Genomic DNA, 41,765 nt, shown 5'->3' on the forward strand with positions numbered 1-41,765 from the left:
TCGGCGGATCGGGTGTCGCTGGTGTCGGTCACGCTTCCCCTCGCAAACCAGGCTGCCGTCTCGCGTACTGTATCCGGTCGCCCTCGGGCCGGCCGGACCGGCGTTCATGGGGGCGACCCCTTGGGGCGAAGGGTTCTCTGCGGGATGGCAAGACTCCGCCGCAGACACCTCCCTTGGCATGAGCCGCGATCAGGGCGCTACTGCCCCGGCTTGGTACTGCCGCCAGTGGAGCGCGCGCCGGCGGGGCGATGGCCTAACAACAGCTAACACAATGAGCCGAGTTGCCGGTGAGTGATGAGGCAGCAGGCGAGTTTGAGGAACGCCTCGTGGATGTCGGCCCGCCGTTCCCAGCGGATCCGCAGGCGTCGGAAGCCGTGCAGCCAAGCAAAGGTCCGCTCGACCACCCACCGGTAAGTTCCCAGCCCAGTCCCGTGCCGGTTCCGCGTCTGGCGATGGCCGGCACAATGCCGCGAGCGCGGACCAGGGCGCGGTAGATGTCGTGGTCGTAGCCTCGGTCGGCGAACAGCGAGTCGGGCTTACGGCGAGGACGGCCGACCCGGCCACGGACCGGCGGGGTCGCCTCGAGCAGTGGCAGGAGCTGGGTGACGTCGTTGCGGTTGCCGCCGGTCAGCAGGACCGCGAGCGGGGTGCCGTGTCCGTCGGTGATCAAGTGGTGTTTTGAGCCTGCCCGACCCCGGTCGACCGGCGAGGGGCCCGTGTGGATTCCCCTTTTAGTGCTCTGACATGGGAGGAGTCGACCACGTACCGGGACCAGTCCAGCCGGGAGGCCGCGTTGAGCTCGGCCAGCAGGACTTCGTGGAGCTGCTGCCACACGCCGGCCTCGTTCCAGTCCCGCAGTCGCCGCCGGCACGTCATGCCCAAGCCGAAACCGAGGCCCTGCGTCAGGTACTCCCACTGGATCCCGGTGTGCAGCACGTACAAGATCCCGCACAGCACTTCCCGGTCCGGCAACGGCTTGCGGCCGGGATACCGGAACCTGCGTTCCTGGACACGGCAACGAGGACCGATCCACCTCATTGTGTTAGCTGTTGTAAGACGCTCTGTCGAACCGCGTTCCAGCCCGCGTTCGACCACTGAAGATAAGCACCCATCTCAGGTTACTGGACTCGTTGGGCTCGCTGAATTCGGTGCAGTATGTCCCATCCCTTCTGGGTGATCCGCCTGTCATCAGCGGGGTTATTGTTGTCGCTCAGAAGGTGGTCGACGTTGAACCGGGTAACGGCCTGGCATGTCAGTGGCCCGTAGTTGTCGCTCTCGGGGACGTCCTCAGCCATGTATCCGGCGGTCTTCAAGAGGCCCTGCAGTACCCGGACGTCGGGATGAATGCGCTGGGGCCCGAGCTTCCGAGGGAAACGTGGGACCATGAACCGGCTACTGCCTGACTGCAAGGGGATGCTGAGACATTGTCCCTGGCTCAGCTCGTAGGGCCACTGAAGGTTGTTTTCTTCGATGATTCCCGCGTCCCGCACGCCGTAGCGTCTGGCGATTGAATGAACGGTCTCATCGGCCGAGCTGACGCGATACGCGGTATGTGTGTACTGCGAGGGCTCGTAGTTACTGCGGTTCGAGGGCCACCAGGGCCACCAGGGCTCCGGCTGGCTCGGCTTGGTGCGCATCGCTCTCAGGGTTTCCGTGAAAACCTTGGAGTGGGTAATTTGTTGCGTCAGATATTCGGCACACCCCACTTGCGAGCGTTCTTCGAGTGCAATTACTAGCTGTGCCTGTTCCTGGTGTCCCCACTTTTCCGCGACGGCCGTGAGGACTCTGTTCGACAGAGTATTGGAGATTCCCTTCTCCAGGCTGTCGATTAGTGCGGCCACGTGGTGGACGGGGCGGTCGGTGACGTCGAGGAGGAGATTTGTCTTGTCCGGCAAGACGCGTTCAAGAGCGATGGCGAGCTTGGCTATGGCGTGGGGGTGCTGGCTGCGGCACAGCGTGTGGATCCCTCTGTCGGTGAGGAACCGCGACTGCTCCTGCACCAGATGCTGCAGCGTCTTGGCTGCGTGGCCCAGGGGTCGTGACAGGCTGAGCCAGAAGATCCGTTCTGCGGCGTTGCTGTTTCCGACCGCATCCAGCCGTGTGAGCAGGTAGGACGCCTCGTCCGGCTGGCAGGTGCGCGCTGCGTGGTCCAGGAGTGCCTTTACTTCCAGATCAGCGTTGAGGCTGGTCAGCTGCTCGGCGATAGCGCCGAAATCTCCGATGCTCCGCATGTGCGCCGTATTCACCGCCGCGGCCAGAGCATGGTGCTGTTGCCCGACCGCGAGCAGGTGAGCGATGAACTGGGAGATGTCCTGCACCAGCCATGTCTGGACGGCTATGACCCGCGCGTCTGCGGCTTCTTGGAAGAGCCGTGCGGACTGCAGAGCGGCGACGAGTTCGGCCATGTACTGCGGACCACGCACCGTCAGCCCGATCTCGACCATCCGCCGGGCGATCTGTGTGTGGCCCGCCTGCCCGAAGGCTGAGATCAGCGCGGCTGTCTCGGCAGCGTTGCGGTGCTCCGCTGCGCTGCGGCAGAGGAGATCCCGCGCTCGTGACAGGTTCTCCGGAGCCAGGTAGGGGAAAAGTTGTGTCACATCGGTGACAGGGCGTCGCGTAGCCACCGAGCGCATGACCGTCTCAAGGGCCCCGCCGGATTCTCTCCGGCAGATCAGGCGGATCAGGGTGACGGTCTCTTCGATCTCCCGCGTGATGGCGAAGCTGCTCAGGATAGCCAGGGCGTGTTCGGGCAGTCCGGCCCGGTCAAGTTCGGAGGCGAAGGCCGTGGCGTCATGGGCCGGATGTAATCGTGCTGACAGTCGCAGCAGGCTGACGACGCACTCATCCGCGGACGCCATGTGCAGCAGGTCGACGAGCTGGGCGCTCTCCTTGACGGGACGGGCCAGCAGCATGGCGGGCAGCGCGCTCTCGGCCGGTGCCTGGAATCCGGCTGCATACAGGGCGCTTAGCAGCGGGGCGAGCTCCGCGATGGCGCGCACCTGCAGGGCGGTGCGGACGAGGTCGGTCGCGGTGGCCGACCGCTGCTCGTGCAGCATGCCCACCGAACTTACCAGTTGGGCCACCGTCGCGGTGCGGGGTGTCGATTCCAGAAGGTGCAGCATGTCGTGACCACCATGGTCGGGCAGCACGGCCGGTACGTAGGCGTTGTTTCGGATGAACGGGGTGGTGCCCAGACCGTTGCGGTCCAGGTCGAGGGGCACGGGTCGCCTCTTGGTCTTCAGCTGTCCCTGCAAGTGCCGGAAGATGACGTTGAGGTCGAGCAGTTCGGCCGCGCCCGGTACCCCGTCGCGGAGGGTCGCGAGGAGTTCGGCGGTGAAGGCGGTGTAGGTCTCGCCGGGCGGTGCGAGGGCGACCGCGGTTTCGCCGGCCGCTGCCATGACGTAGGTTCCGTCGACCTCGGCGACATCCATGAACGACTCGGACTGCGGGCCGAAGGCTCGGGCGCTGTAGCAGCAGTCGAGGATGACAATGCGCCGGCCGGCTCCGGTCGTCCTGACGGCGCGTCTGATCCAGTCGTAGGGCAGCGACGTGTCGTAGACGGATGTGTGGTCGCTGTCGGGGACGGCCAGGTACAGCTCTCCTGTCTCATCGAGGAGACCGTGGCCCGCGTAGTAGATCAGCAGGGTGTCGGTGGCTTCCTTCGCGGCCTGCCGGAAGGCTGCTGACACCTCGCGGGTGGATGCGGGGTCGACGAGGGAGCTGCAATTTCCGGTGAGGAACGGGCCGCTGGGTCCTGTGAGCAACGACCGCAGGGCCGGCACGTTGGCCTGCACCGCGGGCAGGCCCTCCAGCCGCTGGAAGGTGCTGGCGCCGACGAGGACGGCGCGGGAACCCTTGGGGCAGGGAAGTTGGTTCACTTGGGGCTATTCCGGTTCGCGCGTGAGCTCTTCCAGCAGCCGCACGGCTTCGTCCGGGGAGCTGTCGCTGATCGTAATCGTTGTCCCGTCCGGACGTCGCACGGTCAGTACCGGTCGGCGCGGCCGGGTAGCCCGCCAGCTCACGATGGTCCCCGCGAGGGAGGCGGCGCTGAAGGACGAACTGACCACCAGCGACACGATGTCGATCACCTGCCCCTGGGAGCCCGGAACGGGCGCAACGGCAGTTCCCAGTTCGGGTGCCGCGTGCCGGAGTGCCTGCCGGTCTGCCTGCAGCCAGGAGTAGAGGGACCTCAGCTCCAACTCGCCGACCTTACGTGTCACTTCATCAACACCCACATGCACCTGCATGAACACCCTCTCGCGCTGCACACTCTCCACGCTCCACAGACGAATGAGAGCGGCACTCCAGTTCCGGCTTGAGTAAACACGCGTGGGTGAAATTGAGCACCCGTGAGAACTGTGACAAGGGCGGACGCGCCGCCAGTCGCGGAACCGATCGGGGAACGCTGTCCACTGGGCGAGCAGGGGGGAGGCCACATGTACGTCCGCCGCGGGACTACGACGTCGACGGCTGCCTGCGGGCTCAGGGTGATGAAGTACCTCGCTTGTGCCGGGACCACCGGACAGCAACTTGCGTGGTTGAGCCGCCCCGCGGACCACCTCCGCCTGCGCGGGGACCACGGCGCCCTGGTGACCGGCGCATCGATCGGTGACGCAACAGTCGGCGCAGCCACCGCAGCCGGGCCCACCACGACGTTGCCGGGATGCACCTCGGCCAGGACGTCATCACCGCGCTGGAGAAGGCCGCCACAAAGGAGGAGAAGGCCCAGCAAATGAAGGGAGGCTCGGAAGAACAAGACGGGCAGGACGCCGCGAACAGCCCCGAGCGGGAAGAGCGACGACGCATCCGGCGTAGGCGCAATCTGCGATTGAAGGCTGCCCTGCTCGGGACGCGTGCGGGGCGGGCAGACTAGCAAGATCCATCTCGCCGCCGATCGCAAGCGCCGCCCGCCGGCGTTCGTCCTGACCGCGGGGCAGGCCGCGGACAGCCCGCAATCTATCCCCGTGCTCAAGAAAGTACGGGTGCGTTGTGGTGGACGCTGGAGGCGCGCCGCATGCGGGAATACCTGGCCGGTCAGTGCTTCTTCGCTGAGCACCACCGACGCAGGCTCCGTTCCTTCCTGCCGATGCTCGGCGAGCCGGTTCCGGAAAGTCCCGGCCTTCTGGACGCCTGGATCGCCGAGCGCTACCTCACCGTGTTCGAGGAGTCCTGGCGGTGCTGTCCCGATGTCCAGCCCTGCCTGGAGATCCTGAAACGGCTTCCCCGAGGACCGCGTCTGGCCGTTCTCACCAACGGGGACCCCGAGCAGCAGCGCGCCAAGCTCGCCCGTTTCGGCCTCCTGGAACACTTCGAAGCCGTCCTGACCCCGGCCGAGCTCGGTGTGGCCAAGCCCGTCGCCTACGCCACCGCCTGCCGGTGGATGCGGACGGACCCCGCGCAGGCGGTCAACGTGGGCGACATGCTGGAAAGCGATGTGAACGCAGCCGCCTTCGCCGGGCTCACCGGCATCTGGCTGGACCGCGGCATCGACTTCGTCACCGGTGGACCATCGCCGACGGCAGACGAGACGGTGCTCCGTATCGAACGGCTCACCGACCTCCCCGACCACCTGTCACGCACGAACGCCTGACCGGCTCTCACGGCCGTCGTCAGTGGGCGGCCCGGGTCGACGCCTGCCCCGGGGCACGCATCAGCTGGTTCCAAGAATCATGGCCAGGTTCCAACTACCGTGGCTCGGCTCAACGAACCACTCAGCCCGTGGCCCGGGGCGGCCAACGGGGGTGCTCAGTGTGGCCAACCGAGGTTGTGGCCGTGCTTCCGTGAAGGGCCCGCTTGCCCAGGTATAGGCCGACGACGCATTGGTCGTAGTCACATTGGAAGCCTGATCACAACCTCGGGATACGACTCCGAGAGCCCCTCTCGGGGTGGCACTACTCCGTTGGAATCAACGGTGGCTTCCACTCCGACCGTGGTTCATTGACCCAGGCATGCAACCATCACCTACGAGCAGGCTGTCCAGCCTGGTAGCAGTCCCGTCCCTGGCTCCGGTCACCGTCACCGCGCGTGGTGGCGGCCCCACGTACGTCGGCGATAGGCCGGGCGGTGCCAGTGGCGGCGGAGGAGGGGGCGGCGCTCTCGCGAGCTGCACCCTCACCGGACTGAGCACGGGCCAGACGCTCACCATCACCGTGGGGAAAGGCGGCAACCCGGCGGGGACGGAGGAGCCGCAGCCCTGCAGTCCTGCCGCGCGTACACGGTAGGCAGCGGCGGGAACGGCGGCAGCTGGGAAGGCTGGCGCAGCAACACCAGAGACGGGGGCGGCGCAGGGGCCGATGCCCCTCAGGAGACCCCGAGCTGCCCCACCAACTCCGGCAACGGCTGTGTCGCCCTCACCTACAGGTCCTGACGCTGATGTTCCTGGCCCGTGCCGGAGTACTTCCTCTTCGGCGCGGGCCCGGTTGCCTTCGGCTGGCCCGGCTCGAAGCCGGCGCCCGCAGCCTGCGGTCGTCGTCGTGCGTCTGGTCATGCGACGGCCGCCCGACGACACGATGGCGGATCGGCATCGAGCGGGGTCCCAGGCCGCCGCGTACTGATCAAGGCACCGGTCGTCGGCGTACTTGAGAGTGCTCAACCAAGTACAGACAGACGTGCTCAGTTGGAGATCACCGACGACGACGGCATCGAGTACACGTGCGGCGACTGCCGCAACGTCCTGGAGTTCGACAATCTGGCCTCGTCTCCGACACCCGAGAGGGAACCACTGCCTGAGCCACCTGCAGGGAGCAGGCTCCGGCCGATATTCCCGGCAGGGGCCTTCGCCGTGTCCATATAATCCTGCCGCGATGAAGAGACGCGTGCAGTTCACCGAGCAGGTTGCGCGGTTCCGTGACTACATGCCGGCCGCAGATCGGGAAAAGTTCCTGCGTCTCGTCGACAGGATCGCAGCTGAGCCTGAAGGCGCCGACAGTCACCTTGCCTACACGACCGACGCCGTGACGCGCTCGGCCTGGGAAGATCACGTAATGGTCCACTACGTCGTGACGAGCTTCTTCGTGGTCGTCATCGAGACGGACATCTACGACGCGTCGCGCGGCTTCAACGAGGTGTAGGGCCTGTCCGGCGGATCTTGCCGGGCGCGCCCTGGCGTCGGCGAGGAGGCGCGTCCGAGCATGTGGGGATCAGCCCTCATGGACAAAAGGCTGGCGAGCGCCTCAGCGTGGACCTCGAGGCCGAGGGTTCGGCTCTGGGCCCTGCCGGACCGACTCGTCGGGCGACCGTGGCCAACTGCGGTGTCCGCACAGAGGACTTGGTGCTGGACCACCGGGAGGCGTTCGTCGAGAGCCTGGCCGGGATCGCGGCCGGGTGCGCGGTGGGGGAGTCCGCACCCGCCCGTGCTGCGCGGCGCCTTCGAGGCCGTCGTCGCCGGGGCCGATCGCCGGATTCGCGGGCCCGGAGTTCCCCCGGATGATCGACGAGAGCCAGACGTTCTCCGCCTGTCCGCGGGGCCCGCACGAATGGTGCGAAGAGGTCTTCGCGGAGGTGCTCGCCGAAGCGACCGGTGCGGCGGGCGGCGCCACCCCGCGTATGGCGGCGGCGCTCGTCGCGGCCTTTCACCGGGTGCTGTTCCGGCCGATCCAGGACCTCACCCTCGCCGGGCGGGCCAGCCCCGAGACCGCGGAAATCGTGGCAGACGAGGCGAGTCGATGGGTGCCTTCGATGTGCTGGAAACCTGGCCTCGCGGGCCGGGCGGCTGCTCCCGTGGGCGAGCGGAGCGGGATGAGGAGGGCAGGCGATCGGTTGTGGTCCGTCGGGTTACGGGTCTGTCCCAACGGACGGCGGCTGCGAACAGGTGCGTGACGGTGGCGGGAACCGCCGTCCCGGCTGGCCGGCGGCGCGTCCCGGCGCGGTCCGCCCGGTGATGGCGCGCGTTGTGCCTGGCTGTGCGTGTAACAGGGATGTCTTATGAGGTGACTGTATGGAACGGTCCACCGGGCCGGGCCGGTCCTGTTGGTCGGAAACGCTCGCTCGTACCGACCCGTATCGAGCGGCCGACACTGCCAACCGATACTGAGGAAGAAACGATGCGCGTTCACAAGCTCACCTTCGCCGCCCTGGCCGTCGCCGCCGGTCTCTCGCTCACGGCCTGCCAGAACGACGACGCCGGCACGGGACAGAGCCACCCGTCATCCGCGTCCACCGTGTCGTCCGGGGCCACAGCGTCGTCCTCGGGCGGCGGTTCGGACTCGGGCAGTTCGGACCAGGGCGGCGCGAAGGACTCCGCCGGGACGAGCTCCGCAACGAACTCCGGCGCAACGAGCTCCGGCGGGACGGGTACGGCTGCCGGGACCGGCTCCAACGCGAACGCCAAGGTCGGCAAGTGCCGCACCGACGAGTTGGAGATCACGGCGAAGGACAACACCATCGACGGCGACCCCGACGGCACCGTCGTGGTCGAGCTGACGAACCACAGCGGCCGGGACTGCACGATCTCCGGGTACGCGGGCGTCGACCTGAAGACCAGCGCGGGATCGCTGTCCGCGAAGCGCACGGGCCAGCAGGCCGGCTCGGCCATCCTCAAGAACGGGAAGTCGACGGCCTTCCCCGTCAACTACCCGTTCAACAAGTCGGGCGGCTCCGGCGTCCGCGTCACCGGGCTGGTGGTGACCCCGCCGGACGAGACGAAGTCGGTCACCCTCAACTGGCCGGGCGCCGCCACGCTGCCCGTCACGGACGGCTCCGGCTCCCCGGTGAAGGTCGGCCCGGTCGGAAGCGCCGGTCAGGGCGGCTGACCCGCACGCCTGACGACCTCGTGCACGGTTGGCCGCGGCACGTCGAGGTCTGCGGCGCTGACGGTGTTCACGCTTGACGGCCGAGGGAGAAGCAAGACTCCCCGTCCGGCTCCCTCCACCCCGCCGTGTGGGACCTGGTCAAGACCCCCAGCGCGTCACGGGGCCACAGCCGCCCGGGAATGCGGTACCGGTGTACTTCCGTCGGGAGTACACCGCGATGCTGGAGGCGGCCCGGAGCAGTGCCGCCCAGATCATTGCTCGCCTCACTGCCTCTGAACAACTCCAGGCCGGCTTCCGCGCCACCCCGCACGCGCTCAGCGAGGAGGAGCAGGCCACCACCCGGGTGCTGGACGCTATGGACCGCACGGGCCGCGTTCCCCGTGTCGGGGGCCAGCGCAAGCAGGACACGGCTCAGCTGCTCTTCCTCACGCTGGCCGACGTCGCGCCCTTGTTCATGCTGACCCTGACGCTCGGCCAGCTCCGCGCCCCTGAGACGGCCGAGCTGCCCGCCGATCACACCGTCACCCGCGAGGGCGTTGTTGTTGTCCGGCTTGACGAGCACATGAACATGAAGGCGGGCACCGCGCCCGTGCGGTGGGAGACTCGCGGCGAGGGTCACAGCTCTCTGGAGTCAGCCGTCGACTTCTACCTCCTGCTTGCATCGGCTCACCACGCGCAGCCGCTGCTTCTCCGGCACACCGCAGCTGTGGAACTTGTGGACTGGACGCGGCGCCAACCTCAACGGTCACGCCCCGCTCTCCCGCCACGCCGTATCGACGCTGCTGAACACGTGGGCTCACCAGCACCACCTGACCGCCGACGACGGACGCGCCCTCACCGTTCATCTGCGCAGCCTGCGGGCCACCGCCGCCCGGTCCCGCTCCTGAGGAGCGCACCCAGCGGTAAGAGGTCTCCTGCACTGTGGTCAGCATGACGACAGAGATGAGAGCCACTGTTCAGGGCGCTATTCAGCCCTGAACGGTGCATACCAAGACCCAGACCGCCCAGCCTCCGGCGGCACGCGCGGTTCACGAGCATGGTGCGGTTCCGGCGGGCGATGATGCTGCTGGCCTCGGCGGGCGGGAACAGCGTGCCGGTGATCGCGCGGCTCGTGCAGGCGGGCGAGGACACAGTCCGCGACGTGATCCACCGCTTCAACGAGATCGGGCTGGCCTGTCTGGACCCTCTGTGGGCGGGAGGCCGTCCCCGCCTGCTCAGCGATGACGACGAGGACTTCGTCATCCAGACGGCCACCACCCGGCCGGTCAAGCTCGGTCGGCCCTTCACCCGCTGGTCGGTCCGGAAACTCTCCGAGCACCTGCGGCGCAACGTCGCCCGCCCGATACGTATTGGACGCGAGGCCCTGCGCTGCCTGCTGAAGCGTCGCGGCGTGACGTTCCAGCGGACCAAGACGTGGAAGGAGTCCACCGACCCCGACTTCGACGCCAAGCTGGACCGGATCGAGTACGCGCTGACCGAGCGGCCCGAGCGCACCTTCGGCTTCGACGAGTTCGGCCCGCTCGGCATCCGCCCCACCGCCGGCCTGTGCTGGGCGAAGCAGGGCAAGCCCGACCGCTTGCCGGCGGCCTATCACCGCACCCACGGAGTGCGCTACTTCCACGGCTGCTACTCCGTCGGCGACGACACTCTCTGGGGCGTCAACCGGCGCCGCAAAGGCACCGACCACAGCCTCGCCGCACTCAAGAGCATCCGGGCGGCCCGCCCGGACGGCGCACCCATCTACGTCATCCTCGACAACCTCTCCGCCCACAAGGGCAGCAAGATCCGCCGATGGGCGGCCAGGAACAAGGTCGAGCTCTGCTTCACACCGACCAACGCGTCCTGGGCGAACCCGGTCGAGGCGCACTTCGGGCCGCTGCGGCAGTTCACCCTCGCCAACTCGAACCACCCCAACCACACCGTCCAGACCCGCGCGCTGCATCACTACTTGCACTGGCGCAACCAGAACGCACGCCATCCAGGCGTCCTGGCCGCGCAGCGCCGGGAACGCGCCCGTGTCCGCAGCGAGAAAGGCATCCGCTGGGGCGGCCGCCCTCTCAACCCAGCGGTCTGACAGCCCGCCCCGTGATCGTCGGCGGTCCAGCCGAGCGGCCTCACCCCGGGAACGAGTCCCGTCAGGGCGTTTCGGGCTTGCGGGCCAGGAGGCAGGCGTGCGGTCTGTTCACGCGTCCGCCGGGCTCCTGTTCCAGTCTCGTGGTGACGACGAGTCCGGCCTGGTCCAGCAGGTCGACCATGCGGTCCAGGGGCAGGAGGTACGACTCGTAGGACACCGGACGGCCATAGCCGTGGGTCGGCTGCAGCCGCTCATTGCCGACATAGTCTCCCCAGAGCAGGTAGCCGCCGGGCGCGAGCGTGCGGTGGAACTCGGCGAACACATCCGGCAGCCACTGCGGGGGCGTGTGATGGGTGGAGTACCAGGCCAGGATGCCGCCGAGCTCGTCGTCCCTCATTTCCAGCGCGGTCATCGAGCCCTCAGTGAACCGCAGGTTCGGATAGGCGTGCCGGGCCAGCCCGACCATCTTCGGCGACAGATCGACGCCGAAGACGGACACCCCCAGCCCGGCCAGGTGCGCCGTCACCCGTCCGGGGCCGCACCCCAGGTCCGCGACCGGCCCCAGACCGGCCGTCCGCACCAATTCGGCAAACCCCGCCAGCATCGCGCGTGACAGCGGGTCCATCTCGGCTGGAGGCGGGACGCGTTCGACGTAATCGGCGGCGACCGTGTCGTACGACTCGCGGACGGCGGTCAGAAAGGGGGGCTCAGCCATGCGGGCGACCCTAGACCAGGCAACTGACAGACCATGGCACGACCTTCAGCTGACCTGCGCGACATCCACCGCTGCCGACACCCGGCCGTCACACCACGCCGTTGATTGTTTGAGGAACCCAGCACTAGGAATCCCCCTGCTTTAGCCGGGGGAGGCGTCAAGTGGAGCCTGCTGAGCCCCAGCCCCAGCACGTCCGACACGGTTTCGATCCGGTACAAGACCGGGTCCAGCCGCTGGTGGTGCGCCGTCCAGGTGATCGGCCACCGGAATCCGGTGGCGCGGCTGGAGGTCCGCACCGGCGGCGGCTGGCATCAGCTGCCCCGTACCGACTACAACTACTTCCTCTCCGACCGGGGCAGCGGGTGCGGGGGCGCGATCAGGATCACCGACATCTACGGAGAACCGCTGGTGCTCAACGGGATCGCCCTGCGGCCGGACGCCGTGCAGCCGACGCGCGTTCAGTTCGCCCGGCACTGACCCCGCCGATCGAGCGGTCGAGCCCGGCCCCGGGCCGCGCGCCGTGACGCGGCCCAGAACATCCTGTCAGGCGTTCTTGAACTGCGCGGTGACGGCGGCCACGCGCTTGCCCTGGTAGACGGCGGCGGCACGGGCGGTGTCGTCGACGGGGACCGCTCCCTGGCCGTTGACGTGGCTGGTGCCGTAGGGGTTGCCGTCGGCGAACTTCACGGGGTCGGTGTAGCCGGGCGTGACGATGATGCCGCCGAAGTGGTGGACGGAGTTGTACAGGGCCAGCAGCGTGGACTCCTGCCCGCCGTGCGCGGTGGCGGTGGCGGTGAAGCCGCTGTAGATCTTGTCGGCCAGCTTGCCCTGTGCCCACAGGCCGCCGAGGGTGTCGATGAACTGCTTGAGCTGGCTGGCGATGTTGCCGAACCGGGTGGGGGAGCCGAAGATGACGGCGTCCGCCCACTCGATGTCGTCCGGGGTCGCCACGGGGATGTCCTCGGTGGCCGCCATGTGCGCCGCCCAGGCCTCGTTGGTGGCGATGGCCTCCTTGGGGGCCAGTTCGGCGACGCGCAGAAGTCGTACCTCCGCGCCTTCCTTGCGGGCGCCCTCGGCCACCGACTCCGCCAGCTCGTGGACCGTCCCGGTGGAGGAGTAGTAGATCACTGCGATCTTGGGAGACATCAGAAGGTCCTTTTCTTCTTCTGCCGGCACGACGGCGCGAGTCGCCGTGCCGAGGGCCGGGTGCGCGGTCGGATGCGCGGTCGGGTTCGTGGTGGGGCCGGCGGTGGGGTGAGCGGTGGCGGTCAGGGAGAGCCGCAGCCGGCGCGCCGCCATCCCGCGGGCGGCTGTCAGGCCGTGGCGGTGTCGGTCGACGGTCGCCGAGGCCGAGAGCCGCAGCGATCCGTCCCTGACGGTCAGTGAGTCGATCGTCAGCCGGAGGGGAGCCCGGTGCCCACGGACCGTGAGCGACCCCTCCACCGTCCAGACGCCGTCGTCGCCGCGGACTGCTCCGCTCGACTCGAAGCGAATGGCCGGGTGCCGGTCCGCGTCCAGGAACGCGGGCGAGCGCACGTGATCGTCCCGGCGAGCCGCACCGGTGTGGAAACTGCCCGCCGCGACGGCCGCGTGCACGGCCGACTCGGTCACCGGCTCGGCGACGGAGATGCTCGCCGACTCCAGCGTGAAGGTGCCGTTCACCCTGCCGAGGCCGAACAGGTGCCGGGTGGTGAAGGTGATGGACGATCGCGCCGGATCGACCTGATAGGTCCCGGCGGGCGGCAACTGGACGCTCATGCCCTTCTGGCCTCTCACTCGTCGTCGCACACGGCGATCCCCGACAGATTGTTCCTTGCGTAAGCAAGCATCTCTGTGATGGTGATGCTTTGTCAAGCAAGTAAACTGAGGCTCGTAGGGCCGGCGCCCGCAGGCGTGCCATGGACCGACTGGATCCCCCGGCCGCCAGCCCGTTCGCCGTGCGGGCGCAGGCGCAGGTGGTCGCCGGCCGGTCCTGTCGGTGCCGCAGGCTGCGCGGGCACCCGGGATCCGATCACCACTTGAGCTTGCTTGCTTGAGCATGTAAGCTGCACGGATGAATGACGCTGATCCGCTGGCCGCCGAGGAAGAACGATTCTGGCGTGCCCTGATGCGCGTCATCATCGCGCTCCCGCGCTCGCTGGACGACGATCTGCTGCGGGCCACGGGACTGACGCTCACCGAGTACGTCGTCCTCATGAGTCTCTCCGAAGCCGAGAACCAGGAGCTGCGGATGACGGATCTCGCCGCGGCCAGCGCCCTGTCGGCGAGCCGGATCACCCGGATCGTGGACACGCTCCAGGCCCGGGGCCAGGTGACCAAGCGGCGCCACGAAGGCGACGGGCGGGGCAATGTGGCCTCTTTGACCCCGGAGGGGCTGAAGCGTCTTCAGGCCGCTTACCCCGTTCATCTGGCGAGTGCCCGTAAGCGGGTCGTCGACCAGCTCGACGGACGCTCCCTGCCCGCTCTGGTGAGGCAGTTCGAGGCCGTGGTGAAAAAGCTCGATTGAACCAGGCCATGGACGGGCCGTGTCCCGGTCCGGTCGGCCATCGGACCGCGCTCGGCGAAGTGCCACCCGCCGTCCTGCTCGACGAATGCGTCGGGATGACGGATCGCGGCGGTCACCAGCGTCCGCTGCCGTCGAGGCGTGGCTCAGGGACGCGTCCGTGACGCGGGAGGCCCTAGGGCCTGTCGTTTGGGTCCGGCCTGGGCCGCGGGGTCTGGCACGCACATCTGCGGCGTTGTCGTCGGTCGCCATGACTCCGCCATGACTCCCTCCTCCGCCTTGCAGCTGCACGCACCAGACCCCGCTCACCGGCACTGATCAAGCCCGCCGCCTGGAATGACCTGATCCAAATGACCTGATCCAAACGACAGGCCCTGGTCGACGCGGTCGTAACCTGCGCGCCCGCGCGGTGGAGCCGACGCGGACCGCACCGGCCGGGCGGTCCGCGTCGCACTCCCCGGCGCCGGGGTTCCCCACGTCCCGTCAGGCCCGGTATACGCGACGTCCCGTCAGGCCCGGTACACGCGGCGGGCGATATGCTCCGCGATCATGATGGTGGTCGCGTTGGTCACGGTGGACGGGACCTCCGGCATGATGGAGGCGTCCACGACGCGCAGCCGCTCGACCCCCTTGACCGCGCCCGACTCGTCGACCACGGCCCATTCGTCGCCGGGCCCTCCCATGGGCACGGTCGAGGTGGGGTGACCGTAGGTGGAGATCCCGGCCTCGATCGTGTCCAGTAGTTCCTCGTCGCCCCGGACCGCGTCGCCGGGAACGAGTTCGCCGGCCAGCACCCGTGCGAACCGCGGCGTGCTCACGAGGCTGCGCACGAGCTTCACGCCCTCCAGCATGCGGCGGCGGTCCCTGGCAGTCGCGAGGTAGTTGTCGTCGATGACCGGAGCGGCGTAGGGGTCCCGGCCGGCCAGGCGGAGGGAGCCCCGTGACTCCGGCCGGGTGACGGCCGCCGCCAGGAGCACGGCTGCGCCGGTCGGGCTGAAGGAGCCGTCCAGCAGGTGCACGGCCACGATGCCGAGGTCCAGTTCGCCGCCCTGCGCCTCGGTCGAGGCGCACCACAGGCCCGCCGAGAAGGCGTCCGTCATCGTCTGGTGCCCGGGCGCCAGGGCGAACAGCGAGTGGAAGAAGGGATGGTCCTGCAACCGCCGGCCGACCGGCAGGTCGGCGACCACGTCGATGCCCAGTGCCCGCAGGTCCTTCGCCGGGCCGACGCCGGAGCGCAGCAGGATGGCCGGACTGCCGTAGCTGCCGGCGGCGAGTATCACCTCGGCGGCCCGGTACACGGTGCCGGAGGCACTCACCACGCCGCGCGCCGTGCCGTTCTCGATGAGTACGGTGTCGGCGGTGACCTCGCTCAGCACCCGGAGGTTGGGGCGCTGCCGCACCGGTGGCGTCAGATAGGCCAGGGCGGTGTTCTGCCGCACCCCGCCGACGATGTTGACGGGATAGCCGCCGACGCCCTCCTGCTCGGCCCCGTTGAAGTCCTCGACACGCCGGAACCCCCGGTCCGCCGAGCCGTCGACGAACGCCCGCAGAGGCGACGTGAGTTCCTCGTAGGACCACTGGCGGACGGGGAAGGGGCCCAGGCGCCCGTGGTAGGCGTCGTCGCCGGCCGGTGTGTTCTCCATGCGCCGGAACGTGGGGAGGACGTCCTCGAAGGACCAGCCCTTGATGCCGTAACGGTCCGCCCAGGCGGCGAAGTCCGCGGAACGCGCCCGGATGGCCACCCCCGCGTTGACGGCGGAACTGCCCCCCATGGTCCGGCCGCGCGGAGCGGGGATGCCCGGGGCCCGGTCGGTACCCCGCGCGGTGTAGCCCCAGTCGTGGTCCGGATCGGCCAGCAGATGCGGGGTCCGCAGCCCGCGGGGGAACTGCCCCGCGGGGTAGTCCGGGCCTGCCTCGATCAGCAGGACCTCGCGCTGCGGGTCCTCGCTGAGCCGGGCGGCGAGTACGGCGCCCGCGGATCCGCCTCCGACGACGATGACATCAGCGTCCTTGCCCGGCCGGTCGTTGCTGTCACTCACGGACTCTCCTCCGAGGACTTGTCAGGGGATGCTCTTTGAATGCTTCTGAAAGCAAATTGATACTGAGGGGCCGGCTATGTTCCTGCCACGTGCTGCGGTCGGGGATGCGGTACCTCGGAGATGCGGTACCTCAGAAATGTGCTGTCTCGGGAACGACGCGCTCTCCGAGCAGTTGGAGGGCTGCCTGCTGGTCGGCTCCCCGTACCGGGCCGATGACGTGGTCGATGCCGATCCGGTGCAGCCGGCGCAGTTCGGCGAGCAGGCCCGGCACGTGCTCGCCCCGCCGCCCGGGGTCGAGAGGGAGGAGGACCGTCTTCTCGATCGTGTCGTAGTCCCGCCCGGCCTGGTCGCAGTGCCCGCGCAGCACGTCGAGTTTGTGCCGGAGGTCCGGTCCGTGGAAGAGGTTGCAGGCGTTGCCGTACTCCGCGACAAGCCGCAGCGTCTTCCGCTCGCCGGACCCGCCGATCAGGATCGGCGGATGGGGGCGCCGTACCGTGGCGGGGGAGTTGAGGGTGCGCTCGAGCCGGTAGTGGCGGCCGTTGAAGGGCCCTTCGTCGTCGCTCCACATCTGCAGGCAGATCCGCAGCGTCTCCTCGAGACGCTCGAACCGTTCGGCGACGGGCGGGAAGGGCAGACCCAGTCCGCGTGCCTCGGCGACGTTGAACCCCGCGCCGACACCGATACCCAGGGCCGTCCGGCCCTCGGACAGCACGTCGAGCGTGGTGACCATCTTGGCCAGCAGGCCGGGCTCGCGGTAGCCGGCCGAGGTCACCAGGGCGAGAAGCTCCACGCGCTCGGTGCTCGCCGCCAGGTAGCCCAGCGTGGTGTACGCCTCCAGCATTTCCTGTTCGGACGTCCCCACGATCCCGATCTGGAAGAGATGGTCCATGACGGCGATGCGCGTGAACCCGTACTCCTCCGCGGTGCGGGCGAGCCGGCCCACGTGACGTGCGATGCCTGCCGGGCTCTGGGGCTGGGTGAAGTCAGCGATGGCCATGCCGAGGTTCATGCGGGCTCCCGTGTTCCGGACCGACCGACCGAGTATGCCCAGGCAGTCATCTGCTTTGTCAAGCAAGTAAATGCTGATGGGTGTCGCGCATATTGGTGCCGGGAAACCAATTTCCTGGCAAATGTGGTGTTCGTCGCCCAATGGCTCCATCCGTGCACGCTTCTAGCGTCGTCCTCACGGAAGCGGTCCGGTCCGCGGACCGGAAGGAGAGCGGTACACGAGCGCGGCAAAGGAGCGGTGCGTGAACGCGAGGGACGGCACGGCGGCGGGCCCGTCGCGGGCCCCGGGACGGCGCTCGCCCGCGACATGACCGTGGTCGCGCGGAGCGCCGCCCTTCGGCCGGACCGAGGTCCACTGCGGCATCGCCCCCTGGCCGTGGCGGCTGTCGGGCGTGCCGTCACCGAACGGACCGCATTTCGCGACGAGGGCGCCGGTGTCGAGCAGGATCGGATCGGCGCTTGGTTCTGGCGTCCCACGATGCGGGGGAAGGCGCCCGAGCCTTCCCCGAGAAGCGCGCACCCCACGGGCAGGGCCGCTGACCCGGCGCCCGGCTCCAGCACGAAAGTCGGTGGCAACAATGACCGAGCGATCCACCGTCCACAGCGTGACCTACGACCTGCTGCGGACCCTGAAACTCACCACGGTCTTCGGCAATCCCGGTTCGACCGAGCAGACCTTCCTGCAGGATTTCCCCGAGGACTTCACCTACGTCCTGGCGCTGCAGGAGGCGTCCGTCATCGCGATGGCCGACGCCTTCGCCCAGGTCACGCGCCGCCCGGCACTGGTCAACGTGCACTCCTCGGCCGGGGTGGGAAACGCGGTGGGCAACCTGGTGGCGGCCTACCACGGAAACACGCCCCTGATCATCACCTCGGGACAGCAGCACCGTGAACTCGTGATCGGTGAGCCGTATCTCGGCAACCGCGAGGCCACCACGCTGCCGAAGCCGTGGGTGAAATGGTCCTACGAACCGGCCCGCGCCGAAGACGTCCCCGAGGCCTTCATGCGGGCCTACGCGGAAGCGCTGCAGCCGCCGGCGGGACCGGTCTACCTGTCGATTCCCATGGACGACTGGAAGCGGCCGCTGTCCGGATTCACCCGGGTCCGGACCGTCAGCGACCGGGTCGCCCCCGACGCGCGGCGCCTGCGGCTGTTCGCCGACCGCATCTCCGCAAGCCGTCGTCCCGCGCTGGTCTTCGGGCCGGAGGTGGACCGCGCCGGCGGCTGGGACGCGGCCGTGGCCCTGGCGGAGAAGCTGCGCGCTTCCGTCTACGGCGCCCCGCTGCTGGACCGCGCCTCCTTCCCCGAGGACCACTCCCTCTTCCGCGGCCCGCTCGGCATGTCGGTGAAGACCATCAGTGACCGGCTGGCCGGGCACGACCTGGTGGTCGTGATCGGCGCGGAGGCGTTCCGCTACTACCCCTACGTGCCCGGCGACTACCTCCCCGACGGCACCGAGCTCCTGCAGATCACCGGCAATCCGGGGGTTGCCGCGGCGGCACGGGTGGGCGACAGCCTCCTGGGCGATCCCGCGACGGCGATCGAACTGCTCCTGGACATGGTCGCCGAGGGGTCCGCGCGGACCGCCCCGGAGCCGATGGCGCGGCCCCGTGAGCTGCCGCAGACGCCGAACAGTCCGCTCACCCCGCCGGAGGTGTACGCCGCCCTGAGCAGGGTCCGGCCGCCGGACGCGGTCATCGTCAACGAATCGACCTCCACGATGGCGCAGCAGGTCGAGTGGCTTCCGACGGTCAGGACCGGATCGTTCTTCGCCACGGCCAGCGGAGGGATCGGCTGGGGCACCCCGGCCGCGGTGGGCGTCGCGCTGGGCGACCGGGAGCGGGGCGTCGACCGGCCGGTGGTCGGCCTGATCGGTGACGGTTCCTTCCAGTACTCCGTGCAGGCCATCTGGACGGCGGCCCGGCACAACCTCCCGGTCGTGTATGTGGTCATGCGCAACCAGGAGTACTCCATCCTCAAGTCGTTCGCGGTGCTGGAGGAGACGCCGGGCGTTCCGGGACTCGACCTGCCCGGGCTCGACATCGCCTCCGTGGCCCGCGGATTCGGATGCCGTGCGGTCGACGTGGAGACCACGGGGGACCTGGAGCGGGAGTTCAAGGCGGCCCTGACCGCCGGCACCACCACCGTCATCGTGGTGTCCACGCAGCCCCAGAAGGCGATGCTGTAGGCCGTGCGAGCGGCACGGCGGGACAGGAGACAGCGGTCATGGACCTTGGACTGAAGGACCGGGTGTACATCGTCACCGGTGGCACCCGCGGTCTGGGCAGGGCCGCCGCGCGCGAACTGGTGGCGGACGGGGCGAGGGTGGTCGTCAGCGGCCGCAGCGAGGAGTCGGTGACCGCCGCCGAGGCGGAGCTCGGCGGCCGGGGGCAGGCGGTCGGTGTCGTGGCCGACAACGCCGACCCCGCTGCCCCGGACCGGCTCATCGGCGCGGCACGTGATGCCTTTAAGCGGCTGGACGGGGTGCTCATCAGCGTCGGCGGCCCGCCGGCGGGTACGTCGGACACCATCGACGACGACCTGTGGCGCGCCGCCTTCGAGTCGGTCTTCCTCGGTGCGGTGCGGCTGTCCCGCGCCGTCGCGGCGGAGCTGGACGGGGGAGGGGTCATCGGCTTCGTTCTCTCCAGCTCGGTGTACGAGCCGATTCCCGGCCTCGCGCTCTCCAACGCCTTCCGGCCGGGCCTGGCCGGTTACGCGAAGAACCTGGCGAACGAGCTGGGCCCCCGGGGCATCCGCGTCGTCGGCCTGGTGCCCGCCCACATCGAGACCGACCGGGTCCGCGAACTCGACGCGCACACCGGCCACGCCGACGCCGCCCGCGCCCGTGCGACCGCCGGCGTCCCCCTGCGCCGCTACGGAACCCCCGAGGAGTTCGGCCGCAGCGCCGCCTTCCTGCTGTCGCCCGCCGCGTCCTACCTCACGGGCGTGATGCTGTCGGTCGACGGGGGCGTGCGCAGGAGTTTCTAGGGCGTGCCCGGCCGGCCAGGCCGCGGACGCGGGGCCCGGCACGCCCTCCCCCAAGCTCTTCGAGCAGGGGGTGCCCCCAGCGGCGTTGCCGTCGGCGGAACCTAGGGGCGCAGCGCGACGTCGACGGCCATGGTGAGCTTGTCGACGAATGCAGGACGGTCGGCGACGCGGTGCTTCCAGCCCTCGGCGGCGGCGTGCAGGACCTCGGCGATCTGCCGCGGGGTGACGCTTGCGGTGGGCCGGCCGGAGGCGGCGACGGCCTCGGTGAGCGCGTCGAGGAAGGCGCCCCGGTAGTCGTCGTACATGCTCTGCAGCTGTGCTGTGCCGTGCTCCAGCAGGTCGTCGACGCCCTCGTTGATGTGCGTGCCGACGTACCGGCCCAGATTGGCGTCGAGTGCGGCCACCAGACGCGCGTTGAGGTCCGCGCCGGGCGCGGCCAGCGCCGTGCGGACGTCGCCCAGGGCCTCGTCCAGCGCCTGCCGCATGGTCTCGCGGAACAGCTCCTCCTTGCCGGAGAAGAGGAAGTACAGGCCGGGGCGGGAGATGTCCGCCGCCTGAGCCACCGCGTCCATCGACGTCTTGCGATAGCCGAACGTGGCGAAAACGGTCAGTGCCGCCGCGAGCACCTGCTCGCGGCGCTGGATGTCCCCACGGGTCGCTGCCATATGCACACCATACCGACTGAGCATGCTATACATGTTTTGTAGATTCTGTTTAGTAGTGAGTGTGGGTGCAGAGGCCACGCCACGAGAGAGGGCATCATGCGCAAGACCGTTCTGATCACAGGTGCTTCGACAGGCATGGGCGAAGCGGCCACCTTCGAGTACGCCGCGCGCGGCTGGAACGTCGTGGCCACCATGCGCGACACGGCCAAGGCCAACCCGGCCTTCGCCGGCCTCGGCAACGTCCTGGTCACACGCCTCGACGTCACCGACGCCGCCGGCATCGAGCAGGCCGTCAAGGAGACCGTCGACCGCTTCGGCGCCATCGACGCCCTCGTGGGCGCCGCCGGCTACGGGCAGGTCGGCACGGTCGAGGAAGTCAGCCCCGACCAGCTGCGCGACCAGTTCGAAACCAACGTGGTGGGCCTCGTCCAGGTGATCCAGGCCGTACTCCCGCACATGCGGGAACGCGGCCGCGGCCACATCATCAACATCGGCTCCATGGGCGGCCACGTCAGCCTGCCCACGATGGCCGTGTACTGCGCCTCGAAGAGCGCCGTGCAGAACCTGACCGAGGGACTGGCCAAGGAAGTCGGCCCGCTCGGCATCCACGTCACCCTGGTCGAGCCGGCGGGCTACAACACCAGCTTCGGGACCAACGCGAAGCTCCCCGCCACGTCCATCCCCGCCTACGCGCCCTCCTACGCCGCCATGGCCGAATTCGACCAGCAGGCGGTGCGGGGCGACCTCGTCAAGTCCATGGCGGCCGTCGCCGACATCACGGGCATCGACGAGCCCCCGCTGCACCTCGCGGTGGCCACCGCCGGCCTGGAGATGGTGCGCGGCCGCTTCGCCGAGCTGATGGACGAGTACGCCCGCTGGGAGCCGGTCACGGCCGGCACCGACTGACGGCGAGCAGCGGCTCACCGATCGCCCGGGGGCGACAGCCCCGTCGGCCGGCGCGAGGGCGTGTCATGCCGGGGCGCTGCGAAGGAGCGTCAGGCCGAGGTACTGGACGGCCAGCAACGCGACTTCCAGATCGATGCGGCGCTCCTGGACGGGATGGCCCATGATCTCCTCGGCCTTCCGGATGCGGTAGTGCACGGTGTTCTTGTGCAGAATCTGAGCGCCGGCCGTGGCGGTGTAACTGCAGCCGGTGTCCAGGAAGATCTGCACGGTCTCCCGCAGCCGCGCGCAGTTCTCGTCATCGACAGCCAGCGGGCCCAGAACCCCCCACACCCAGGCGCGCATGTCCTCGACATTGGCGCACATCAAGGCGATCGGAGCCACCCGGGAGTACTCGGTGAACCGGGTGCCGGGACTGGCCAGCGTCGCCAGCTCCTGGGTGCGCAGTGCCTGATGGTGCGTGGAGCGGAATCCCCCGATGCCGGGCTCCACGTTCCCCACGCACACATACACCGAGGGATCAGTGCTCTCGATCGCGTCCGACAGCTGCTCCCAGGAGACGTCATGGTGCGAGCCGAACGGCAGCCACGCCCAGGACAGCGCTTCGTCCCGGGGAACGAACAGCGGCCGGGCAGGACACCCGAGCGCTTCGGCGATCACGGTGGTCATCCGGTCGAGTCTGGCCAGCCCCGCACCCGCCTCCGCCAGCGGGGGCAGCCAGGACACCAGCCCGAGATGGTACTGCCGGATGCGGTAACCCAGAGCCGACTCCGCCCAGTCGAGATCGACGTCCTTCCCGGCGAGGATGTCCCGCACGCGCGCGGCACGCACAGCTGTCCGGCTCAGCAGCCAGTGGTCGCGCTCGAGCTGGTAGACATCGATGACATGCTCCGTGACCCGGTCGATGTAGCCGAAGCTCAGGTTCAGCATGCGCCAGTTGGTCGCGGCGGACAGGGACTCGTCGGCGCCCTGACGGTTGAGCTCGTCGAGACACCACTGCAGGAAACGCCAGTGCCCGATCCGGTAGGACCTGATCAGCGCACTGAGGGGTACGTTCCGCTGGGCCAGCCTCCTGGCGTACTCCGAGGCGACCGGGGGCCCCTCGACGTTGTCCAGCGGTATGTCGTTCTCGAAAATGTGCAGCAGTGTGGCGACGTTCTCCGCGACGCTCGCTTCGAGGATCTTGACGACGGTCCCGTCACCTCGGAGCTCCGGGATCTCCGCGAGCAGCTGCTCCCCGATGTCACGGCTGACGTCCGAAAGATGTTCACCCACGCTCTCCGCGACCGCGGACAGCTGCTTTGCGGCCTCGGGATACTCCGCAGCCATGCCCCGATCGTACAAAACGAGATCACCGACTGCTCATCGGCGGACGGCGCACGCGGGACGTGACCGGGGGCCGCGGCGGATCAATGTACGCCGGCCACAACCCCTTCAGCGGGGTCTGTACCGCTGTGACCTGGCCGCCGTCCCGTCTCGGCCGCACGATGAGAAGCACTGGTCCCCGATGGCCGGGGGCAGGTGAGGCGAGGGCGGTGACCCCACGGATGAACCGGGAGCTCGACGGGCGGTTCGGTGACTACCAGAACGAGATCTACATCGACGGGCTCTCTGGCGTGCTGCCCGCCCTGCCGATGGAGTTCCAGGAGCTGGAGGCGCGAGCGCAGGCGGCGCTGTCGCCGTCGCTGCTGTCGTATGTCGCCGGTGGCGCAGGAGACGAGTCCACCCAGCGGGCCAACGTCTCGGCGTTCCTGCGGTGGGGGCTGGTGCCGCGGATGATGGTCGGTGCGGCCCGGCGCGACCTGTCGGTGAACCTGTTCGGGACGAGCCTGCCTTCCCCGCTGTTCATGGCACCCGTCGGGGTGATCGGGCTGTGCGCGCAGGACGGCCGCGGCGACCTGGCCACGGCCCGCGCAGCCGCCCGTACGGGCGTGCCGATGGTGGCCTCCACCCTCAGCGTCGATCCGCTGGAGGAGGTCGCGGCCGAGTTCGGGGAAACCCCGGGATTCTTCTCGCTGTACACCCCCACCGACCGGGAGCTGGCCGAGAGCCTCGTGCGCCGGGCCGAAACCGCGGGCTTCAAGGGCATCGTGGTGACGCTGGACACCTGGATCACGGGATGGCGCCCCCGCGACCTGGCAACCGGCAACTTCCCGCAGCTGCGCGGCCACTGCCTTGCCAACTACACGTCCGACCCGGTCTTCAGGGCCCGGCTGGCCAAAGCCCCCGAGGAGGATGTGCGGGCCGCGGTGCTGGAGTGGGCACGGATCTTCGGCAATCCGCTGACCTGGGACGATCTCGGCTGGCTGCGGTCGATCACCGACCTGCCGCTCGTCCTCAAAGGCATCTGCCACCCCGAAGACGCGCGCCGCGCCAAGGACGGCGGCGTGGACGGGATCTACTGCTCCAACCACGGCGGCCGGCAGGCGAACGGCGGACTGCCCGCCGTGGAGGCGCTGCCGGGAGTGGTCGAGGCGGCGGACGGCCTGCCGGTTCTGTTCGACTCGGGTGTCCGCAGCGGTGCGGACGTGGTCAAGGCGCTGGCGCTGGGGGCCACCGCCGTGGGTGTGGGCCGCCCGTACGCATACGGGCTGGCTCTCGGAGGCACGCAGGGCATTGTCCACGTCCTGCGCTCGCTGCTTGCCGAGGCCGACCTGATGATGGCGGTGGACGGCTACCCGGCTCTCGAGGACCTCCGGGCGGACGGCGCGATACGCCGCCTGTGATGCGCGGCGGCATCAACCCCGGCGAACAGCCCCGGAGTTCAGCGGCCAGGCCCTGTCCGGCCGTGAGCACGGCGGGGTCCGCGGAGCCGCAGGACGAGGTGGCGCCCGCCGGACGCGCCTGGTTCAGGGAGTCCGCGGCGGCGGCCCGCACCCGGCGCAACAGGGGGTCCTGACCGGGGGAGAGCGGTGCGGTCGACGCGTGAAGAGCGGGGTCTCTTGGCAGCCCGGGGATGCGACGCGTCCGGTGCGCCAGGAGGCCCTGCCGCCGCTGCACGCGCCCGCGCAGCCCGGCCGGCCCGGACATCCCGGCCGCGGCATCCCGGGCTCTGGATCGAGGCCGGCCGGGGCGACAAGGCGACAGGGCGACCGCGGCGGCGTGGCGTGCGGCGGCCGGGGCAGGACCAGCCCGCCGGCCTGCTGGGACCGGGGCCGTACGGGAGGTGGTGCGGTCGGCGCCTGCCGCGATGCCGGGACCGTCAGGTGCGGCCGGTGCGACGGGCGCAGCAGATGACTGCCCGGCGCCCGGAGGGCTTGCTCACGAGCGGTTGCTGCCGGGCTGCTGGTCGCGGCCCGCGTCCCCGAGCTCCTTGAGGAGCAGGGTGAGGGTCGCGAGCCGCTCAGGCCCGAGTAGGTCTTCGATCCAGCGGCTTGTTTCCTGTGCCTGCCGGCGGCCCAGAGCCGCTCGTTCGTGCCCGGCGGGCGTCAGGGCGATCAGCTGCCGGCGGCGGTTGCTGGGATCCGTGCTCTTGGTGATCAGGTCACGGGCCAGCAGCCGGTCGAGGAGGGGAGTGAGCGTCGACCGGTCGACCGCGGCGAGGGCGCCGAGGGTCTTCTGGTCGAGGCTTTCGCGCTCGTCCAGGACTTGGAGCACCGCGAACTGCGCAGGCGTGAGGTCGCTGCTGCGCAGCTGCCACGAGGCGTTCACCGCCTGCGAGGCGCGGCGCAGCTGGTGGGCCATGCCGTCGGCCAGCACCCCGTCGTATCGAGCTCCGATCGTCACCGGCTCAGGATACATCCGTGCACTGTGAGTCCGTACACGGACTGTTTGCAACCGAAAGCTTCATCCTCTACATTCATCCGTGTACGGACTTACCGTGTACGGAAGGTGGTTCCCGTGCCGCGAAGAGTGATCTTGGGAATGACCGGGGCGACCGGCGCCGTCTTCGGCGTCGAGCTGCTCCGCCGGCTGCGGAACCAGCCGGACGTGGAAACGCATCTCGTTCTGTCCCAGTGGGCCAAAGCGACAATCCATCTGGAGACCAACCTGTCGGTTCGCGAAGTCACCGATCTGGCAGACGTGACCTATTCATGGAACGATCAGGGTGCGGCGATTTCATCAGGGTCATTCCGGATGGATGGAATGATTATCGTGCCGTGCAGCATGAAGACGCTCGCCGGAATTCGAACCGGATACGCCGACGGCCTCATCCCCCGCGCCGCCGACGTCACGCTGAAAGAGCGGCGTCCCCTGGTGCTCGTGCCGAGGGAGACCCCGCTCAGCGAAATCCATCTCGACAACATGCTGGCACTCTCCCGTATGGGAGCGAGAATCGTTCCGCCGATGCCGGCCTTCTACAGCCGTCCGAAAACCATCGACGAACTCGTTGAGCATGTCGTTGTCCGAGTGCTGGACCAGCTGGATATCCAGGTGCCGTCGGCGCGGCGCTGGGACGGAATGCCTCGCCCATCCGAATTGAAAGGCGTAAGGGACTGATGTCCGAAACCAATGACCTCCGGTCCTACCTCTCCGCGCTCGACGCGCTGGGAGACATCCAGCGCATCGAGCGCGTGATCGATCCGAATCTGGAAGCGGCGGCCGTCACCCGGCGGTCCACCGAGAACGGCCGGCCCGCCCCGTTCTTCGAGCACCTCAGCGGGGTCGACGAGGGGTTCCGCATGATCGGAGCCCCGGGCGCCCTGTCGAGCGTTCCCGGGCACCCGCTGGCCCGGGTCTCCCTCTCCCTCGGCCTGCCGTACACGACGACCGCTGCCGAACTGGTCGAACACCTCAGGCAGGCGGGCACCGGGCAACTACTCCCGCCGCGTCGTGTGGCGGCCGACTCGGCGCCCTGCAAGCAGAACATCCTGACGGGGGAAGAAGCCCGTCTCGACCGATTCCCGATCCCGTTCGTTCACCAGAGCGACGGCGGTCCCTACGTCAATACGTGGGGTGTCATCGTCGCGAGGACGCCGGACGGCCGATGGACGAACTGGTCCATTTCCCGAATCATGATGATCGACGACCGGCACATGACCGGACTGGTGCTGCCGGGTCAGCACCTCGGCATGATCTGGCGTGAGTGGGAGGCCATCGGCGAGCCGATGCCCTACGCCCTTTTCCAGGGAGGCGACCCGGGTGCTGCCATCGTCGGCGGAATGACCGTTCCGACCGAGGTCGACGAGGGAGCGTATCTCGGAGCGGTGCTGGGCAGGCCGGTCGACGTAGTGAAGTGCGAGACGAACGACCTGGAGGTGCCGGCCTCCGCCGAGGTCGTCATCGAGGGGTACCTGTCCGCAACGCGTGATGCCGTGGAGGGCCCGTTCGCGGAGTTCCACGGCTGGGCCCTGCCCGAGACATCGCCGCAGCCGCTCTTCAGCATCGAAGCGATCACCTACCGCGACGACCCGATCTGGCCGCTGGCCGCCGCCGGACGGCCCGTCGACGACTCGCATGTCGCACCGGCCGCGGGCATCTCCGCAGAGGTCGTCGCGGTCCTGCAGGGGGCGGGACTGCCCATCACGACCGCCTGGCTGCCGCTCGGCGCCGCCTGCTTCTGGACGGTGATCACGGTCCCGCAGAACTGGCGCGATGCGCTGCCCGGCATGGACACCGCGCGATTCGTGCACCGCATCGGCGAGGTACTGAACGGCACCCGGGTCGGCCGGCTCTCCCCGGTCGTCTACGTCCTCGACGACGACGTGGACCCGGCGAACGACTCGGATCTCCTGTGGGCGCTGGCCACCAGAGTGCATCCGTCGCTCCGTCAGGAGCAGTGGCACGGGCCGATCATGCCGTGGTACCCGTGCTTCCTCGAGGAGGAACTGCACAACGGCTGGGGAGCCATCGTCGTACACGACGCCCTGCTCCCGGCGGTGGGAAGCGGACGCGTTCCGCCCGCCACCTTCGACGGCGTCTTCCCGGCAGACGTGCGCGCCAAGGTCCTGGCCGCCGAATCCGAGCAGACGGGCGACACCGGCTCTGCCGCATCGAGCTGACACCCGCGCTGCCGTAGAGCCGGCACCTGCGCTGCCGTAGACGTCTGGGACGCAACCACCACCAGGTGGCCCGCCACACGACCGGCACGACGCCCGCCCCCTGACCGGCCACAGCCCGGCGGTCAGGGGGCGGGCGCCGTGCCGGGCCCATGGGCCGAGGCGCGGAACCGGGTGGACCGTCGTGCGCGGGCCCGTACCTCGCTGAGCGGTGGACGCCGACCGGGTGAATGAGGAAGGACCAGAGCCGCTGGTCGAGTGACCGAGGGGATCTCGCGATCACAGGCGGGTACCGATCAGCGTGCGTGCCGGACCGAAGCGGACAGCGCTCCTTCAACCCCAGGCGTCGAGACATCACTTGTACGGCACGAGTCAGCGCGGTTGCCGACCCGATGAGTCAGGAAAAGGGACAGTCGTGACCCAGCAGAATGTGACCGTTGCTGTCACGGGAGCGGGCGGCACCGGTGTGGCCAAGGCCCTGCTCACCGCACTTCAGAGGGACGACCGGGTCGGCCATGTCGATCTTCTGGTGTCGGCCAACGGGCGCAAACTGGTGGCCTTCGAATTCCGGACCGGCGAAGACCCGGACTCGGTGGTCCAGGCCCTGGAGGCGACGTCACCGAAAGTACGCTTCCTGGATCCGGCCGACATGTCCGGACCAGTGACCAGCGGCAGCTACCCGAGCGACGCAATGATCATCTTGCCGTGCGCGGCCGGCGTACTCGGACGCATCGCTCACGGCCAGACCGAGAGCCTCATCGAACGAGCCGCGGACGTGATGCTGAAACAACGGCGCAGACTCGTCCTGTGCCTGCGGGAAGCGCCGCTGAACCTCATCCACCTGCGCAACATGGTCGCTGTCACGGAAGCGGGCGCCACCGTGTACCCCATGATCCCCACGTACTACAACGTGCCCGAGACACTCGCGCAGCTGCGGGACGAGTTCGTCGAACGCGTCCTGCAGTTCCTGGGCCTGCCCGGCACGGACCGCTACCAGTGGGACGGCAGCGACACCGCGGCGCGACGCGAGCACACCCAAGCGCGCTAACGGACCCGGGGGCTCGGTACCGGACCCAAGACACGAAGACATCGTGCGGCCCGTCGTGGGGACGAACGGCGGGAGCGGCGGCGTGGGCACCGGCCCGCCGTGGAACAGGTGAGCTCCGTACAGGCAACCGGACCTGTCCGACGGGCCGTTGACGGGGCATCGGGTCTGCCTGCCCGGGGATCCACCTCTCCCGGTTCCCGTCCCTGATCAGGGCGTCTTCGCCCTGCAATATGCTGGCTCGGTGAGTAGCGAACCGGTTCCGCCAGAGGGCACCGCCGTCGAGCTGATGCGGGCGATGACGCGGCTGCGCGCGCGGCTGCGCACCGAGGCGCCGATCGACGACCTGCCGTGGAACTGGTCGCATCTGACCACGCTGCACCGGATCGTCACGGACGGTCCGATGACCGTGAGCGAGCTCGCGCAGGCCGAGCACGTGCGGCGGCAGTCGATGGCGGAGACCGTGGCCGCGCTGCGCGCCGGTGAGCTGGTCACCACCGCGAAGGACCCCAACGACGGGCGCAAGGCCCTGGTGAGCGCGACCCCGGCCGGGCGGACGCTGACCGAGCGGATCCCGGCGGCCCGTGAGGCGTGGCTGGCCGACGTGATCGGGTCCGCGCTTCGGGCCCCCGAGCGCCGGACGCTCGACAAGGCCGCCGAGATCATGAATCGCCTGGCGGACTTCGAGACCGCCTAGCGTCGTGCCGGTTACTCCGCTGCCGTGCTCAGAGAGGCGAGGTCCGCGGTGCTGATGATCTCGGCCTGGTGGGGGAAGACCTTCTCCATGAGCACCCGGTGCACCTCCGGATCGGGGTCGGCGGTGGCGTCGGCCAGGAGGAACAGGCGGTAGTCCTCATCGGCCGCCTGCCGCAGGGTGGTCAGCACCACGCCGCTGGTGGACAGCCCGGCGAGGACCAGGGTGTCCACGCCGCGGGCGCGGAGTTCGGCGCGCAGGTCGGTGTCGCTGGCGAAGGCACTGATCCGTGTCTTGCGCACGGTCAGATCGTCCTCCTCGGCCTTCAGAGACTCGTGCACCGCCGTCGCCGCAGTGCCGTCGGTGAGGTACCCGGCCGCGACGGCCTGGGAGAACGTCTTGTTGTGGGCGGGCACGGCGACGGCATCCTTCTCCGCGAGCGCGACGCGTACGAAGACGACGTGCGCCCCGTGGGCGCGGGCCCAGGCCAGTGCCTCGCCCGCGCGGGCGAGCACGCCCTCCGGGTCGGGCACGGCGCCGAGCACGACGGGCTGGAAGTCCATCAGCAGCAGCGCGGTGCGGGCCGGGTCGAGGGCGGGGGTGGTGTGCGTACCAGTGGTCATGTCAGTGGATCGGCTTTCTGTGCGAGGGGGTTCTGCGTGAGTGGGTTCTGTGCTGGGCGCGGGGCCCGGATTCCGGGCCCCGGCCGGGGGTTGGTTCGTGTGATGCCGGTCGGCCCGGGCCAACTGCCGGTCGAGGACGGTCATGACGAGGACGAGAGCGGAGATCGCGACCAGCACCCACGCTATGGAGTGCAGGCCGCTGTCGCTCACGCCGCGGTGGAAGGCCGTGCCGGTGATCGCCGCCGAGGCGATGGACCCGATGTAGCCGAAGGTGCGCAGCAGTCCGGAAGCGGTGCCCAGCGCGGCGGCGGGGGCCTCCTGGTAGAGGATGGTCTGGTTGGCGACCGTCCCGGCGCCGGAGGTCAGGCCGAAGACCGCGGTGACACAGATGACCGCCGCGATCGGGGTGCCGCTGCCCACGAACAGCGTGGCCACCGCGCCGACGAGCAGCAGGACCGCGCAGGCGATCAGCGGCCACCGCACGGCCGCCCGCCGCGACACCACCCGGGCGGCCAGGGCGGTCAACACACCCATCGGCATCAGCATCAGCCCGGCCTGGTAGGCGGACAGGCCGCGGGCCACCTCCAGCCACTGAGTGAGCCCGTACAGGATCACGTACGTGCCCATCAGGGTCAGGCCGTTGCGCAGATAGGTACGGGTCAGGGCGCCGTTGGCGACGAGCAGCCGTACGTCGAGGAAGGGCTGGGCGGCGCGCAGTTCCCAGCCGACCAGGGCGGCGGCGAGGACCAGGGCGGCGGCGAGCGCGGGCCAGTCCAGGCGGCAGCGCGTCGAGGAAGATCATCAGCGCGGTGAGCGAGCCGCCGAAGCCCAGCATGCCGAGCAGGTCGATGCGGGAGGCGAGCGCGCGGGGCGAGCCGAAGCGCACCGGGTCGGGGTCTCGGGCGATCCCGGCCAGTGCCAGGAACAGGGCGACGGCGGCGACCGGGATGTTGATCCAGAAGGCGGCGCGCCAGCCCGCCCAGCCGATCAGCAGTCCGCCGATGGCGGGGCCGACGGCGACGGTGGCGGCACCGGTGATCGACAGACCGCCCAGCACCTCGCGCGGCGGGGCCGCGTGGCCGGCCTGTTCGGCGCGGCGGCGGATCAGCAGCATCGCCGCCGGGTAGCCCGCCGAGGTGCCCGCGCCGATCAGTACCCGGGCCACGATCAGTGCCGTCAGCGAGTGGGCCAGCGAGCCGACGATCCCCGCCACGAGAACCAGCGTGATACCGGCCACGAAGATCCGCCGGGGCCCGAACTCCTCGGCGAGACGCCCGGCGGCGGGCTGGGCCAGCGCGCTGGTGAGATAGAGGCTGGAGATCAGGATCGCGGTGTCCCCGACGGGGATGTGCAGGGCCGCGGCGATGGCGACCAGCGCCGTCGCGATGATCGAGCTGTTGACCGGGTTGAGCGAGGCCCCCAGGTACAGCGGCGCCACAAAGCGCGCACCGAAGGGATTGCCACGGGGCGCTCCGGCCTCGGATATCCGCTCCGGAGTACGGGTGTCACCGGCAGACGGCACGGCGCGGCTCCTTCCTCCGGGACCTTCCGCGACGGGGCAGGCCTGCTGGGGAGATCCCGGCGGAGATGAGCAGGCCACCTGACAAATATTAACAGGCAGCCTGCCTATCTCCATCGGGGCCGTCCACCCCGGCCGCAGAACGGTCCCGCCGCAGCCCGCCGGGCCCCGCGACCCGGACGGCGACGAACGCGGCGACGCGCCCCCTGCCCTCTGCGATCACCGCCACTACGAACCACGGACGGCACGGCCCACCGCAACACCCTCACGTGGCGAAGCCGGTGAATGGGGGAGACGCAGCCCCGGTCAGAACCGGAGAACCGGCCGTCCCCGGCCACACGGGCTCCCCGACAGGCGAGGACGGCCTCGCAGTTCACCGTTCCTATAAGGGCTGTCCCGCATTGGCGGCGGTCCATGAGAGGGCCTGCCTGAAGCGCCGTCGTGTTCGTCGTGCGACGATCAGTTGTGCTTCCTGCTCAGGAGTGGAGGCATGAGCCTGGGCTGGCGGACCGCTCCGCGCTTGGGGGCCGGCCCGACTCTTGGAGCGTGAACCAATCGTGTGGACCGAGCTGGTTACCGCCCTGTCCGGGCCGACAGCCTTCCAGCCCGCGGCCTCGGAAGCATCGCTGCGCAGATGCGCCACCGTCCTCCGCCATCCGCTGCCTGAGGACCTCGCCGCTCTTCTCCGTGAGAGCAACGGCATCGAGGGCGAGTACGGAGCCGGTCTGATCTGGCCGGCGGAGCGGATCGTCTCCGAGAACCTCACCATGCGCGGGGACGCCGAACTCGCCACGCTCTACATGCCCTTCGATCCCCTGCTCTTCTTCGCAGATGCGGGAAACGGCGACCTCTTCGCACTCCTTCCGACAATCCGCCGACCCGATGTCTTCGTGTGGAACCACGAGGACGACAGCCGTACCTGGGTCGCGCCGAATCTCGCCAAGTACCTCGAATGGTGGCTGACCAGGCGTATCACGCTGTAGTCACGCGACCTCGACAATCCGCGATCACTCGCGGACGACACACTGCACGAAGCGGTCCTCCCAGGCGGTGCGCACACCGCGGCCGAGCATTTTGCGCAGGAGCGGCCAATGCGCGATCAGCTGTGCGGCGTCGAGGTAGCAGGTGTAGTCCTCGCGTCTGCCGTTGAGCAAGACGATCCGGTACATCCCCAGCAGCGGTTCCTCGTCACCGAGATCGAATGTGCGCAGCCCCGACCATGCCAGGTGAAGGAGGGAGGACGACTGTGCCCTGGGTGGGACCGGTGAGCTCGGTGAGGTCACCAGGCGGCTGATCCGGCGCCGGAGCCCAGCGGGATCGCGCGGTGGCATTCGATGCCTTTTCGATCATGTCCTGGTCTTTCGTTCTGCCGAATTGACGTGGTTGGACCGGTGGCGGCAAAAGCATGGCCCCGCGGATGCCGGCCTAAAAGCGCTGTCCCGTAAACGGAGGTGGCTCGGCTCAGGCGATGGCAGTCAGGGGAGCAGTGGCTTCCCAGACGAACCCGTCCGGGTCGCTGAACGGGCTGGCGGCGCTGGAGAGCACGAGCCGGTGCGATCCGGTGCCGTCGGCGGGGACACCCGCATCCTTGGCGAGAGCACGGCGCTTGTACAGAGCCAGTTTGACGGGGCCCGACCCGGTGGCGAACTCGACGTACTTGCCGCCGAAGCTCTTACCCACGGTGAGGCCCTGCTCGACGTAGAACTGCTTGCTGGCCTTCACGTCCTCGACGCCCAGCAGGAGCACGAGCTCGTCGAAGTCCCGGGTGACCGGGCCCGTGTCCTTCTTCGTCGACGTCGCGATCTTCCAGATCGTGCCGTCCGGGGCCTGAACGACGCCGCCGTAGCCCCACAGCGACTTCGAGGTGGGCTTGAGGGCGGTGGCGCCGGCGTCGAGGGCCGCGCCGACGAGGGCGTCGACGTTGCCCGGCTGGGACACCACGAGCGACAGGGTGAAACCGCGGAAGCCGGTCGTGGGGGCTTCGCGGGCGCGCAGGCGCACGTGCGACGAGTCCAGTCCGAAGGCGGTGGAGTGGAAGCGGGCGGCGGCCGTGGTGTCGGCCACCTCAAGGGTGACGGAGTCGATGGAGTTCATGGCTTCGACGGTAGGGGCGGCCGGGTCACCGATGCTTCTCCAAAACTGCCCAGTCTGCCCGCGGCCCGGAGCCACGGGCCTGAGCGGCCCTCCGGCCGCCGCCCCGCCCCCCGAGCCGTGGTCGGCGTCAAGCAGCCGGGTTGGTGCGGCACGCACCGGCCACGAAGAGGCTGCCCGAAAGGCGGTGCAGCTGAGGGCAGCCTGATCCGGGTGATCCGGGTGATCCGGGTGATCCGGGGGATCCGGGGGAGGGCGGGAGCCGTCCCGATTCGCTCCGGGACCGGTGGAGTCTGCGGACTGTCCCGAGTCGGGCGGACGTCAGGCGACGACAAGACGCCGCTGTCCGGCCGCGACGTGATGCCGGAAAGGAGCGAGGCCGCCGAGCACGACCACGGCCCGATGTGCATGTACGAACTCGACGTCTTCGCCCGCCTGGAGACGAAGAGGCGGCAGTGCCGCGAGGCACCCTTCCCCCGGCCCGTTCCTGGATCGTTGCTACGGTTCACCGGTGTCTGACTCTTCACGCGATACCGCCGAAGGCGCCGGCTGGGGCACCCTGGAACACGGCGAGTACAAACACCTGATGCCGCACCAGGTCGACAAGCTCTCATGGCTTAACCCGAAGACCCTGTGGGCCGCACGCAACGGCGTGCTGGCTTCCTGGTTCGGGGATCCTACGGGCCACACCCGAAGCCGCTGGGTGGCACAGCGGACGGCCGCCGGAGCACCCGCCGCCAAGGTGATCCGGCGCGACGACCCGGACCACTTCTCCTTCATGGTCATCGGAGACACCGGCGAGGGCGACGATCCCCAATACGCTGTCGTCCCCGGCTTCCTGAAAGCCAGTCAGGGAACGAAATTCGCCGTCATCGCCAGCGACGTGATCTACCCCGTTGGCCGGACGGACGACTACGGCACGAAGTTCTTCCGCCCGTACCAGGACTACCAGGCACCCATATACGCGATACCCGGCAACCACGACTGGTACGAAGACCTCGGCGGCTTCATGCGCGTCTTCTGCGACGACGCCCCGCCACTCGCCCCACAGCCCGCGCCGCGCCCCCTCTCACGGGCCTGGCTGCGGTCGCTGCTGTGGCACCGGCCACACCCGGCCGACGGACAACGCCTCACCGAAGCACGCAAGTTGCGCTCCTCACCAGCCCAACAGGCCGTCCAGCCGGGCCCGTACTGGGCCATCGACGCCGGTCCGGTACGGATCATAGGCATCGACACGGGGCTGCTGGGAACCATCGACACCGAGCAGGGCGCATGGCTGCGCGAGGTGTCCAAGGGACCTCTCCCCAAGATCCTCGTCACCGGCTCGCCCCTGTACGTGGACGGCGAACACCACCCTTGCCCCATCGAAGGCGGCGGCACCGTCGACGACCTCGTCCGCGACCCGGACTACCGCTACCTCGCCGCCATAGGCGGCGACATCCACAACTACCAGCGCTACCCGGTGCAGGTCGACGGCCGCACCATCCAGTACGTGGTGTCGGGCGGCGGCGGAGCCTTCATGCACGCCACCCACACCATCCCCCGCGTCTGCGTCGCGAACGTCACCGAGCAGGAGTTCCGCTGCTACCCGCTGCGCGGCGACTCCCTCGCCTTCTACAGCAGGCTCTACGGACACCGCCTCCGCCTGCGCCGCCTGTTCACCCTCACCGAGGCCGAGGCGACAGCCGTCGTCGCCGAGCGCCTCGGCATCCCGCCGACCCGTACCCAGGGCCCGCCCGCCCGCGTCACCCGGCGCACCCGTCTGATCGCGAACCTGCTGGGCGCGGGCGGCCGACCTGAGCGCACCTCGCGCTTCCGCCTGCCCGTGCGGAAGATCTACACCCAGCTCTTCTCACCGAGCTCGGCGACCTACAGCCCACCCTTCTTCAAATGCTTCCTGCGCCTGGACGTCACCCCGGAGTCGGTCCGGCTGCGCTGCTTCGCGGCCACCGGAAACCGCGCGCAGGAACTCGACCCGCCGGTCGAGGACGAAGTCACCATTCCGCTGACCTGAACACCCGGGGACCCGGGCGCTGTCCCGCACGGCAGGCCGGTCCGGTTCCTGCGCCGCCGCGTGATCGGGACGCTGGGACTGCGCTATCATTGATCTTGAGCGAGCCGCCCGAACTTCCGGCGGTCAGCCTCGCGTTGGTGGTCCAAGGAAAGACGCCCCGCTTCCTGCGGGGAGATGCAGGTGCAAGGCCTGCCCGGCGCTCCGCACAGCCCCGCCTCCGGTCTCCCGGAGGCGGGGCTGCTTTTTTGATCGCCGGGGGACCGCGGCGCCGCCAGGAGACCTCCGGGCAGCCGGACGACAGTGCCGCCAACGAGTCGCCGTACCCGGGTGGCGGCCCCGGCCGCCTGCGCGGACCCGGGCTTCCGCGCCCGTCCGCGCGGCGGGATCAACTGGGCGGCCCGGACGGAGGATCAGTGACGTTTCTCCGGTGAACCGCTTGCGCCATTGAGGTGAGTAAAGCCCGTCCAAGGAGAGGGTCCGGTGTCGCTATAGGGATCCTCTTGTTCTGGCAAAGGGCGGTCGTGTTGCGACGGCCCTCGCCACGCGACGTGTCCAACCCCACGAGAGGAACCGGACGTTGACCTACGGGAAGAAGCTGAGGGAACAGATCGCCGGGCCGGAGACCACTCCACTGATCGGCGTGTATGACATGTACTCGGCGTCGATCGCGGCCGAGCACTACGACGGGATGTTCGTCTCCGGCTTCGGCTTCGCGGCCTCGTACTACGGGCTGCCGGACATCGGCTTCATCGCCTGGCCGGACATGGTGGCGTTCGTCCAGCGGCTGCGGGGCGCATTCCCGCGCCACCACCTCCTGGTGGACATCGACGACGGATACGTCGACCCCGAGGTCGCCTGCCATGTCGTGGAGGGACTGGAGCGCATCGGGGCGTCGGGAGTGATCCTGGAGGACCAGAAGCGCCCGCGCCGGTGCGGGCACGCCGACGGCAAGCAGGTGCTGCCGCTGTCCGAGTACCTCGCCAAGCTGGAGATGGTACTGGCGACCCGGCAGGACCTGGTGGTGGTGGCCCGTACGGACGCCACCGACGAGAACGACATCCTGCACCGGGCCGAGAAACTGGCCGCGACCGACGCGGATGTGGTGCTGGTCGACGGAGTACGCAGCGTGGAATGGATCCGGCGGATCCGCAAGGTGGTTGGCGACAAGCCCCTGCTGTTCAACCAGATCGCGGGCGGCAAGTCACCCCGGCTCTCGCTGACCGAACTGTCCGAACTCGGCGTGGACGTCGCCATCTACAGCACACCGTGTCTGTTCGCGGCCCACCAGGCCATGCACTCCGCGCTCGCCGACCTCAGAAGGGCGGACGGCCGGCTCCCCGCGGTGAACACGGCGGACGGCGTCGGCGTCAAGACCGCCACCCAACTGCTGGAGCGCAACATCGCCCGACTGCGGCCGGAACCCCAGAGCGTGAGCGCGTGACATCGGCACGCGTCCCACCACCGCGACTGCGCACGGCCGCCGTGCTGGCGGCGGCCCTGCTGGGAGCCGCGGCAACACCGGCAGCCGCGGGCGACAGCCTGATCACCGTCCTCGACAACTCGCACGCCGACTCGATCCTCGAGGTGGACCGGACCGCGAACATCCAGCAGGGCAGCGGAACAGCCGGCAGCGACCACGAGGGCAGCGCCGTCGACATGATCGAGGCCCTGGTCGCGGCGCACCAGCACGAGGAGGACCACGACTGACCCGCTGACCCGCTGATTGGCCGACGACGGGGCGCCGAGGGCCTGCCGCTCGGGGGCAGGCCGCAGGAAGGTGACGGGGCCTGCCCGGCCCGGGTGAGCGGGGTCCGGCTGGAGGCGCTGCGCGAGCCGTGCAGGGCCGGGCCCAGCTGCCGGCTCTGGAGGGCAGCCCGTGCGAGGGTCGGCCCGTAGGAGGGGCAGTCCGTGCGAGGGGTGGCCGCTTCACGCTGTACGGCCACGTCCCTCCTGCCTACGGCTGCTCCCGCCCCCAGGCCGCGCCCCGACCGGTGCGGCGGGGCCGGACCGAGGGCTGGCGGAGCCGATTCCCCCGCAGACGGCAGCGTTACGCGTGTTCGTCGGCCTCTCCGAACGGCTCCGTGCGTCTCCGGCCGCAGCGGCCACGCAGCGGCCCGGGGGAGGGCAGGACCCCGGGGGAGAGGGGAGGAGGGGGCAGCGGGCGAGTCGACCGGGACGGCGCACGCGAGCTGTTCTTCCGATAGCGCACCCCGCCTCGCACCGCGGCGACGGAAGCCAAACGTGCGGCGAACAGAATGCGGCGTTCAGCTACCGGACTTCTTGCGCAGTGCTCCAGGCTTCAGCCTGGGGGTGAAGCGCATCCTGTGGCTGTCCTGCGGAGCCGGGGAGTGCTTCGTCCGGGCCGGTGTTGCCCGTATGACAGCAGTGCGGAAGTGTTCCGGCGAGGCTGGGTTCGGCTGATCGGGTCGGGTTGTCGGTGGTGGGTGTTAGCGTCCGGATCATGCAGCTTCGGTATGCCTTCCGCCTCGACCCGGAGCCCGGTCAGCGCGTTGCGCCGGCGCGGGCGTTCGGGTGCGCGCGGGCGGTGTACAACGACGCGGTCGCCGCCCGGGAGCGGGCCCGGCGGGAGGGTGTGCGTTTCCGAGTGCGGGCGCGCTGTCGAAGACGCTGATCACCGAGGCGAAGCAGAGCCCCGAGCGGCGGTGGCTGTCCGAGGTGTCGGCAGTAGTCCTGCAGCAGGCGCTGCGGGACATGGAGCGCGCCTGCACCAACTTCTTCTCCTCTCTGAAAGGATCCCGCCAGGGGGCACGAATGGGGGCGCCGCGCTTCAGGTCGAAGCGGGATGCCCGCCAGGCGATCAGGTTCACCGCGAACGCCCGATGGAAGATCACCAAGGCGGGGCGGCTGCTCCTGCCGAAGATCGGCGAGGTGAAGGTGCGCTGGTCACGCAGCCTCCCGTCGGTCCCGTCGAGCGTGACGGTGATCCGGGACGCAGCGGGGCGATTCTTCGCCTCCTTCGTGATCGAGACCGACCCCGGCGCCGACCTTGCGCGGATGCCCGAAGCCGACAACCTGCCCAGCGTGGGCATCGATCTGGGTCTCACACACTTCGCGGTCCTCTCCGACGGCCGTGTCATCGACTCCCCGCGCTTCCTGCGCCGGGCGGAGAAGAAACTGAAGAAGGTCCAGCGGGAGTTGTCCCGCAAGCAGAAGAGGTCGAACAACCGGGAGAAGGCCCGTCTGAAGGTGGCCCGCGCGCACGCGCAGGTCGCCGACGCCCGCCGCGAATTCCACCACCAGCTCTCCACCCAGTTGATCCGCGAAAGCCAAGCGGTTGCGGTGGAGGACCTGGCGGTGAAAGCCCTTGCCCGCACCCGGCTCGGCAAATCCGTGCACGACGCCGGCTGGGCGCAGTTCCTCGCGATGCTGGAGTACAAGGCACAGCGGTACGCTCGCGTCTTTGTGAAGGCCGGCCGGTTCGAGCCCACCAGTCAGGTGTGCTCGGCCTGCGGAGTCGAGGACGGGCCCAAACCCTTGCACGTGCGTACCTGGACGTGCACGCACTGCGGCACGGTCCATGACCGGGACCACAACGCCGCCAAGAACGTCAAACAGGCCGCCGGACTGGCGGTGACAGCCTGTCGAGCGCAGGTAAGACCGGAACTCGTTCCGGCACAACGCGAAGAAGCAGGAAGCCACGGAATCCACACCGGAACTCGTGCCGCGCAGCGGCACAGCACCCGGTGAGGAAGACCAGAATCTCCCTGCTACAGCAGGGAGAGCAAGTCAACTGCCACCACGTGGCCACGGCCGCTCAGGACTGTGCCTTGCGAACCCAACGTTCCTCATCTGGAGGGCACATGAGCACAGCAGGGCACCACGACCGGCTGGACAGACGCGCACTGCTGCAGGCCGCGGTCACCATACCCGCGGCCGGCGCGGTGACGACCGCACTCGAGGCGACCCAGGCACACGCCGACCCGGCAGCCCACAGCAGCGGCCGGTCCCACTTCGACACCGAGAGCCCCCGCTTCGCGCTGGCCGTCCTGCCCGACACGCAGTACCTCTTCGACGCCGACAGCTCCGACCCGGCACCCCTGAGCGCCACGTTCCGCTACCTCGCCGCCGAGCGTGAGGAGGCGAACATCGCCTTCATGACGCACCTCGGTGACGTCACGGAACACGGCACCGAGCAGGAGATCGCACTCGCCGCCGACACCTTCAGGACCATCCACGGCAAGGTGCCCTACAGCGTCCTGGCTGGGAACCACGACATCCGCTCCTCCACCGACGACCAGCGCGGCGACTCCGCCTACCTCGCGGCGTTCGGACCCCAGCGCTACGCCTCGATGCCGACCTTCCGCGGCGCCTCTCCCGACGGCTAAGGAACGCGGCATCACCCCCGCCAGACGGTCAACGCTCCCCGCGTTCTTCTCCGGGACAGGGCGAGTCCTTCGTGACGGGGGTGTGCCCAGGAACCCACCCGAGTCGGGGCAACACCACCTGCGCCAACGGCTGAACACCCGTGTCTGGGCGCGCCGGCCGTAACTGGCCCGGGTCGACGTCCGATTCCGCGCCGCATCCGAGGAACTGCCCCTATGCGGCCTGCGCTTCACTGGCGTCCGGCGTTTTACTCAGGCGCCCACTGTCCCGTCGACACCCTCACGCAGAAAGTCCGCGTGCCCGTTGTGGCGGCCGTACTCCAGGAGCACATGCACCATCACCATCCGCAGCGATACCTCCTCGCCCCATCTCGGCTGATACCCGGCCTGGTCCAGGGACTCAGCCTCCCGCTCGATACGGCGCGAGTTCTCCACCTCGGCCTCCCAGGCTACGAACGCCTCGTCCCTGGTCGACGCGCTCGCGTCGTAGGCCGCCTGAAAGTCGATCTTGTCGGACCAGACCATGGGAGCGTCGTTGTCCTCGAACACTCGACGGAACCAAGCACGCTCCACCTCCGCCATGTGCCGCACCAGACCGAGCAGCGAAAGCGTGGACGGCGGCATCGACTGCTGCCGCAGCTCCTCGCCGGTAAGCCCTTCGCACTTCATGGCGAGGGTCGCGCGGTGGTAGTCGAGAAAAGCCCGCAGCATGTCGCGTTCGCTTCCAAAACTGGGCGGTCCTATGCGATTGTCGCTGGTCACTGGCCGTGCTCCTCATCCGCGCCTGCATTTGGGACCAGAATCTACTCCCGTCGGCTGCTCCCATACGAGGCCCGTCAATTGGCGCCGGTCTCGGGAATCAGTAAGGCTCATCGGTCACCCGCAGCCGCAACTACCCCTAGGAATCGATCATCTAGTTCGACCAGCTCGGCTCATCACCTTCGACCACCGTCGCCGACAAGGGACACGGACGCCGATCGGGCACTCTCCTCAGACGACCGGCTCGCCGATGCCCAGCATGTTCCCCTCGCTGTCACGGAACCAGGCGCCGCGTTCACCCCGTGCGCCCTTGCTCGGGTAGTTCCCGTCGATCTCCGCGATCCCCTCCCTCGTCCGGAACCCGGGCACGTCGACCTCCTCGAACACCACGCCGCGCCGCTTGAGCTCCGATACGACCGTCTCGATGCTGTCGACCTCGAAGGCCATCTGAGTGAAGGTGCCGGGCGAGGCTCCGGTCGACCGGAACACGACGAAGTCCGCGCCTTCGCACCGGTACAGCAGCCCGCCGGGCCGCTCATCGACGGGCTCCAGACCGAGCTGCTCGGAGTAGAAGCGCCGTGCTCGGTCCAGGTCCTGGGCGGGAAGCCTGGTCGCCACACGTGCCCCGGCCAGAATGTTCCTGTCGTCTGCGTTCATGTCTCCAATATGGCGTGAGCGGTGGCCGCAGGGACGGAGGCGGCAGGCGTGTGGCGGCCTCACCGAAAGAGCGGTGCCCTGGAGCAGCAGAACCCGTGAACAGCCCTGAGCGGCACAGGGAATCTCCACGCCTCAACGCGGGCTCCACCCGGTACGAGCCGCGTCTCAGCAGGTCAGCGGATTCGGACGAGGTGTGCCCACTGGCTGCGGTGCACCGTGATGGCTTGTCCCGGCGGAGCCGGGCAGTGCTCATACCGGCCGGTTCTGCTGTTCGGTGTACTGCTTGACCACGGAGAGCGGGGCGCCGCCGACAGTCCCGGCGAAGTAGGAACCGGACCAGAGGTTGTTGGCCCGCCACTGGTCGGGTAGCCGGGTCATGTTGCCATGACCCGGCCCCCTCAGAACCGGGCATGCCTGTTTCCAAGCACCACGGCT

36 protein-coding genes and 7 pseudogenes are annotated in these 41,765 nt (G+C 69.3%); 25 read left to right on the forward strand and 18 right to left on the reverse strand.

Annotated elements, in window-relative coordinates:
* Positions 1-263: 263 nt before the first annotated feature.
* The 3 genes and pseudogenes from KVT44_RS51855 to KVT44_RS51865 form a co-directional block, all read right to left on the reverse strand.
* Positions 264-1,008, reverse strand: a pseudogene (locus KVT44_RS51855) (IS5 family transposase); the annotation flags it as partial.
* Between the two features lie 110 nt (positions 1,009-1,118).
* On the reverse strand, positions 1,119-3,878 hold the full coding sequence (locus KVT44_RS51860) for a caspase family protein (RefSeq protein ID WP_217575709.1): 2,760 nt from the start codon (positions 3,876-3,878) through the stop codon (positions 1,119-1,121).
* 6 nt (positions 3,879-3,884) lie between these two features.
* Positions 3,885-4,277 carry a hypothetical protein gene (locus KVT44_RS51865; protein WP_190168470.1) on the reverse strand — a complete coding sequence of 131 codons (393 nt, stop codon included), beginning with the start codon at positions 4,275-4,277 and terminating at the stop codon, positions 3,885-3,887.
* 386 nt (positions 4,278-4,663) lie between these two features.
* Here KVT44_RS51865 and KVT44_RS51870 point away from each other — a divergent pair, with 386 nt between their 5' ends.
* The 8 genes and pseudogenes from KVT44_RS51870 to KVT44_RS51900 all read left to right on the forward strand — a co-directional run.
* Positions 4,664-4,873: a hypothetical protein gene (locus KVT44_RS51870; protein WP_190168471.1), complete on the forward strand. Its 210-nt coding sequence runs from the start codon at positions 4,664-4,666 to the stop codon at positions 4,871-4,873.
* Positions 4,848-4,946 (forward strand): annotated as a pseudogene (locus KVT44_RS59410) (IS5/IS1182 family transposase); the annotation flags it as partial. The gene KVT44_RS51870 and the pseudogene KVT44_RS59410, both read left to right, overlap by 26 nt.
* Positions 4,947-5,014: 68 nt before the next feature.
* Positions 5,015-5,590: an HAD family hydrolase gene (locus KVT44_RS51875; RefSeq protein WP_217575711.1), complete on the forward strand. Its 576-nt coding sequence runs from the start codon at positions 5,015-5,017 to the stop codon at positions 5,588-5,590.
* A gap of 1,225 nt (positions 5,591-6,815) precedes the next feature.
* Positions 6,816-7,070 (forward strand): hypothetical protein, encoded by a 255-nt coding sequence (locus KVT44_RS51880; RefSeq protein ID WP_190168528.1) that lies wholly within the window; start codon positions 6,816-6,818, stop codon positions 7,068-7,070.
* A gap of 355 nt (positions 7,071-7,425) precedes the next feature.
* The gene (locus KVT44_RS51885; RefSeq protein ID WP_217575713.1) at positions 7,426-7,818 is read left to right on the forward strand and encodes a hypothetical protein; all 393 of its coding nucleotides are present in this window, start codon (positions 7,426-7,428) and stop codon (positions 7,816-7,818) included.
* Positions 7,819-8,042: 224 nt separating this feature from the next.
* On the forward strand, positions 8,043-8,750 hold the full coding sequence (locus KVT44_RS51890; RefSeq protein ID WP_190168473.1) for a DUF4232 domain-containing protein: 708 nt from the start codon (positions 8,043-8,045) through the stop codon (positions 8,748-8,750).
* A 656-nt stretch (positions 8,751-9,406) separates the two neighbouring features.
* The gene (locus KVT44_RS51895) at positions 9,407-9,637 is read left to right on the forward strand and encodes a hypothetical protein (RefSeq protein ID WP_217575715.1); all 231 of its coding nucleotides are present in this window, start codon (positions 9,407-9,409) and stop codon (positions 9,635-9,637) included.
* 143 nt (positions 9,638-9,780) lie between these two features.
* Positions 9,781-10,824: pseudogene (locus KVT44_RS51900) on the forward strand (IS630 family transposase); the annotation flags it as partial.
* Between the two features lie 61 nt (positions 10,825-10,885).
* Here the strand turns inward: KVT44_RS51900 and KVT44_RS51905 are convergent.
* Entirely contained in the window at positions 10,886-11,539 is a 654-nt protein-coding gene (locus tag KVT44_RS51905) for a class I SAM-dependent methyltransferase (protein ID WP_217575717.1), read from the reverse strand.
* Positions 11,540-11,695: 156 nt separating this feature from the next.
* On the opposite strand from KVT44_RS51905, the pseudogene KVT44_RS51910 reads away from it, so the two are divergent.
* Positions 11,696-12,016: pseudogene (locus KVT44_RS51910) on the forward strand (expansin EXLX1 family cellulose-binding protein); the annotation flags it as partial.
* A gap of 66 nt (positions 12,017-12,082) precedes the next feature.
* On the opposite strand, the gene wrbA reads toward KVT44_RS51910, so the two are convergent.
* Positions 12,083-12,685, reverse strand: coding sequence for an NAD(P)H:quinone oxidoreductase (gene wrbA, locus KVT44_RS59415; RefSeq protein ID WP_254651068.1), 603 nt, complete (start codon positions 12,683-12,685; stop codon positions 12,083-12,085).
* Between the two features lie 132 nt (positions 12,686-12,817).
* Positions 12,818-13,660: pseudogene (locus tag KVT44_RS60885) on the reverse strand (YceI family protein); the annotation flags it as partial.
* Between KVT44_RS60885 and KVT44_RS51920 the strand changes: the two are divergent.
* Positions 13,593-14,045 (forward strand): MarR family winged helix-turn-helix transcriptional regulator, encoded by a 453-nt coding sequence (locus KVT44_RS51920; RefSeq protein ID WP_067380085.1) that lies wholly within the window; start codon positions 13,593-13,595, stop codon positions 14,043-14,045. The pseudogene KVT44_RS60885 and the gene KVT44_RS51920 overlap by 68 nt on opposite strands.
* 506 nt (positions 14,046-14,551) lie before the next feature.
* Here the strand turns inward: KVT44_RS51920 and KVT44_RS60890 are convergent.
* Together KVT44_RS60890 and KVT44_RS51930 are read right to left on the reverse strand one after the other, a co-directional pair.
* Positions 14,552-16,081 (reverse strand): GMC family oxidoreductase, encoded by a 1,530-nt coding sequence (locus tag KVT44_RS60890; RefSeq protein WP_217575721.1) that lies wholly within the window; start codon positions 16,079-16,081, stop codon positions 14,552-14,554.
* Between the two features lie 130 nt (positions 16,082-16,211).
* Complete coding sequence (locus tag KVT44_RS51930) at positions 16,212-17,090, reverse strand: LLM class F420-dependent oxidoreductase (protein ID WP_217575723.1); 879 nt, start codon at positions 17,088-17,090, stop codon at positions 16,212-16,214.
* A gap of 577 nt (positions 17,091-17,667) precedes the next feature.
* Between KVT44_RS51930 and mdlC the strand changes: the two genes are divergently transcribed.
* A complete protein-coding gene (gene mdlC / locus KVT44_RS51935; RefSeq protein ID WP_190174203.1) occupies positions 17,668-19,278 on the forward strand; it encodes a benzoylformate decarboxylase in 1,611 nt (536 codons plus the stop codon).
* A 38-nt stretch (positions 19,279-19,316) separates the two neighbouring features.
* Positions 19,317-20,078, forward strand: a complete 762-nt coding sequence (locus tag KVT44_RS51940; RefSeq protein ID WP_190174204.1) for an SDR family oxidoreductase — start codon at positions 19,317-19,319, stop codon at positions 20,076-20,078.
* Positions 20,079-20,179: 101 nt separating this feature from the next.
* On the opposite strand, the gene KVT44_RS51945 is transcribed toward KVT44_RS51940, so the two are convergent.
* A complete protein-coding gene (locus KVT44_RS51945) occupies positions 20,180-20,743 on the reverse strand; it encodes a TetR/AcrR family transcriptional regulator (protein WP_190174205.1) in 564 nt (187 codons plus the stop codon).
* A 96-nt stretch (positions 20,744-20,839) separates the two neighbouring features.
* On the opposite strand from KVT44_RS51945, the gene KVT44_RS51950 reads away from it, so the two are divergent.
* Positions 20,840-21,649 (forward strand): SDR family NAD(P)-dependent oxidoreductase, encoded by an 810-nt coding sequence (locus KVT44_RS51950; RefSeq protein WP_217575725.1) that lies wholly within the window; start codon positions 20,840-20,842, stop codon positions 21,647-21,649.
* A 63-nt stretch (positions 21,650-21,712) separates the two neighbouring features.
* Here the strand turns inward: KVT44_RS51950 and KVT44_RS51955 are convergent, their stop codons facing one another.
* On the reverse strand, positions 21,713-22,975 hold the full coding sequence (locus KVT44_RS51955) for a CdaR family transcriptional regulator (protein WP_217575727.1): 1,263 nt from the start codon (positions 22,973-22,975) through the stop codon (positions 21,713-21,715).
* Between the two features lie 218 nt (positions 22,976-23,193).
* On the opposite strand from KVT44_RS51955, the gene KVT44_RS51960 reads away from it, so the two are divergent.
* Complete coding sequence (locus tag KVT44_RS51960; RefSeq protein WP_217575749.1) at positions 23,194-24,372, forward strand: alpha-hydroxy-acid oxidizing protein; 1,179 nt, start codon at positions 23,194-23,196, stop codon at positions 24,370-24,372.
* Between the two features lie 535 nt (positions 24,373-24,907).
* Here the strand turns inward: KVT44_RS51960 and KVT44_RS51965 are convergent.
* On the reverse strand, positions 24,908-25,372 hold the full coding sequence (locus KVT44_RS51965) for a MarR family winged helix-turn-helix transcriptional regulator (RefSeq protein ID WP_217575729.1): 465 nt from the start codon (positions 25,370-25,372) through the stop codon (positions 24,908-24,910).
* 114 nt (positions 25,373-25,486) lie between these two features.
* On the opposite strand from KVT44_RS51965, the gene KVT44_RS51970 reads away from it, so the two are divergent.
* The 4 genes from KVT44_RS51970 (at position 25,487) to KVT44_RS59435 (ending at position 29,327) form a co-directional block, all read left to right on the forward strand.
* The gene (locus tag KVT44_RS51970) at positions 25,487-26,086 is read left to right on the forward strand and encodes a non-oxidative hydroxyarylic acid decarboxylases subunit B (RefSeq protein WP_308314380.1); all 600 of its coding nucleotides are present in this window, start codon (positions 25,487-25,489) and stop codon (positions 26,084-26,086) included.
* On the forward strand, positions 26,086-27,588 hold the full coding sequence (locus tag KVT44_RS51975) for a UbiD family decarboxylase (protein ID WP_190174208.1): 1,503 nt from the start codon (positions 26,086-26,088) through the stop codon (positions 27,586-27,588). Before KVT44_RS51970 ends, KVT44_RS51975 begins: the two co-directional genes overlap by 1 nt.
* A 412-nt stretch (positions 27,589-28,000) precedes the next feature.
* Positions 28,001-28,633 carry a UbiX family flavin prenyltransferase gene (locus KVT44_RS51980; RefSeq protein ID WP_060897432.1) on the forward strand — a complete coding sequence of 211 codons (633 nt, stop codon included), beginning with the start codon at positions 28,001-28,003 and terminating at the stop codon, positions 28,631-28,633.
* A gap of 241 nt (positions 28,634-28,874) precedes the next feature.
* Positions 28,875-29,327 carry a MarR family winged helix-turn-helix transcriptional regulator gene (locus tag KVT44_RS59435; RefSeq protein WP_143687726.1) on the forward strand — a complete coding sequence of 151 codons (453 nt, stop codon included), beginning with the start codon at positions 28,875-28,877 and terminating at the stop codon, positions 29,325-29,327.
* Positions 29,328-29,338: 11 nt separating this feature from the next.
* Here KVT44_RS59435 and KVT44_RS59440 read toward each other — a convergent pair whose 3' ends face one another.
* On the reverse strand, positions 29,339-30,724 hold the full coding sequence (locus KVT44_RS59440) for an isochorismatase family protein (RefSeq protein WP_308314381.1): 1,386 nt from the start codon (positions 30,722-30,724) through the stop codon (positions 29,339-29,341).
* 142 nt (positions 30,725-30,866) lie between these two features.
* A pseudogene (locus KVT44_RS59445) lies at positions 30,867-31,583 on the reverse strand (MFS transporter); the annotation flags it as partial.
* A 440-nt stretch (positions 31,584-32,023) separates the two neighbouring features.
* Here KVT44_RS59445 and KVT44_RS52000 point away from each other — a divergent pair.
* On the forward strand, positions 32,024-32,449 hold the full coding sequence (locus KVT44_RS52000) for an SMI1/KNR4 family protein (protein ID WP_217575731.1): 426 nt from the start codon (positions 32,024-32,026) through the stop codon (positions 32,447-32,449).
* Between the two features lie 24 nt (positions 32,450-32,473).
* Here the strand turns inward: KVT44_RS52000 and KVT44_RS59450 are convergent, their stop codons facing one another.
* Positions 32,474-32,635, reverse strand: a complete 162-nt coding sequence (locus KVT44_RS59450) for a hypothetical protein (protein WP_254651062.1) — start codon at positions 32,633-32,635, stop codon at positions 32,474-32,476.
* Between the two features lie 292 nt (positions 32,636-32,927).
* A complete protein-coding gene (locus KVT44_RS52010) occupies positions 32,928-33,560 on the reverse strand; it encodes a glyoxalase (protein WP_217575733.1) in 633 nt (210 codons plus the stop codon).
* A 210-nt stretch (positions 33,561-33,770) separates the two neighbouring features.
* Here KVT44_RS52010 and KVT44_RS52015 point away from each other — a divergent pair, with 210 nt between their 5' ends.
* From KVT44_RS52015 to KVT44_RS52040, 6 genes and pseudogenes are all read left to right on the forward strand, one after another.
* Positions 33,771-34,076 (forward strand): hypothetical protein, encoded by a 306-nt coding sequence (locus tag KVT44_RS52015; RefSeq protein ID WP_217575735.1) that lies wholly within the window; start codon positions 33,771-33,773, stop codon positions 34,074-34,076.
* Positions 34,069-35,571 (forward strand): metallophosphoesterase, encoded by a 1,503-nt coding sequence (locus KVT44_RS52020; RefSeq protein WP_217575737.1) that lies wholly within the window; start codon positions 34,069-34,071, stop codon positions 35,569-35,571. Before KVT44_RS52015 ends, KVT44_RS52020 begins: the two co-directional genes overlap by 8 nt.
* A 577-nt stretch (positions 35,572-36,148) precedes the next feature.
* Positions 36,149-37,012, forward strand: coding sequence for an oxaloacetate decarboxylase (locus tag KVT44_RS52025; RefSeq protein ID WP_217575739.1), 864 nt, complete (start codon positions 36,149-36,151; stop codon positions 37,010-37,012).
* Positions 37,009-37,278 carry a hypothetical protein gene (locus KVT44_RS52030; protein ID WP_217575741.1) on the forward strand — a complete coding sequence of 90 codons (270 nt, stop codon included), beginning with the start codon at positions 37,009-37,011 and terminating at the stop codon, positions 37,276-37,278. Before KVT44_RS52025 ends, KVT44_RS52030 begins: the two co-directional genes overlap by 4 nt.
* Positions 37,279-38,032: 754 nt before the next feature.
* Positions 38,033-39,279 (forward strand): annotated as a pseudogene (locus KVT44_RS52035) (RNA-guided endonuclease InsQ/TnpB family protein).
* Positions 39,280-39,392: 113 nt separating this feature from the next.
* Positions 39,393-39,917 carry a metallophosphoesterase gene (locus KVT44_RS52040; protein WP_217575743.1) on the forward strand — a complete coding sequence of 175 codons (525 nt, stop codon included), beginning with the start codon at positions 39,393-39,395 and terminating at the stop codon, positions 39,915-39,917.
* A 249-nt stretch (positions 39,918-40,166) separates the two neighbouring features.
* On the opposite strand, the gene KVT44_RS52045 is transcribed toward KVT44_RS52040, so the two are convergent.
* The 3 genes from KVT44_RS52045 to KVT44_RS59455 form a co-directional block, all read right to left on the reverse strand.
* Positions 40,167-40,676 carry a DinB family protein gene (locus KVT44_RS52045; protein WP_217575745.1) on the reverse strand — a complete coding sequence of 170 codons (510 nt, stop codon included), beginning with the start codon at positions 40,674-40,676 and terminating at the stop codon, positions 40,167-40,169.
* A gap of 228 nt (positions 40,677-40,904) precedes the next feature.
* Positions 40,905-41,330 (reverse strand): VOC family protein, encoded by a 426-nt coding sequence (locus tag KVT44_RS52050; RefSeq protein WP_054231693.1) that lies wholly within the window; start codon positions 41,328-41,330, stop codon positions 40,905-40,907.
* Positions 41,331-41,579: 249 nt separating this feature from the next.
* Positions 41,580-41,765: transposase (locus KVT44_RS59455; protein WP_254651063.1), on the reverse strand; the 186-nt coding region annotated here is incomplete at its 5' end.

The sequence above is a fragment of the Streptomyces sp. GbtcB7 genome, from assembly GCF_019091445.1.
Taxonomy (GTDB): Bacteria; Actinomycetota; Actinomycetes; order Streptomycetales; family Streptomycetaceae; genus Streptomyces; species Streptomyces mirabilis.

Excerpts from the sequence above, each read along its gene's own strand:
- KVT44_RS51940 (WP_190174204.1), top strand. The coding sequence starts at position 19,317 with ATGGACCTTGGACTGAAGGACCGGGTGTACATCGTCACCGGTGGCACC.
- KVT44_RS52040 (WP_217575743.1), top strand. The coding sequence starts at position 39,393 with ATGAGCACAGCAGGGCACCACGACCGGCTGGACAGACGCGCACTGCTG.
- mdlC (WP_190174203.1), top strand. The coding sequence starts at position 17,668 with ATGACCGAGCGATCCACCGTCCACAGCGTGACCTACGACCTGCTGCGG.
- KVT44_RS51885 (WP_217575713.1), top strand. The coding sequence starts at position 7,426 with ATGATCGACGAGAGCCAGACGTTCTCCGCCTGTCCGCGGGGCCCGCAC.
- KVT44_RS51955 (WP_217575727.1), bottom strand. The coding sequence starts at position 22,975 with ATGGCTGCGGAGTATCCCGAGGCCGCAAAGCAGCTGTCCGCGGTCGCG.
- KVT44_RS51920 (WP_067380085.1), top strand. The coding sequence starts at position 13,593 with ATGAATGACGCTGATCCGCTGGCCGCCGAGGAAGAACGATTCTGGCGT.
- wrbA (WP_254651068.1), bottom strand. The coding sequence starts at position 12,685 with ATGTCTCCCAAGATCGCAGTGATCTACTACTCCTCCACCGGGACGGTC.
- KVT44_RS51875 (WP_217575711.1), top strand. The coding sequence starts at position 5,015 with ATGCGGGAATACCTGGCCGGTCAGTGCTTCTTCGCTGAGCACCACCGA.
- KVT44_RS51975 (WP_190174208.1), top strand. The coding sequence starts at position 26,086 with ATGTCCGAAACCAATGACCTCCGGTCCTACCTCTCCGCGCTCGACGCG.
- KVT44_RS51930 (WP_217575723.1), bottom strand. The coding sequence starts at position 17,090 with ATGAACCTCGGCATGGCCATCGCTGACTTCACCCAGCCCCAGAGCCCG.
- KVT44_RS52010 (WP_217575733.1), bottom strand. The coding sequence starts at position 33,560 with ATGAACTCCATCGACTCCGTCACCCTTGAGGTGGCCGACACCACGGCC.
- KVT44_RS51950 (WP_217575725.1), top strand. The coding sequence starts at position 20,840 with ATGCGCAAGACCGTTCTGATCACAGGTGCTTCGACAGGCATGGGCGAA.
- KVT44_RS51870 (WP_190168471.1), top strand. The coding sequence starts at position 4,664 with ATGCACCTCGGCCAGGACGTCATCACCGCGCTGGAGAAGGCCGCCACA.
- KVT44_RS51945 (WP_190174205.1), bottom strand. The coding sequence starts at position 20,743 with ATGGCAGCGACCCGTGGGGACATCCAGCGCCGCGAGCAGGTGCTCGCG.
- KVT44_RS51905 (WP_217575717.1), bottom strand. The coding sequence starts at position 11,539 with ATGGCTGAGCCCCCCTTTCTGACCGCCGTCCGCGAGTCGTACGACACG.
- KVT44_RS51890 (WP_190168473.1), top strand. The coding sequence starts at position 8,043 with ATGCGCGTTCACAAGCTCACCTTCGCCGCCCTGGCCGTCGCCGCCGGT.
- KVT44_RS51960 (WP_217575749.1), top strand. The coding sequence starts at position 23,194 with ATGAACCGGGAGCTCGACGGGCGGTTCGGTGACTACCAGAACGAGATC.
- KVT44_RS52050 (WP_054231693.1), bottom strand. The coding sequence starts at position 41,330 with ATGAACGCAGACGACAGGAACATTCTGGCCGGGGCACGTGTGGCGACC.
- KVT44_RS59450 (WP_254651062.1), bottom strand. The coding sequence starts at position 32,635 with ATGTACCGGATCGTCTTGCTCAACGGCAGACGCGAGGACTACACCTGC.